The organism is Defluviimonas salinarum, assembly GCF_026013545.1.
In the GTDB taxonomy this organism is placed as follows: domain Bacteria; phylum Pseudomonadota; class Alphaproteobacteria; order Rhodobacterales; family Rhodobacteraceae; genus Albidovulum; species Albidovulum salinarum.
Genome location: NZ_JAPDOG010000023.1, coordinates 1 through 55,407 on the forward strand (window position 1 = coordinate 1; position 55,407 = coordinate 55,407).

Genomic DNA, 55,407 nt, shown 5'->3' on the forward strand with positions numbered 1-55,407 from the left:
CGGATCCCCGCCGAGGTCTCCTGGATCACCTTGATGATCTCGGCCGCCGAGGCCATCTCGGCCTCCATGATCTGGCGCACCCGGCCGAGGATCTTGCGGATCCCGAACATCGCCGCCGGGCCGAAGATCAGCGAGAAGAGCGACAGCGCCGGCTGCTGGTAGAACATCACCGCGACGAGGCCGAGCAGCGACAGCAGATCGCGCACGAAGGACATCACGATCGTGTCGATGACCCGCCGCGCCGATTCCGCCGAGAGCGTCATCCGCATCAGCAGGTCCGACGAGGCGCGGTCGTTGAAGAAGGCGACGCCGTGCTGGAGGATGCGGTCGTAGAGCTTGCGCTGCTGGGCCGCGACGATGCTGTTGCCGGCGCGGCTGAGCGAGACCACCTGGAGATAGGTCGCGAGCCCCTTGACCGCGAAGATCAGCGCCACCGAGGCGGCGACCGCAAAGACCTGGGCGCGGTCGCCCGAGGTCATCATCGAATCGATGATGTCGCGCATGATCCAGGCGGTGAGCGCCGTCGTCACCGCGATCACCACCATCGCCGCGATCGCGGTGCCGTAGTTGAAGACCTGCAGCCGCATGTTCTCGCGCAGGAGCCGCCACAGCATCCTGTCGGACAACCTTGCAAGCAGTTTGCGGAACATGCGGATAGGCTCTTCTGCGGCGCGGGCTCCGGCCTAGCTAGGCGCGAAAGCCAAGCGTGTAAAGGCCGCCGGCGCCACCGGGGCGCCTGACCGCCGCGATCGGACCGGCGCGGGCGCTCACGAAGTGGCGCCCGCGTCGTGCGTCAGCCCGGCTGCTTGGTGAAGCGCAGATAGGGCAGTACGGCCCTGAATTCGCCGAACTTCTTCTTCGCCGCCTCGTCGTCGACCGCGAGCGGGATGATCACGTCGCCGCCGGGGGTCCAGTCGGCCGGCATCGACACGCCCGCGCGTGCGGAGGTCTGGAGCGCGTCGAGCGCGCGCAGCACCTCGGCGAAGTTCCTGCCAACCGTCATCGGATAGGTCATCGACAGTTTCAGCTTCTTGTCGGGGCCGATGATATAGACCGCGCGCACGGTCTCGGTGTCGGCGGGGCTGGGCTTTTCGGGCAGGTAGTATTCGTGCGGCAGCATGTCGAAGGCTTTAGAAACATGCAGCCCGGCGTCGGCGATGATCGGGAAATAGGGGGCGACGCCGCCCGCTTTTTCGATGTCGCGCTTCCAGCGCTTGTGCTCCTCGACGCCGTCGACCGATATGCCGATGACCTTGGTGTTGCGCTTGCTCCATTCGTCGGCGAGCCGCGCCACGGCGCCGAACTCGGTCGTGCAGACCGGCGTGAAGTCCTTCGGGTGCGAGAAGAGAATCGCCCAGTTGTCGCCGATCCACTCGTGGAAACGGATCACGCCTTGATCGGTCTGGGCGGTGAAGTCGGGAACGGTATCGTTGAGGCGAAGAGCCATTGTGCTTCCTTTCGATAGGAATTGATCGGTCGGCGTCATGCCCGTTCCGCAGTCTGCGCCGCCACCGGCGGTCGTCAGCTGGCGTGCGGCCAGATAGAACCGCCCGCCGCGTGATTCTCCTCGGGAGCGTACCGGCCGCCTTGATCTATGTCACGAGCCGCGTGGCCGGAAGTCACCCGACCACGCGCGCCGGCCCGGCGAACCCCGGCGGCGTTCCGATGTCCAGCCCTGTCCGCCCGCTTTGGAACGCTCCGTCGCGGGGTGAGTTTCTCAATCGAAACTGGCTATTGGACCCGCCGGGGTACGCCGGGACAGGGTGCCCCCTTGCCTTTTTCAAAAATTTGATCAAATTATACGCCAACGCTTGTGGGCCGCTTGCGGGCCTGACAATGTGCCGCCGCCATCTGACGAGGTTTGCCATGATCGAGAAACGCGACTTCTACATCGACGGGCGCTGGGTCGCCCCGCTTGCCCCCCGCGACTGCGAAGTGATCGACCCTTCGACCGAGGAGCCCTGCGCGGTGATCTCGCTCGGCTCAGAAGCCGATGCCGACAGGGCCGTCGCCGCCGCCAAGGCCGCGTTCCCGGCCTGGGCCGCGACCCCGCCGGCCGAGCGCCGCGCCGTCGTGGTGCGGATCCTCGAACAGTACGAGAAGCGCAAGGAGGAACTGGCCGAGGCGATCTCCTGCGAGATGGGTGCGCCGATCGACATGGCGCGCGACAGCCAGGCGCCCTGCCTGCCGTGGCATCTGAAGAACTTCCTCCGCGCCTTCGACGAGATCGAGTGGGTGAAACCGCTCGGCCCGCATGCGCCCAATGACCGGATCGCGCTGGAGCCGATCGGCGTCGTCGGGCTCATCACGCCGTGGAACTGGCCGATGAACCAGATCGCGCTGAAGGCGATTCCGGCGCTTCTGGCGGGCTGCACCTGTGTGCTGAAGCCCTCCGAGGAGAGCCCGCTCAACGCGATGCTCTTCGCCGAGTTCTGCCATGACGCGGGCGTGCCGCCGGGCGTCTTCAACCTCGTCAACGGCGACGGGATGGGGGTTGGCACCCGGCTCTCGACCCATCCGGATGTCGAGATGATCTCCTTCACCGGCTCGACGCGCGCGGGCATCGCGATTTCCAAGGCGGCGGCCGAGACGCTGAAGCGGGTGACGCTGGAACTCGGCGGCAAGGGCGCCAACGTGATCTTCGCCGATGCCGACGAGAAGGCGGTGAAGCGCGGCGTGCTGCACCTGATGCAGAACTCGGGCCAGAGCTGCAACGCGCCCTCCCGGATGCTGGTCGAGCGCTCGGTCTACGACCGGGCTGTTGAGACGGCGGCGGAGGTCGCGGCCTCGGTCAAGGTCGGCCCGGCCTCCGAACCCGGCCGCCATATCGGCCCGGTGGTGAACAAGCGTCAGTGGGAGCAGATCCAGGGCTTCATCCAGAAGGGCATCGACGAGGGCGCGCGACTCATCGCCGGCGGGCTCGGCCTGCCGGAGGGGATGAACAAGGGCTTCTATGTCCGCCCGACGGTCTTTGCCGATGTGGCACCCGGCATGACCATCGAGCGTGAGGAGATCTTCGGGCCGGTGCTGTCGATCATTCCCTTCGAGGACGAGGCCGAGGCGGTCCGGATCGCCAATGACACGCCCTACGGACTCACGAACTACGTCCAGACCCAGGACGGAGCGCGGCGCAACCGCATGGCGCTCGCGCTCAAGTCCGGCATGGTCGAGATGAACGGCCAGAGCCGTGGTGCCGGCTCGCCCTTCGGCGGGGTGAAAGCGTCGGGACGGGCGCGCGAAGGCGGGCATTGGGGGATCGAGGAGTTCCTCGAGGTCAAGGCGATCTCGGGCTGGGCTGCCGATCTCGCAGCCGAATAAGAGCCAAGCGCGGTCCGGCCGGGGCATCGAGCCCCGCCCGGACCGGTCCGGCGGGGCCGGACGGCACCGACCCAATGTCGATGCAAAACGACATTTCGCCCCTTCGGAATGTCGCCATGGCTACTTTCCCCGGCGGCTGCGCTGCCCGTAAAATCGGGCCCGGAATGCGCAACCGCCGAGGAGAGAGAAATGGCTGGCGAGGACACAACGGCAAAGGCGCGGCACGGTGGGCGCGAGGCGCGGCGGCGCGAGCGGTCGCACAAGGCGACGGGGCCCGGGCGGCCCTATATTGTGCGGAACATTCCGACCTATGACGTCCTGTCGGAAGAGAACCTCCTGAAGATCGAGGCCGCAGCCGACCGCATCCTCGCCGAGACCGGGATCGAGTTCCGCGACGACGACGCTGTCCTGGGCTACTGGAAGGCGGCCGGCGCCAAGGTCGACGGCACGCTGGTGAAGTTCGAGCCCGGCATGCTGCGCGAGATCCTGAAGACCGCGCCGGCCGAGTTCACGCAACACGCCCGCAACCCCGCCAATTCGGTGCAGATCGGCGGCCGGAACGTGGTCTTCGCGCCCTCCTATGGCTGTCCGTTCGTGATGGATCTCGACCGCGGCCGCCGCTTCGGCACGCTCCAGGACTTCCAGAACTTCATCAAGCTCGCGCAGTCCTCGCCGTGGTTCCACCATTCCGGCGGCACGATCTGCGAGCCGACCGACGTTCCGGTGAACAAGCGTCACCTCGACATGGTCTACGCCCATATCCGCTATTCCGACCGCCCGTTCCTCGGTTCGATCACCGCCGAGGAGCGCAGCGAGGATTCGATCGACATGGCGCGGATCGTCTTCGGCGAGGAGTTCGTCGACCAAAACTGCGTCATCATGGGCAACGTCAACGTCAACTCGCCGCTGGTCTGGGACGGGACGATGACCAAGTCGCTTCGGGCCTATGCCCGCGCAGGCCAGGGCTCGGTCATCGTGCCCTTCATCCTCGGCGGCGCGATGGGGCCGGTCACGAATGCCGGCGCCATCGCCCAGGCTTTGGCCGAGACCATGGCGGGCTGCGCGATCACCCAGCTCGAACGCAAGGGCGCCCCGGTGATCTTCGGCAACTTCCTGTCCTCGATGTCCTTGCGTTCCGGCTCGCCGACCTTCGGCACGCCGGAGCCAGCGATCGGCTCGATGGTGATCGGTCAATTGGCGCGGCGTCTGAACCTGCCCCTGCGCTGCTCGGGCAACTTCACGACCTCGAAGGTGCCCGACGCCCAGGCGATGACCGAAAGCGTGATGTCGATGCTGGCCGCGATCCATTGCGGGGCGAACTTCATCCTGCATTCGGCGGGCTTCCTCGACGGGCTCCTGTCGATGTCCTACGAGAAGTTCATGCTCGACGCCGACCTCTGCGGCGCGCTGCACAGCTACCTCGACGGGGTGAAGATCGACGACAACCAGCTCGCCGTCGACGCCTTCGCCGAGGTCGGTCCGGGCAACCACTTCTTCGGCTGCGCGCACACGATGGCGAATTACGAGACCGCCTTCTGGGACAGCGAGACCGCCGACAACGAGCCCTTCGAGAAATGGGAGGCGAACGGTTCGACCGATGCCGCGACCCGCGCCAACCGTCTCTGGAAGGAGAAGCTGCGCGAGTATCAGGCGCCGCATCTCGACGAGGGCATCGACGAGGCGCTGAAGGACTACATCGCCAAGAAGAAGGCCTCGATGCCGGACGCATGGTACTGAGACCGCAACCTCGCGAAGCAAGAGAATACCCATGGAAACTCACGCCCGTGTTGTCATCATCGGCGGCGGCGTCGTCGGCTGCTCGATCCTCTTCCACCTCGCCAAGTTCGGCTGGAAGGACGTCATCCTTCTCGAACGCGACGAGCTGACCTCCGGGTCGAGCTGGCACGCGGCCGGCCAGATCCACACGATCTCGTCCGACCCGAACATCAGCCGGCTTCAGGGCTACACGATCAACCTCTACAAGGAGATCGAGGAGACCTCGGGCCAGTCGGTGGGGATGCACAACACGGGCGGCTTCTACCTCGCCTCGAACGAGGTCTGGTACGACTACCTCAAGCGCGAGCGGTCGAAGGCCCGCTACATGGGCCTCGACCAGGAGTTCATCTCCGTCGAGGAGGCCGCGCGACGCCACCCGCTGATCGACCCCAAACACTACATCGCCGCCCTTTGGGACCCGCTTGACGGCGACGTCGACCCGTCGGGCGTCTGCTACGCCTATGCGAAGTCGGCCCGCGTGCACGGCGCGAAATATTACACCCATACCCCGGTGATCGAGACGCGCCAGCGCAAGGACGGGACCTGGGACGTCGTGACCGAGAAGGGCACGATCAACACCGAGCATGTCGTCAACGCGGCCGGTCTCTGGGCGCGCGAGGCGGGGCGGCTGGCTGGCGTCCACCTGCCGGTCCAGCCGATGGAGCACCACTACCTCGTTACCGAGGAGATCCCCGAGATCGCCGAGCGGATGAAGACGGGTGAGCGCCTGCCCGCAGGCATCGACTACGAGGCCAACATCTATTTCCGCCAGGAGCGGAACGGGATGCTCCTTGGCACCTACGAGCCGAAGTCGACCCCTTGGAAGGTGGGCGGCACGCCGATGGACTTCGGCCACGAGCTTCTGCTACCCGATCTAGACCGGATCGCCGACCGGCTGGAACTGGCCTTCGACCGCATCCCGGCGCTCGGCCGCGCCGGCATCAAGAACGTCGTCAACGGGCCCTTCACCTTCGGCCCCGATGGCAACCCGATGATCGGGCCGGTGCCGGGCCTGACGAACTACTGGGCGGCCGTGGGCGTCATGGCGGGCTTCTGCCAGGGCGGCGGCGTCGGCAAGTGCCTTGCCGAATGGATGATCGAGGGCGAGCCGGAGATCGACGTCTGGGCCATGGACATCGCCCGCTTCGGCGATTTCGCCACCCCCGACTGGGGCACGGTGAAGTCGTCTGAGAACTACGAGCGCCGCTTCGTGATGACCTTCCCGAACGAGACCCTGCCCAAGGGCCGGCGCCAGAAGACCACCGCGCTCTATGACCGGCTGGTCGGTCGCGGCGCGGTCATGGGCACCTCCTTCGGGCTCGAACACGCGCTCTGGTTCGCGAACGGACCCGAGGATGCGCATGAGGCGCCGACCTTCGACCGCAACCGCAGCCACGCCTATGTCGCGGCTGAAGTGAAGGCTGTGCGCGAGGCGGTCGGCATGATCGAGATCGCCAACTTCGGCAAGCACGAGGTCAAGGGGCCGGGCGCGCGCGCCTTCCTCGACCGGATGCTCGCCGGCAGGCTGCCGAAACCGGGGCGTGTCGCGCTTTCGCCGGTGCTGACCCACAAGGGCAAGCTTTACGGCGACCTCACCGTCACCTGCCTCGCCGAGGATCACTTCGTGCTGCTCGGCTCGGGTGCTGCGCAGGAGATGCACCGGCGCTGGTTCACCCGCCACCTGCCGGATGAGGGCGTCGCCTACGCCAACATCACCGACAGCCTGCACGGTGTCGCCATCGCCGGGCCGAATGCCCGGAAGCTCCTCGAGCGTGTTACCCGCGACGACGTTTCCGCTAATGCGCTGAAGTTCCGCGATGTCCGCAAGACCTTCGTCGGCGGCGTGCCGGCGATTCTGATGCGGCTCTCCTTCTCGGGCGAGCTCGGCTACGAGATCTATGTGGCGCCCCAGTACCAGATGCGGCTCTGGGAGGCGCTGGAGGAGGCGGGCGATGATCTGGGGCTGAAGCCCTACGGCGCGCGGGCGCTGATGAGCCTGCGGCTGGAAAAGGGCTGGGGAGTCTGGACGATGGACTTCCGCCCCGACTACACGGCGGCGGAAAGCGGGCTCGACGCCTTCATCGACTGGAAGAAGGACTTCATCGGCAAGGCGGCGGCCGAGGCCGAGGCGAAGCGCGGCCCGAAGGCCAGGCTCGTCACCATGGTCATCAAGACCGACCGCGATGTGGTTGGCGACGAGGCGATTCTGCAAGACGGCGCCTGTATCGGCCATGTGACCTCGGGCGGTTATGCCCATCATGTGGGCCGCTCGGTGGCGCTCGGCTATGTGCCACCCGCGGCGGCCGCCGACGGCACCGCGCTTCAGGTCGAGATCAACGGTACCTTCTGCGCCGCCAAGGTCGTGGCCGAGCCGGTCTACGACGCGGCCGGCGAGCGCATAAGGGGCTGACCATGACCACCGCCCATCCCCGCCTCATGTCCCCGATCGAGCTTCGGGGACATACGCTCCGCAACCGCATCGTCTTCGGTGCCCATACCGCGAACATGAGCGTCGAGGGCCTGCCCGGAGAGCGGTTCGGCGCCTATCTCCTTGAACGCGCGCTGGGCGGCGCGGCGATGATCGTCGCCGAGCCGATGCCGGTGCACCGCACCGGCGTCCTCACGCGAGGCAACTTCCGCCACGGCACCGACGATGTGATCCCGCATTTCCGCAAAGTGACCGAGCCGGTGAAGGAGGCGGGCGCCGTCCTCCTCCAGCAGCTCTACCATGTCGGCTCGCACGGTGATTCCGACCTAAGCTTTTCGCCCCACTGGGGGCCGTCCGGGGGGCCGAGCTATCACGACTCGGACGGCTCGCACGCGATGACCGAGGCCGAGATCGAGGAGCTGATCGAGGCCCATATCGCCGCCGCCGTGCGCTGCCAGAATGGCGGTTTCCAAGGCGTTGAGGTCTGGGGCGCCTATCACTCGCTCCTCGACCAGTTCTGGACGCCGTGGTCGAACAAGCGGACCGACAAGTGGGGCGGGAGCCTCGAGAACCGCACCCGCATGTCGCGCACGATCATCGAGGGCATTCGAAAGCGGTGCGGCGAGGATTTCATCATCGGCCTCGCGATCAGCACATCCGACGCCTACGACGTGACGCTTCAGGGCGAGGCTTTGGCCGAGGTCGTGGCGGCGCATGACGCTACGGGGCATATCGACTATGTCACCTGCGGTCACGGCGGCTATCTCGACTTCCAGCGGCTGATGCCGACCTTCCTTTACGGCGAGAAGCTGACGGCCCCCTTCACCGAGGAGCTGAAGAAGATCGTCAAGCACGCCAAGGTCACCTCCGAGGCGCATATCCGCACGCCCGAGAATGCCGAGGCGGTGATCGCCTCCGGTCAGGCCGACATGGTCTCGATCGTGCGCGGCCAGATCGCCGACCCGCATCTGGCGCGCAAGACCTCCGAGGGCCGGGCCGAGGACGTGCGCGGCTGCATCTCCTGCAACCAGATGTGCTGGGGCAGGCGCTCGCGCGACTACTGGATCTCCTGCCTGATCAACCCCTCGGCGGGGCGCGAGTTCGAATGGGGCGGCGACCGTTTCACGCCCTCCGAGACGCCCCGCCGCGTGGTCGTCGTCGGCGCCGGCCCGGCCGGGCTGGAGGCGGCGCGTGTCGCCGCCGAACGCGGGCACAGGGTCGACATCTTCGAGGCGCAGGCCCGCATCGGCGGTCAGTTCCGGCTTGCCGGCGAGCAACCGCGCCGGGCGCAGATCCTTGAGCTGATGGACTGGTACGAACGCCAGCTCGAGAAGCTGCAGGTCCGGCTCCACTTGAACAGCTACGCAGAAGCCGAGGACATCCGCGCGCTGAACCCCGATGCCGTGGTGCTGGCGACCGGCTCGCTGCCGGACGAGGATGGCTTCCAGAGGTGGATGCCGGGCGACGACCGGCTTCCCGGCATTGACAAGGGTAATATCTACGCTCCCGAGGACGTCATGCGCCGCGAGGCGAAGCTCGGGGATCACGTCATCCTCTATGACGAGGGCGGCAACTGGCGCGGCCTCGGCACCGCCTGGGCGATGGCCGAGCGGGGGCTGAAGGTGACGATCGTCACGCCGGAGCCCTTCATCGGCAAGGAACTGGCGCGCACCTCGTCGGACATTCCGCTCCGCCCGAGGCTGGCGCAGCTCGGCGTGACCTTCCTGACCGAACACCTGATCGCCGAATGGCATGGCAACGGGGCGACAATCCGCAACATGCTCACCGGCAGCGACAGCAGGCTCGACGCCTCGGCCCTCGTCATGTCGACGACGAACCGCGCCTTTGATCCGCTGTCGGGCGACCTCGCCGGGATCGAGACCCACCTCATCGGCGACGCCGCGGCCCCCCGGCAGGCGCCCTACGCCTTCCACGAGGGCCGCAAGACCGGCCTGAGGCTGTAACCTCGGCGCCGGCGGGTAAGGATGCCCGCCGGCGCTCTGGACTTGGCCCGCGCGCTCGCCTATCTCGGGCGGATCATGGCCGAGAAATCAGACCCCAACTACAAGGTGATCGCCGAGAACCGCCGCGCTCGGTTCGACTATTTCATCGAGAGCGATCTCGAGGTCGGCATCGTGCTGACTGGATCGGAAGTGAAGTCGCTCCGCACCGGCCAGTCGAATATCGCCGACAGCTACGCCTCGGTCGAGGATGGCGAGCTCTGGCTGATCAACGGCTATATCGCGCCCTACAAACAGGCCGGCATCTTCGGCCACGAGGAACGGCGGCGGCGCAAGCTCCTGGTGTCGCGGAAGGAACTCGGGCGGCTCTGGCAGGCGGTGGGGCGCGAGGGCATGACGCTGGTGCCGCTCGTGATGTACTTCAACCACAAGGGTATCGTGAAGCTGAAGATCGGCGTCGCGAAGGGCAAGAAGGTCGCCGACAAGCGCGCGACCGAGGCCAAGCGCGACTGGAACCGGCAGAAGCAGCGGCTTCTGAAGCAGGGCTGAGCGGGCGCGGCCGAATGTGGCCTTGCGTCCGCCCTCGCGCGCCGGATAATGCAGGGCAGGCAGAGAGGGGATTTCCATGGCTGCGGACGATCCGAAGACGCTTGTTTCCACCGACTGGCTTGAGGCGCACCTGAAGGATCCGGACCTCAGGATCCTCGACGCGTCCTGGTATCTGCCGGACATGGGGCGCGACGCGAGGGCGGATTACGCCGCCGCCCATATCCCGAACGCCCGTTTCTTCGACATCGACGAGATTTCCGATCACCGCTCGCAGCTGCCGCATATGGCGCCGCCGCCGGAGAAGTTCATCTCGCGCCTCCGGGCGATGGGCGTGGGCGACGGCCACCAGGTCGTCGTCTATGACGGGGCGGGGCTCTTCTCGGCGGCGCGGGTCTGGTGGCTCTTCCGCCTGATGGGCAAGACCGATGTCGCGGTGCTCGACGGCGGCTTCCCGAAGTGGCACGCCGAGGGACGCCCCATCGAGGACATGCCGCCGGTGCTGCGCGACCGCCACATAACGGTGAGCCGCCAGGCGCATCTGGTGAAGGACGTGACCCAGGTTGCCGCCGCGGCGAAACTCCGCGACCACGAGATCATCGATGCCCGCGGCGCCCCGCGGTACCGCGGCGAGGAGGAGGAGCCGCGACCCGGTCTCAGGGCCGGGCATATCCCGAACTCGAAGAACGTGCCGTATCGCGCGGTCCTGAACGGCGATGGCACGATGCTGGCGCCCGAGGCGCTGCGCAGCGTGTTCGAGACCGCCGGCGTCGACCTATCCAAACCCGCGATCACTACCTGCGGCTCGGGTGTCACCGCTGCGGTCCTGAGCCTCGCGATGGAGCGGATGGGCAAGCGCGACCATTCGCTCTACGACGGGTCCTGGGCGGAATGGGGAATGTACGGCGACCTCAAAGTCGCCAAAGGCTGACAGGAGCATTGCCATGCTGGGCACTCTCAAACCGCAACCCGCGGACAAGATTCTGCAACTCATCGGCCAGTTCAAGGCCGATCCCCGGACCGACAAGATCGACCTCGGCGTCGGCGTCTACAAGGACCCGACCGGGCTCACGCCGGTCATGCGCGCGGTGAAAGCGGCGGAAAAGCAGCTCTGGGAGGCCGAGAAGACCAAGACCTATACCGGCCTCGCGGGCGAGCCGGAGTACAATGCGGCGATGGCGACGCTCGTCCTCGGCGATGCCGCGGCGGCCGACCGCATCTCCTCGGTCGCGACACCGGGCGGCACCGGCGCCTGCCGGCAGGCGTTCGAGCTGATCCGCATGGCGAACCCCGAGGCGAGCGTCTGGGTCTCCGACCCGACCTGGCCCAACCACCTGTCGATCCTGAAATACCTAGGGATGAAGGTGGAACCCTACCGCTATTTCGACGCCGACACTCGGGCGGTGGATTTCGAGGCGATGCTCGCGGATCTCGCCGCCGCGAAGCCCGGCGACGTCGTGCTGCTGCACGGCTGCTGTCACAACCCGACCGGGGCGAACCTCACCTTGCCCCAGTGGCAGGCGGTGGCCGAGCTTTTGGAAAAGACCGGCGCGGTGCCGATGATCGACATCGCCTACCAGGGCTTCGGCGACGGGCTCGAGGAGGACGCGGCCGGGGTGCGGCTGATCGCGTCTCGGCGCCCCGAGGTGCTGATCGCCGCCTCCTGCTCGAAGAATTTCGGGATCTACCGCGAACGCACCGGCGCGCTGATCGCGTTGTCGGAGCCGACGAACCGCGAGGTGACGCAAGGCACGCTCGCCTTCCTCAACCGGCAGAACTACTCCTTCCCGCCCGACCACGGCGCGCGGCTGGTGACGATGATCCTGACCGATCCGACGCTCCGCGCCGACTGGCAGGCGGAACTCGAGGAGGTGCGGCGCGGCATGCTCGGCCTGCGCGAGCAGCTCGCGAAGGAACTGCAGCGGCTCTCCGGCTCGGACCGTTTCGGCTTCATCGCCGAGCATCGCGGCATGTTCTCGCGCCTCGGCGCGAGCCCGGAGCAGGTGGAGCGGCTGAAGACCGAGCACGGGATCTACATGGTGGGCGATTCGCGGCTCAACATCGCCGGTCTCAACACGACGACCGTACCGATCCTTGCCCGCGCCATCCTCGACGTAGGGATCTGATCGCCGGGCGTCCGGGCGGGGCGCAGGCTCGCCGGAGCAAAAGAAAAGGCGGGGCAATGCCCCGCCTTTTGTTCTTCCCGCGCCGCGGCTCAGGCGTGGTAGGCGCTCTCGCCATGCGCCGTGAGGTCGAGCCCCCGGCGCTCGTCGTCGCCGGCGACGCGGAGCCCGATGGTCTTGTCGACGATAAGGTAGAGCACCGTCGAGGCGAGGCCGCACCAGAGGATGGTGATCGCGACCGCCTGGATCTGGATCCAGGTCTGCGCGGCGATCGCGTAGTCCTCGCCGCCGGTGCCGCCAAGGCCGGGCGCGGTGAAGATACCGGTGCCGATCGCTCCGACGATGCCGCCGATTCCGTGGATGCCGAAGACGTCGAGGCTGTCGTCATACCCGAACTTGTTCTTCACCACCGCGACGAAGAAGTAGCAGACCGCCGAGGCGATGGCGCCGAGGACGATTGCGCCGACCGGGCCGACCGTGCCGGCCGCCGGCGTCACCGCGACGAGCCCGGCAATGAGGCCCGAGGCGGCGCCGAGCAGCGAGGCCTTGCCGCGCAGTAGGGCTTCGAGCCCGGCCCAGGCGAGGATCGCACCCGCTGTCGCCGTGAAGGTGTTGATCATGGCGAGCGTCGCGCCGCCATTGGCCTCGAGGTTGGACCCTGCGTTGAAACCGAACCAGCCGACCCAGAGGATGCCGGCGCCGACAAGCGTCAGCGTCATCGAATGCGGCGCCATCATGTCGCGGCCGTAGCCGACTCGCGGCCCAATGAAGAGCGCGCCGATCAGCGCCGCCACGCCTGCGTTGATGTGGACGACGGTGCCACCGGCGAAGTCGAGCGCCCCCATGTTGAAGATCAGCCCGGCGCCGTCCCAGACCATGTGGGCGACCGGAAAGTAGACCACCGTCACCCAGAGCGCCGAGAACAGCATCACCGCCCCGAACCTGATGCGTTCGGCGAAGGCGCCGACGATCAGCGCGGGCGTGATCGCCGCGAAGGTCATCTGAAAGGCGATGAAGACATATTCCGGGATCACCACGCCGTCGGTGAAGGTCGCGGACATGCTGTCAGGCGTGACGCCGGCGAGGAAGAGCTTACCGAAGCCTCCGAAGAACGGTCCCGTACCGCCGCCGAAGGCGAAGGAGTAGCCGTAGACGACCCAGATCACCATGACCAACGCGGTGATCATCGTGCACTGCATCAGCACCGAGAGCATGTTCTTCGACCGCACCAGCCCGCCATAGAAGAGCGCGAGCCCCGGTAGGATCATGAACAGCACCAGAAGCGTCGAGACCATCATCCAGGCGACGTCGCCCTTGTCCATCACCGGCGCGACCTCGGCCGTCGCCTCCTGCGCCACCGCGGGCAGGGCGGCGAATCCGGCCGCGAGCGCGGCCCATCCAGCGAGTTTCGTCATTCCGTTCCCGCCATCCATGTGCCGACTCACAGCGCGTCCTCCCCGGTTTCCCCGGTCCGGACGCGCAAGGCGTCCTGAAGGTCGAGGACGAAGATCTTGCCGTCGCCGATCTTGTCGGTCCGCGCGATGCGGGCGATGGTTTCGACGACGTCATCGGCCAGCGCCGCGCTGACCGCGACCTCGATCTTCACTTTGGGCACGAAGTTCACCGCGTATTCGGCACCGCGATAGATCTCGGTATGGCCGGACTGCGTTCCGAAGCCCTTGATTTCACTCACCATCATGCCCCGGACGCCGACCGCGGTCAGCGCCTCGCGCACCTCGTCGAGCTTGTAGGGCTTGATTGCCGCTATGATGTATTTCACGTCCCGTTCCTCGCAAAACCAGCCCCCAGAGCGGGCCTCGGGGATGAGCCAAGACGCTGCGGTGCAGCATTTCAAGAAATGCAGCGGCGATGAGAGGGGCAAATCCGGGGATACGCACATCTTTCGCACGTTTTCCGCCGATTGCCTGTTTTTTAGGCGGTTGACGAAGCGAAACGTGAACGCGGACGGCTCCACATTCCCGGCGCGTGCCTGTATGGTCCCGGCCTGACAAAGAGGCATCGGGTTCGAGATCAATGAGCAGATCGGGCGGCAAGAAACCCCCCATGGTCGCCGAGAGGCGCTATTCGCAGAGCGCTGCGCCAAAATCGAAACCGGCGCAAAAGAAGACGCGCAAGCCGAAGGCGTCGAGACCGCGCCGGGCGGCGAGTGGATCAAGCTGGCCGGTAAGGCTGGTGACTGGGCTCGCCGGGCTGATCTGGCGCGTGGTCTGGGGCATCGGCTGGCGCGTCGGCGCGGTGGTCGCGATTCTCGTCGGCCTCGCGACGCTCTATTTCTATGCGCAACTGCCGCCGCTCGAACAGCTGATCGACGCCCGTACGCGCGGCTCGGTCACGATGCTCGACCGCGACGGCAAGGTCTTCGCCTGGCGCGGCGAGACCTTCGGCGGCACGATCACCGCCGACACGGTGTCGCCGCATCTGAAGAACGCGATCGTTGCGACCGAGGACAAGCGGTTCTACCGCCATCTCGGTGTCAGCCCGCGCGGCATCGCCAGCGCGATCCGCATCAACCTCGCCGAGGGGCGGGGGCCGCTCGAAGGCAACGGCGGCTCGACGATCACCCAGCAGGTCGCGAAGCTCCTCTGCCTCGGTGTCGCCTATGACCCGGCGACCTGGAAGTCCGAGGCCGATTACGAGGCCGACTGCCGCCGCGGCAGCCTCGTGCGCAAGATCAAGGAAGTCCCGTACTCCCTCGCGCTCGAGGCCAAGTACGGCAAGGACGACGTCCTCACGCTCTACATCAACCGCGCCTATCTCGGCGCCGGCGCGCGCGGCTTCGAGGCGGCGAGCCAGCGGTATTTCGGCAAGTCCGCGAACGAGGTCAGCCCGAGCGAGGCGGCGATGCTCGCCGGCCTCCTGAAGGCGCCCTCCTACTACGCGCCGACCAACGATCTCGGCCGGGCGCAGGACCGCGCGGCGGTGATCCTCGGCCTCATGCACGATCAGGGCTATCTGACCGACACCCAGTATGCCGAGGCCCGCGCCAACCCGGCGCGGCTGTCGCAGGCGGCCGAGGCTCGCGCCGGCGGCTATTTCGCCGATTGGGTGATGGAATCGGGGCCGGGCTTCCTGACCCAGGACACGACTGAGGACGTGATCGTCCGCACCACGCTCGACCAGCGGATGCAGACGGCGGCGGAAGAGGCGCTGGCCTTCGTCTTCGACACCAAGGTCAAGGAAGGCTCGCAGGCCCAGGCGGCAATCGTGGTGATGTCGGCCGACGGCGCCGTGCGGGCGATGGTGGGCGGGCGCAAGACCAAGGTCTCGGGCGCGTTCAACCGCGCGACGCAGGCGCTCCGCCAGGTCGGCTCCACCTTCAAGCCCTTCGTCTATGCCGCGGCCCTCGACATGGGTTTCACGATGAACTCGGTCGTCGAGGACGCGCCGATCACGCTTTACGTCAAGGGTTCGGGCGAGTGGTCTCCGCAGAACTACACCAAGGACTTCCGCGGGCCGATCACGCTGACCGAGGCCCTGACCAATTCGATCAACACCGCGACGGTGCGGGTCAGCCAGTGGGTCGGGCTCGAGGCGGTCCGTCAGGTGGCCGAGCATTTCGGGCTCGCCTCCGACCTCGCGGCCGGTCCGGCGGTGGCGCTGGGCGCGTCGGAATCGACGCTGATCGAGATGACCGGAGCCTATGCCGGGATCCTGAACGGCGGCTCCTCGGTCAAGCCCTACGGTCTGACCGAGCTGCGCATCCAGGGCGACGACACCGCGCTCATGGGCCAGGAGGGCGGCATGGGCGAGCGGGTGATCTCCGAGGAGGCCGCGCGCCAGCTCACCTACATGATGACCCAGGTGATCGAACGCGGTACCGGCGGGCGGGCGCGGCTTCCGGACCGCGATGCGGCCGGCAAGACCGGCACCACTTCGGATTACCGCGACGCCTGGTTTATCGGCTTCACCGCCGATTATGTCGCCGGCGTCTGGATGGGCAATGACGACAACTCGCCGCTTACCGGCGTGACCGGCGGCGGCCTGCCGGCCGAGATCTGGCACGAGGTGATGCTGCGGATCAACGAGGGCCTGCCGCCCGCGCCGCTGCCGATGATCCGGCCCGAGCAGCTGCCGGCCCCGGCCTGGGCCGGCCAGACCCAGCAGAGTGGCGGGTTTGCCCAGCAGGGCCAGCAGCCGCGCCGGGATCCGGTCGAAAGCGTTCTGCGGGATGTTCTCGGCGCGATTCTCGGCGGCGGCCGGAACTGATCCCGGCTGGCGCCCAGGCTTCAGCCCGCCCGCGTCAGGTCGGCGGTCAGGGCGCCGATATCGCCCTTGCGGCGGTCGAGCATCGCGCCGATCTCGGTGCGCTCGGCCGCGAGCATGTTCACGCCCTCGATGATGATGTTGAAGAAAAGATCGCGGCCGGACTTGTCGAAGACGTGCCAGTCGACGCGGAACGGCGCCTGGCCGCGCAGATGCGCGACCGAGCGCACCTCGTAGAAGCTCTTCAGCGGTCGCGCGTCGGAGACCTCGATCCTGCCACCGATGAACTCGCGGAAGCGGCGCCCGTACTTGCGCGCCATATAGCCCTGGAACGCCTTGATATAGGCCGCCATCTGCGCCTTGCTGGCGCGCCGCCCGGCCGGGCCGAGCGCGCTCTGGGCGATATAGCGGACATCGGCGTAACGCACGAAGATCGCCTCGAAAGAGCGCAGCATCGCGCTTTCGGACTTGCCGGAGTTGATCACGCCGTTGACCTCGTCCACGACCCGGTCGACCAGGGCCCGTGCCTCGCCGACGGTGAGCGCCCCGGCCACGCCCGGAAGGTGCGCCAGCGCGAGGCCTGCGGGAAGGGTTGCGAGCAGGTGACGGCGGGAGATGTTACTGGCCATAGGGATCCTCGTAGGGGTCGAAGACGTCGGTTTCGATGCCAAGCTCGAAGCGGCGGTTCTGCAGGTAGATGAGCCGCATCTGCGCGTAGCTGTCCGCGCTTTCATATAGGATCGAGTCGATCGTCTCGCCATAGAGCTGGCGGTCGGCTGCCCGTCCGCCCAGCCGCGCCGCGACGATGTAATAGGCTTCGGGCGCGCCGACGAGGATGCTGACCGGGTCGACGAAGAGATCGGCGACCCAGCCGATCGCGTCGCGCTCCGTCGTGGGGCCGGCGAAGGGCACGACCAGGTAAGCGCCTTCCGGCGCGCCCCAGACATGCAGCGTCTCGCCGAAATCGGTACTCTCGGCATGGATGCCCATCGCGGTCGCCGGGTCCAGCAGGCCGCCGACGCCGATCGTCGTATTGATCGCGAAGCGCAGCGTGTTCTGCAATGCCGGTCCCGGGCGCACCTGCAGCACGCTGTTCACCGCCGAGCCGGGCATGTCGAGGTTGCTCGCGAAGTTGCTGAGCGAGGTCGCGACCGGCTCCGGCAGGAACGGCTTCCTGTCTGGCTTGCCGCCGCCGAAGAGCGCCCGGTCCATTGCCAGGTTCTCCTCGTGAACGGCCCGGTTCTGCGCCTCGTGGGGATCGTTGAACTCTACGCCGGGGGGCGGCGCGGCGCAGCCCGCGAGAAGCCAGGTTAAAGCGAGGACCGGTCCGAGCGACCGGCCGCGGATCGCGGAATCAATAGAAGTGTCCGACATCTGCCCCTTACGCCCTCGCTATAGCGACGTTGCGTGACCCTGCCCCGATTCAAGGCTTAGAAGCCATAACCGCCGGAGGCAAGCCGCAAGCGGAGCAGATCGGCTCGGGCCGGTGTTTTGCCGTGACCGACCGCCGCGTCCGGGCTTTCGTTCGGCGCGCGCCGGGGGTAACTTCCGCCGAAACTGGAATCGGGAGATTGCGACATGGCCGGAAAGATCGACGCACGCTTGGCAGACCTTGGCATCACCCTGCCGGACGCCCCCGCGCCGGCGGCGAATTACGTGCCCTATGTGCGGACGGGCGACCTCGTCTTCGTTTCTGGCCAGATCAGCCAGGGCCCGGACGGCCTGATCAAGGGCAGGCTCGGCGCCGACATGGCGGTCGCGGACGGGGCCGAGGCCGCGCGGCGCTGCGGGCTCAGCCTTCTGGCGCAGGCCCGCGCCGCGCTCGGCGGCGATCTCGACCGGATCGTGCGGGTGGTCAAGCTTACCGGCTTCGTGAACTCGACGCCGGACTTCACCGACCAGCCGAAGGTGATCAACGGCTGCTCCGACCTCATGGTCGAGGTGCTCGGCGATGCCGGCCGCCATGCCCGCGCCGCGGTCTCGGCGCCGGCGTTGCCGCTCGGCGTCGCGGTCGAGATCGAGGCCGTGTTCCAGGTCGCATGATGGCGCCGCGGCCGGTTTCGCTGCCCGCCGCCTTCCTGACCGCCCCCATCGCCCATCGCGGGCTCCACGACCGCAGCGCGGGCCGGCCGGAGAATTCTCTGGCCGCGTTCCGCGCGGCGGTCGCGGCGGGGGTCGGGATCGAGTGCGACATCCAGCCTTCGGCCGACGGCGTGCCGATGGTGTTCCACGATTACGACCTGCGGCGCCTGACCGGGGTGCCGGGCCGGGTCGGCAGCCGTACGGCGGCGGAGCTGGGCACGCTGAAGCTCCTTGGCGGTGCGGACTGCGTGCCGACGCTCGCCGAGATGCTCGCGCTCGTCGCGGGCCGGGTGCCGCTGCTCATCGAGATCAAGGACCAGGACGGCGCGATGGGGCCCGATGTCGGCCCGCTGGAACGGGCGGTGGACGCGGCGCTCCGCGACTATGCCGGGCCGGTGGCGCTGATGTCCTTCAATCCCCATTCCGTGGCCGCGCTCGCCGCGGCCGCGCCCGACCGTCCGCGCGGGCTCGTCACCTCGGCCTACACGGCGGCCGACTGGCCGCTCCTGCCCGCCGCGGTGCGGGACCGACTGCGCGAGATCCCCGATTACGACCGGGTCGGCGCGAGCTTCATCTCGCACGAGGCCGCCGATCTCGGCCGCGACCGTGTGGCCGAGCTGAAGCGGGCGGGCGCGGTGGTGCTGTGCTGGACCGTGCGTTCGCCCGAGGCCGAGGCCAAGGCGCGCCAGGTCGCCGCGAACGTCACCTTCGAGGGCTATGCCGCGCCGGTTCCGGCTTGACGCGGGCGGGGGCGCCTCCCCAAGTCAGGGGGGAGGAACCCGCCCGCCCATGGACCAGACCGCCATCGAGATCACCGTCCTCTCCGGCCTCGGCGACATCGCCGCCGCAGACTGGGACGCCTGCGCCTGCCCCGAGGCGGCGGTGGGCCGGCCGCGAGACCCCTTCACCACGCACCGGTTCCTCGCCGCGCTCGAACGCTCGGGCTCGGTCGGCGCCGGGACCGGCTGGCAGCCGCACCACCTTGTCGCCCGCGTCGACGGAGAGGTCATCGCCGCGATGCCGCTCTATGCCAAGAGCCACAGCCAGGGCGAGTACATCTTCGACCACGGCTGGGCCGATGCGCTGGAGCGGGCGGGGGGACGGTACTACCCGAAACTGCAATCGGCGGTCCCCTTCACGCCCGTGACCGGCCGCCGCTACCTCACCCGCCCCGGTTGGGAGGTGGCGGGCCGCGCCGCACTGACCCAGGCGATGGTACAGATCGCCGCCGACAATGCGCTTTCGTCGGCCCATGTCACCTTCTGTACCGCCGAGGAGGCCGAGGCGGGCCGCGCGATGGGACTCTTGCACCGCGTCACCCAGCAGTTCCACTGGGAGAACCGCGGCTATGCCGGGTTCGAGGCCTTCCTCGGCCAACTCTCCTCGCGCAAGCGCAAGGCGATCCGGCGCGAACGGGCCGGTGCCGCAGCCTTCGGCGGCACGATCCGCCGGCTTTCCGGCGCCGCGATCCGGCCCGAGCACTGGGAGGCGTTCTGGGCTTTCTACCAGGACACCGGCAGCCGCAAATGGGGCCGGCCCTACCTCACGCGGGAATTTTTCGACGAGATCCACGAGACGATGTGCGACGACGTTCTGCTCATCCTCGCTGAACGCGACGGCCGCCCGGTCGCCGGGGCGCTGAACTTCCTCGGTTCCGACACGCTCTACGGCCGCTACTGGGGCGCGCTCGAGGACCACCCGTTCCTGCATTTCGAATGCTGCTACTACCAGGCGATTGACCATGCGATCGCTCACGGCCTGTCCCGCGTCGAGGCCGGCGCGCAGGGCGAGCACAAGCTCGCCCGCGGCTACCTGCCGGTCGAGACGCACTCGCTGCACTGGATCGCCGAGCCATCATTTCGCGCTGCCATCGCCCGCTACCTCGAAGCCGACCGACATGCCGTCGGCAGCGAGATCGCGGTGCTGACCGATTATGGCCCCTTCCGCAAGACGGAAAGTGGCGACTGATCCTGCCTTCATCTTGCTGCAAATATCCCCGCCGGAGGCATTGAAGTTTTTCTCCTCCGGCGGGAGTATTCGCGGCGAGATGCAAGGGAGTGCCACGTCATGGCCGCCGACCTCATCCTCTATTCGAACCCGATGTCGCGCGGTCGGATCGCGCGCTGGATGCTGGAGGAGGCGGGCCAGCCCTACGAGGTGCGCTACCTCGACTACGGCGAGGCGATGAAGGCGCCGGACTATCTCGCGATCAACCCGATGGGCAAGGTGCCGGCGCTGGTCCACAAGGGCCGCATCGTCACCGAATATGCCGCGATCTGCGCCTATCTCGCCGACGCCTTCCCCGAGGCCGGGCTCGCGCCGGAGGACCGCTCGGCCTATTACCGCTGGCTGTTTTTCGGGGCCGGGCCGTTCGAGGCGGCGGTGATCGCCAAGATCTGCGGCTGGATCGTTCCGGACGAGCAACGCGGGCGGGTCGGCTTCGGCCCGCTCGACATCGCGCTCGACGCGCTCGAACGCGCGGTGAGCGCGCATCCTTACCTGGCGGGCGACAGATTCTCCGCCGCCGATGTCGCGACCGGGTCGCAGATCGGCTTCGGGATGCATTTCGGCACGATCGAGAAGCGCCCAGCGCTCGAAGCCTACTGGGCGCGGATCAGCGAGCGCCCGGCGCTGATGCGCGCAAGCGCGGCCGATGACGCGGCGCGAAGCGAAAAGGAGTGACGCAATGGCGGACCTTTTGACCGAAGCCGAACGCAAGGCCGAGCTGCCCGCGCTGGGCGACGCCGGATGGGGGGCGGTCGAGGGCCGCGACGCGATCCGCAAGATCTGGAAGTTCAGGAACTTCTCCGAAGCCTGGGGCTTCATGTCCCGCGCGGCGCTCCAGGCCGAGAAACTGAACCACCACCCGGAATGGTCGAACGTCTACAACGTGGTCGACGTGACGCTGACCACGCATGATTGCGGCGGTCTGTCGGCGCTCGACCTCACGCTCGCGAAGCGGATGGACAAGATCGCCGGCGCCGCCGAGGTGCAGCGCGACCATTCCGAGCCCGTCACCTGCCTTTGCGAGATCCACGCCCGCAAGTAGGGCTCAGAGCTTCTCCAGCAGCGCCTCGCCGGTCGAAAGGCTGCACTGGCCGATTGGGTCAAGCTCGAAGGCGGTCACAACCCCGTCCTCCACCACCATCGCGTAGCGGCGCGAGCGGCCGAACATGCCGGCGGCGGGATTGTCGTAGGTGAGCCCCAGCGCGCGGGCGAAGGCGCCGTCGGCATCGGCCAGAAGCGTGATACCCGCCGCCGTCGCGCCCGTGGTCTCGCCCCAGTAGCGCATCACATGGGCGTCGTTGACCGAAACGCAGATGATCTCCTCGACGCCTCTCGCGCGAAGCGCGGGGGCGCTGCGGATGAAGCCCGGCAGATGCGCCGAATCGCAGGTCGGCGTAAACGCCCCCGGCACCGCGAAGAGCACCACCTTGCGGCCCGCGAGCCGCGGCGACAGGCGGACCGTCTCCGGTCCGCCCGCGCCGATCCTGAGAAGCTCCGCCTCCGGCAGGCGCCCGCCCGCGGCGATCACGCTCAGATCTCCGCCAGCAGGTGTTCGCCGGTCGAGATGTCGCAGACCCCCGGCTTGTCGACCCTCGCGGCGGTGATCACCCCGTCGTCGAGCACCAGCGCATAGCGGTTCGAGCGCCCGATCAGGCCGAGATGCGGCGCGGTGAACTCCATGCCGAGCGTCTTGGTGAAGCTGCCGTCGGCATCGCCCAGAAAGCTGATCCCGGCCGCCGTGGCACCGGTCGATTCGCCCCAGGCCTTGAGCACGAAGGGATCGTTGACGGCGATGCAGATGATCTCGTCCACGCCCTTCGCCCGGAAGGCGTCGGCGGTCTTGACGAAGCTCGGGATGTGAATGCCGGTGCAGGGGCCGGTATAAGCGCCGGGCAGTCCAAAAACCACGACTTTTCGGCCCTTCAGCCGCTCGGAAAGCTTAACTTCCCGCGGCCCCTCGGTGCCCATTTCCACGAATGTCGCCTCCGGCAGCCGGTCGCCCTTGGAAAGTGCCATTCTCTCATCCTCTCGCGTTGCGTTTTCCCGAACCCACGATATAGGCTCCCCGCGACCGGCGACCAGAGGGAGAATGGGCATGGGCGGGATCGTTATCATCGGCGCGGGCCAGGCCGGTGCCTCTCTTGCAGCGAAGCTGCGCGCCCTTGGCTATGACGGGAAGGTCACGATGATCGGCGAGGAGCCGGCGCCGCCCTACCAGCGCCCGCCGCTGTCGAAGGGCTACCTGCTCGGCGACATGGAACTGGAGCGGCTCTATCTCCGCGCGCCGGCCTTCTGGGAGGAGCAGGGCATCACGCTGAAGCTCGGCGCGCCGGTGACCGCGATCGACCGCACCGCGAAGACCGTGCGGGTGAACGGCGAGACGATCTCCTACGACCAACTCGCGCTGACCACCGGCTCGCGCCCAAGGCGGCTGCCGGCGGCGGTGGGTGGCGATCTGAAGGGCGTCTACACCGTCCGCACGCTCGCCGATGTCGACGCGATGGCCCCGGAATTCGAGGCCGGGCGCAAGCTTCTCATCGTGGGCGGCGGCTATATCGGGCTCGAGGCGGCGGCGGTCGGTGCCAAGCTCGGGCTGGAGGTGACGCTGATCGAGATGGCGCCGCGCATCCTCCAGCGGGTGGCCGCGCCCGAGACCTCGGACTATTTCCGCAAGGCCCATGCCGATCACGGCGTGTCGATCCTCGAGAACACCGGCCTCGACCGGCTGACGGGCGAGGGGCGGGTGTCCGGCGCCGTCTTGTCGGATGGCCGCGAGATCGCCGTCGACTTCGTCATCGTCGGCGTCGGCATCACGCCGCTCACGATCCTCGCCGAGGAGGCGGGGCTGGAGATCGAGAACGGCATCCGCACCGATGCGTTCGGCCGCACCTCCGATCCGGCGATCTGGGCGGCGGGCGATTGCGCCTCGTTCCCGCACGAGGGCGGGCGGATCCGGCTCGAAAGCGTCGGCAACGCCATCGACCAAGCCGAGATCGTCGCCGAGAACATGCTCGGCGCGGAGAAGCCCTATGCGGCCAAGCCGTGGTTCTGGTCCGACCAGTACGACGTGAAGCTTCAGATCGCCGGGCTCAACACCGGTTACGACCGGATCGTGACCCGGGGCGAGGGCGCCTCGGTCAGCTTCTGGTACTACAGGGGCGACAAGCTCCTCGCAATCGATGCGATGAACGACGCCCGCGCCTACATGATCGGAAAGCGCCTGATCGAGGCGGGGAAGTCGCCCGATCCGGCGGTGATCGCGGACCCCGCTTCCGATCTCAAGGCGCTCCTGAAGTAGATGCGGATCATCGGCGGAGCGCGGCGCGGGCTGAAGCTCGCCGAGGTCGGCGCGGGCGATGCGGCGGCGCATCTCCGGCCGACGTCGGACCGGGTCCGCGAGGCGATCTTCAACCTCCTGATCAACGGCCCCTACGGCAATCCGGTCGAGGGCGCGCGGGTGCTCGACCTCTTCGCCGGGACCGGCGCGCTCGGGCTCGAGGCGCTCTCGCGCGGCGCGGCGCGGGTGGCTTTCGTCGATGACGGCACAGCGGCGCGGGCGCTTTTGCGGCAGAACATCGAGAAGATGCAGGCGATGGGCGTCACCGATGTCTGGCGCCGCGACGCGACCCGGATGGGGCCGAACCGGGGGGCGGGCTACGACCTCGTCTTCCTCGATCCGCCCTATGGCAAGGGCATGGGCGAAGCGGCGCTCGCCTCCTGCATCGAGGGTGGCTGGCTCGCGCCCGGCGCGATCGTCGTCTGGGAGGAGAGCGCCGCACCGGTCCCGCCCGAGGGGGTCGAGGTCCTTGACCAGCGCCGCTACGGTGACACCCTGATCACGATCCTCCGCGCCCCGGCCTGACGCCGGGGAGAAGCGTCGCAAACAGGCGGCCAATTCCGAAAAATTTCCGCTATGGCGCAAAACACGGCCGGTGGCTGCCGTTCTAGCGAACGGATTCGGAAAACCTGAAAGGGCGCGCGCGATGGCCGATTCAATCAGCAAGGTGATCACGCTGCGCGGCCTGGAGGTTTTCGACGAACTCGCGCGCACGGGATCGCTGCAGGAGACCGCCCGCAAGCTCGGCCTCAGCCCGCCGGCGGCCTCGCAGCAACTGAGAAACCTCGAAGCCGCGCTGGGCGTCGATCTCGTCGATCACGGCCGCCGCCCGTTGGAGCCGACACGGGCGGGGCGCGCCTACCTCTCGCATGCCCGTGCCGCACTCGCGCATCTGCGGCAGGGCGCGGCGGAGCTGTCGCTGATGGATCTCAGGCGGCTCCGCAGCCTCAGGCTCGGCATCATCGACGATTTCGACGGCGAGGTGACGCCGAAGCTCGCGGTCGCGCTCGCGGCGATGCTGACACCTTGCGATCTTTCGCTGCGGACCGCCCTGAGCCACACGATCCTCGCCGATGTCGCCGAGCGGCGGATCGACCTCGGGGTGGCGGCGCGCGCCCATGACCTGCCCGAGGGCGTGGTGGAGACGCCGCTCCTGCGCGATCCCTTCGTTCTCGCGGTTCCGCACGGCCGCCTTCCAGGGCCGCCCGACTCGATCGCGGCGCTCGGGTCGCTGCCGTTCCTGCGCTACGAGAAGAGCCAGATCATCGGCCGGCAGATCGCGACCCATCTCGCGCGGTTGAAGCTGGCGCCGCAGGGGCGGATCGAGCTTGACAGCAACCAGGCGCTGTTCGGGCTCGTCGCGAATGGCGCGGGCTGGGCGATCACCACGCCGCTCGGCTATCTGCGGGCGCGGCGCTTCCACGGCCAGGTCGATCTCTATCCGCTGCCTTTCGCGGGCTTCTCGCGGGTGATCTCGCTCTTTCACCAATCGGACTGGACCGACGAGGTCTCCGGCGTTATCGGCGGCACGCTGCGCGGCATCCTGCGCCGGCAGGTGGTGGAGCCGGGCGTGTCGGCGCTGCCCTGGCTCGAAGGCGGGCTCGCGCTCCTGCCGACCGAACCGGCGCCGGACTGATCGGGCAGGGCGGGAGTTTCGGTTTCCCCGACCCGCCGAAACCGTTTTTCGAAATCGGGCCGCGCCGGATTGACCGGAGGCCGGGGTTCCGCGCTCATGCTCCAAAGACTGCAATCGGAGGCGCGCCATGAAGACCCAGACCCGTGTCGTCGTGATCGGCGGCGGCATCGCCGGATGCTCGACGCTTTATCATCTGACGCAGGAGGGCTGGACCGATGTCGTCCTCGTCGAGCGCAACGAGCTGACCTCGGGCACGACCTGGCATTCGGCCGCACAGGTGACGAACTTCGGCATGACCCAGACGATGGTCGGGCTGAAAAGCCACTCGATCCGGCTCTACAAGGAACTGGCCGAGGATCCGGAGTACCCCATCAACTACCACCATGCCGACGGCGGCATCCGGCTGGCCAATACCGAGCGGGTGATGGAGGGCTATCGCCATTTCGCGAGCATGGCCAAGGGCATGGACGTCGATTTTGAAGTGATCGACGCCGCCGAATGCGCCCGCCGCCATCCGCTGATCTCGACCGACAACCTCATCGGCGGGCTCTGGGACCCCTTGGACGGCGACATCGACCCCGCCCAGCTTTGCCAGGCGCTCGCGCGCCGTGCGCGCAAGGCCGGTGCCGAGGTCTACCGCAACACCCCCGTCATCGGGCTCACGCAGCATCAGGACGACAGTTGGACCGTGCACACCACTCACGGGGACATCAGCTGCGAGATCGTCGTGAATGCCTGCGGCTACCGCGTCAACGAGGTCGGCGCGATGATGGGGGTGCACCACCCGGTCGCCTCGATGGAGCACCAGTATTTCCTGACCGAGGAGATCCCGGCGATCCGCGAGGCGGGCCACCGGATGCCGCTCCTGCGCTGCCCGATCAGCGACTACTACTGCCGGCAGGAGAAGTTCGGGCTCCTGGTCGGGTTCTACGAACAGGGCTGCAAGACCTGGGGCATGGACGGGATCGACCCGAATTTCGTCAACGCGCTCTGCCCCGATGACCTCGATCGCGTGACCGACGTGCTGGAAGGCGCCTTCGCGCGGATGCCCGCGCTGACCGAGGTCGGCATCCACACCGTCGTCAACGGCCCGATCACCTACACGATCGATGGCGCGCCGCTGGTCGGCCCGATCCCCGGCAAGCGCAACGCCTTCTGCATCATCGGGCTCCGCGCCGGGCTTGGCGAGGGCGGCGGTCACGGCTGGCTCCTGGCGCAGCAGATCGTCCACGGCGAGGCCTGCTACGACACCTGGGTCATCGACCCGCGCCGCTTCACCGGGCACGCCAACGTGGAGCTGACCGCGCTGAAGGCGGTGGAGGACTACCAGAACGAGTTCCGCTTCCACTTCCCGCACGAACATCGCCCCGCCGGGCGGCCGATGAAGACCACGCCGCTGACCCCGATCCTCGCCGCCGAGGGCGCCGAGTTCGGCACGGTGAACGGCTGGGAACGGGTGGCCTACATCAAGCCCGCGCCCGATTTCCACGAGACCCATTCGTTCCGCTTCACCGAGGCCTTCGACGTGGTCGCGGCCGAGGTCAAGGCCGTGCAGGAAGGCGTCGGCCTCACCGAGGTCAACGGCTTCAACCGGATCGAGATCACCGGGCCGGGCGCGCGTGACTGGCTCGACCGGATGGTCTGCGGGCGGATTCCGCGTAAAGAGGGCAAGGTCGGGCTCGGCTATCTCCTCAACCACCACGGCATGGTCAAGGCCGAGGCGACGCTCGCCAATCTCGACGAGGGTACGATCTGGTACGGCTCGGCGGCGGCGTCTGAATATCACGACATGGACTGGCTCACGGCGCATCTGCCGAAGGACGGCAGCGTCAAGCTCCGCTCGCTCACCAATGACTGGACGATCCTCGTCCTCGCCGGGCCGAAGGCGCGCGAGGTGCTGCAGGCCGCCTCGCGCGGCGACTGGACTGCGGCGGCCTTCCCCTGGCTCTCGGTCCGCCGCGCCTTCGTCGGCATCGCGCCGGCCGTCGTGATGTCGGTGAGCTTCTCGGGCGAGCTTGCCTACGAGATCCACGTCCCCAATGCCTCGCTCTATGCCGCGTATCTCGCGCTGCGGCGCGCGGGCGAGGCGCACGGTCTGAGGCTCTTCGGCTCCTACGCGGTGGAATCGATGCGGCTCGAGAAGGGCTACCTGCACTGGAAGGCCGACCTCGTGACCGAATTCACCCCGTTCGAGACCGGCCTCGACCGCTTCGTGGCGATGGCGAAGCCCGATTTCACCGGCAAGCCGGCGCTGGAGCGGATGGTCGCGGCCGGTGCGCGGCGGGCCTTCGTGAGCCTCGTGCTCGACTGCACCCACGCGCCCGCGCATGGCGGGGACAGCATCATCCACGAGGGCCGCGTCGTCGGCACCGTCACCTCGGCGGGGTGGGGGCATCGCATCGGCAGGAACATCGCCATGGGCTTCGTCGAGCCTGGCTTCGCCGCGCCCGGAACCCGGCTCTCGGTCGAGGTGATCGGCGCGCCGGTCGCGGCCGAGGTGGTGGAGGGCTGCCTCTACGATCCCGAAAACGTCCGCGTCCGTGCCTGATCCGCTTCGCACGGAAATACTCATCGCGCCGGGGTTCGTTCCGACCGAACTGGCCGCGGCGCTCGACTGCCTGCGCATCGCGAACCGCGTTTCAGGGCGCGAGCATTTCAAGTGGGCGATCGTCTCCGCCAATGGGAAAAGCAGCGTCACGTCGCTTGGAGGCATGGAGGTGACGGCGGTCCCGGTCGCGAAAGCGGCGACCTCGCCCGACCTTCTGATCATTCCGGGCGGAAGCGGAATTTCCGATTGCCTGCGGGACGTTCTGCCGCGACTGCACCGGGTGAACCATCGCGGCGGCTGCGCGCTCGCGATGTCGGATGCCGCGCGGGCCCTGCTGGTCGCCGGAATGACCGAGCGCGCGGCCGTTCATTGGGAAACACGCGCCGTTCTGGAAGAAGAAGGCCTTGCCCCGAACTGCGTGCCGGTCATTTTCCTCCGAGAGGGCAAGCTTGTCACCAGCGCGGGCATGGCGTCCGCCTATGACGCGCTGATCACCCTGATCGCGGAGTTCTGTTCGCCACAGGTCGCCGGAACCGTGGCGCGGATTTTGCTGCTCGAACGCTTTCGGATCGGAAGCGCCGAACAGCCGCAAGGTGTCAGCAACATGCCCAACCTGCCGGACGGGCCGCTGCGGGCCGCGCTGGCGCTCATGGAGATGAACACCGAAGAGCCGATCTCGACCCATACGATCGCGCGCAGCATCATGGTCTCGACCCGGCAGATGGAGCGCCTGTTCGCCCGGTACCTCGGAACATCGCCCAACAAGTACTATCGCCAGATCCGGCTTCACAAGGCGCGCATCCTGATCGAAGGGAGCAAGCTCTCGCTAAGTCAGGTCGCCCTGGCCTGCGGCTTCGAGTCCCATTCGCATTTCTCGCGCGTCTTCAAGAACCGCTATGGCGTCACCCCCTACGACGTGCGTTCGCGACTTCTGCACCAGTAACGACCCGCTATGCCTCCGTCCGGGTCAGGACCAGATCGGACAGCGCGGCGAAGCCGTCCGCGCCCAGCGTGTCGAACCTGCTCGCCAGCCGTTCCATCTCCGCGGCGCGCTCGGCGCCGAGGACCGGATCGGCGAAGCCGTGGAACTTGGCGCGGATCTCGTCGTCGCCGAGCGGCTGGTCGGTGTCGCCGCGCGGCGTGCGCGGCGGCGCCTCGAAGCGGCGGCCGTCGGTGGTGATCAGCGTGACCGCCGCCCAGCGCTGGGCGACGCTCCGGGCGGTCAGTTCGGGATCGTCGATGAGCGTGGTGGCGCGGCTGATCCGCAGGATCTCGGGGTCGCGCAGCGTCTCCTCGGTCAGCTCCCCGACGCCGATCCGGCCACGCACGATCATCGCCGCGACCGGGAAGGCGATCGCGTAGCTGAACTCGTCGAGCGATTTCGGTTCGTGCCCGGCAAGGCGGGTCGCATAGTGGAAGGTGCGGATCTCCACGCCCGCGATCCGGTCGTGGGTGAGGCCGTTTTCGCGCATCAGGTCGCGCGCTGCGTCGATCGAGGGATGCGCCCAGCGGCAGCAGGGATAGGCCTTGTAATGGGTGTGATCGAGCGTCAGCCAGCTTTCCCCGAGCCCTTGCCAGAAGGGCTCGGCCGCCGCGCCCTCGCAGGTCAGGGCCGGGGCGCCGGTGAAGCCCTCGCGCGCGAGATAGGCGGCGGTGACGCCCGAGGGCGCGCCCCAGCCGACGCCGTCGCGGACCATGGTCGGGAAGTCGATGCAGCGCATCATCTGGCTGCGCGGCCCGTGGTATTCGCCGATCCCGGCGGCGTGGCGGATCTGCTCGCGGTCGCAGCCGAGCATCCGCGCCGCGGCCGCGGCGACGCCGACCGCGGTCCAGGCACCCGAGGTGTGGTAATCGGGGCAGGTCGCGTGCTGGACCTGCCCGGCGCGGTAGCTGATCTCGTAGGCGAGCGCGAGCCAGAGCGCGAAGTCGCGCCCGGTGATCGCGCGTCCCCGGGCGCGCTCGGCATCGGCGACGGCGAGGAGGGCGGGGAAGATCGCCGATCCGGCATGGCCCTTGTTGGGCGTGGTGCCGTCATGGGCGTCGATGCTGTCGACCATGAACGCCCCGGCCATCGCCGCCCCGGCCGGGCTCACCCGGCGCCCGTCCATCAGCATCCGCGCCGCGCCAGCCTCGCCCGGCCCGAAGAGCGCAAGCGCACCCTTGCGGGCGATCCGCGACAGCCCCGTCGTGGAGCCGATCGCCGCCACGCCCATCGTGTCGAGAAAGCTGCGCCTGAGAAGCGCGAGCAGCGCCTCGGGCAGATCGCCATAGCCGAGCGTGACAGCGAATCCGGCCATATCCCTGGTCATAACGAACTCCCGAAATCGGGCCCGCACGGCGGTGCCCCGTCGCGCGTATCAAGCATCGTGGCACGGCCGGGCGCAATCGCGTTCTCCGGTCGGACAATAGAACGAGGACTGGGGATGCAGATCGCCAAGGGGGCGGGACGGTCGCGGCCTGCACGGGCCTTGCCCGCACGGGAGGTCGCCGTAAAGTGCTGTTACTTCGGATGTTTGATGGTGCTGCGAGAGAGGATTGAACTCTCGACCTCTCCCTTACCAAGGGAGTGCTCTACCACTGAGCTACCGCAGCCCGTTTGCGTGGGGCGGGTGTTAGACGCAATTTTCGCCCCGCGCAAGGGCAATCTGGACGCTTTCTGCAGTCCGCTGTAGAGAGGGCGCCATGGACAGGAAATCCCCGAAATCCCCGCCCCCGAAAGGCGAGGAGACGCGCGAGGCGCGGCTCAAGGCGGCGCTCAAGGCCAATCTCGCCCGCCGCAAGGCGCAGGCGCGCGCCCGCGCCGCCAAGCCCGACGGGAATGAAAAGGAAAGCTGAGGCATGGATTCGATCATCGTCACCGGCGGCACCGAGCTCAGGGGCCAGATCCCGATCGCCGGCGCCAAGAACGCCTGCCTCGCGCTGATGCCGGCCACGCTCCTGAGCGACGAGCCGCTGACGCTCACCAACGCGCCGAGGCTCTCGGACATCAAGACGATGACGACGCTTCTCGAATCGCTCGGCGCCGAGGTCCGCTCGATGCAGGAGGGCCGGGTGCTGGCGATGTCGAGCCATGACCTCGACAACCTCACCGCTGACTATGACATCGTCCGCAAGATGCGCGCCTCGAACCTCGTGCTCGGGCCGCTTCTGGCGCGTGCCGGGCGGGCGGTCGTGTCCTTGCCTGGCGGCTGCGCCATCGGGGCGCGGCCGATGGATATCCACATCGCCGGGCTCGAGGCGCTCGGTGCCGAGATCGAGCTGAGGGACGGCTATCTGCACGCGGTGGCGCCGCGCGGCCTGAAGGGTGCGGTGATCGAGCAGCGGTTCGCCTCGGTCGGCGCGACCGAGAACGTGGTGATGGCGGCAACGCTCGCCAAGGGCACGACGGTCCTCAGGAATGCCGCGCGCGAGCCCGAGATCGTCGATCTGGTGAAGTGCTTGCACTCGATGGGCGCCCATATCGAGGGCGAGGGCACCGACACGATCACCATCGAGGGCGTCGACCGGCTTCATGGCGCCACCCATCCGGTCGTCGCCGACCGGATCGAGCTTGGCACCTACATGATCGCGCCCGCGATCGCCGGCGGAGAGGTCGAGCTGATCGGCGGCCGCATGGACCTCTTGCCCGCCTTCTGCGAGAAGCTCCACGGCGCCGGGATCGAGGTCAGCGAGACCAAGCTGGGCCTCAAGGTCGCGCGGTCGAACGGCCGGGCGCGCGCGGTCGACGTGAAGACCGAGGTCTTCCCCGGCTTCCCGACCGATCTTCAGGCGCAGATGATGGCGCTTCTGGCCACTGCGAAGGGCACCAGCGTGCTCGAGGAGACGATCTTCGAGAACCGTTTCATGCATGCCCCGGAACTGATGCGCATGGGCGCCGAGATCGAGGTTCACGGCGGCCATGCGACCGTGCACGGGGTCGAGCGGCTGAAGGGCGCGCCGGTGATGGCGACGGATCTGCGCGCCTCGGTCTCGCTGATCCTCGCCGGGCTCGGCGCCGAGGGCGAGACCGTGGTCAGCCGGGTCTATCACCTCGACCGCGGCTACGAACGGGTCGAGGAGAAGCTCTCGGCCTGCGGCGCGCGGATCGAACGGGTGAAGGGCGAGTGATGGGCGAAGACGCACGGTTCGAGGACGCGGCCGAGCGCCCGCTCCATCTCAAGGCCGAAGCCGCCGAAGACGTGCCGGTGATTTCGGCGCTGGTGCAGGATGCGGTTTTCGCAATCACCGACATGAGCTGGCAGCCGAAGGCGCGCCGTCTTGCGCTGCTCGTCAACCGCTTCCGCTGGGAGGACCGCAGCGCCGCCGAGGCGCGCGGCCGGCCCTACGAGCGGGTGCGGGCGCTTCTGGTGATCGGCGGCGTGACCGGGGTCGCCTCGCAGGGCATCGACCGCACCGACAAGTCGACCGTTCTGTCGCTTCTCTCCATCGCCTGGCATCCCGGCGCGGACGGCGCGGGACGAGTCGAACTCACGCTCGCGGGCGACGGCGCGATCGCGGCCGAGGTCGAATGTCTCGACCTCACGCTGAAGGACGTGACCCGCCCCTATGTCGCGCCCTCGCACAAGGCGCCTGTTCACCCGGAATGACGGTGCGGCGGATCACCCCGGAGGAGGCCGCACTCTGGCGCCGGATCCGGCTTCTCGCGCTCGCCACAGCGCCCGAGGCGTTTTCGACCCGGCATGCCGAGTGGGAAAGCCGGCCGCTCGCCGATTTCGCCGCGCAGATCGCGGCCAACCCGGTCTTCCTTGCCTTCGACAACGCGGAGCCGGTCGGCTCGGCCAGCTGGTCCCGCGACACCGAACTTCAGACCCGCGGCTGGCTCACCTCGGTCTTCGTGGCACCCTCCGCGCGCGGGCGCGGCCATGCGCCGGCGCTGATCGTCGCCACGCTGGCGGATGCGGCGGCGGCCGGGATCCGCGAGATGCGGCTCGAGGTCGGCGCGGCGAACCGGGTGGCACAGGAGGTCTACGCGAAGGTCGGATTCGCGCCGGTTCCGGCCAGCGAAGCGCAGGGCCCGTCCTGCGGCCGCTGCGAGATCATGCTCGCGCGCGCGCTGCCGTGACCTCCCGGTGCGGATGGCCAAGTCTCTTGCCCCGGCGACCCGCAATGCCGATATAGTCGGCCCATGAGTCTCCCTCCCGGCTTCCTCGATGAACTGCGCACCCGCACGTCGCTCTCGCGCGTGGTCGGGCGCAAGGTCACCTGGGACATGCGCAAGTCGAACCAGGCCAAGGGCGATCTCTGGGCGCCATGCCCTTTCCACCAAGAAAAATCCGCCTCGTTCCATGTCGACGACCAGAAGGGCTATTACTACTGCTTCGGCTGCCACGCGAAGGGCGACGCGGTCTCCTTCCTGCGCGAGACCGAGAACATGGGCTTCATGGAAGCGATTGACGCGCTGGCCCGCGATGCCGGGATGCAGATGCCGGCGCGGGATCCGAAGGCCGCCGAACGCGCCGACCGCCGCACCGAACTCGCGCAGGTGATGGAGGAGGCGGTCCGCCACTACCGGCTGCAACTGAAGACCGCCGCCGGCGCCGAAGCGCGCGACTACCTCACCCGCCGCAAGCTTTCGGAGGCGGCGCAGGACCGCTTCGAGATCGGCTTCGCGCCCGAGGGCTGGCAGGGGCTCTGGGATGCGCTCAGGGCCCGCGGCATCGCCGAGGACCTGATCCTCGGCGCCGGCCTCGCCCGGCCGAGCACCAAGGGCAAGGCGCCCTACGACACGTTCCGCAACCGGATCATGTTCCCGATCCGCGACGCGCGCGGCCGCTGCATCGCCTTCGGCGGCCGGGCGATGGACCCGAACGACAACGCCAAGTACCTGAACTCGCCCGAGACCGAACTCTTCGACAAGGGCCGCAGCCTCTACAACCACGGCCCCGCGCGCGAGGCCGCGGGGAAGGGCCAGCCCTTGATCGTGGCCGAGGGCTACATGGACGTGATCGCGCTGGTCGGCGCCGGGTTCGAGGCCGCGGTGGCCCCGCTCGGCACCGCGATCACCGAGGACCAGCTCCGGCTCCTCTGGCGGCTCTCGCCCGAGCCCCTGATCATGCTCGACGGCGACGCCGCCGGGATCCGTGCCGCCACCCGTCTCGTCGATCTGGCGCTTCCTCTGCTTGAAGCGGGGCAGGGGCTCAGGTTCGTGATCCTGCCCGAGGGGATGGACCCCGACGACCTCATCAAGCTCCGCGGCCGCGAGGCGATGGCGGGCCTCGTCGCCGAGGCGCAGCCGATGGTGAACCTCCTCTGGCGGCGCGAGACCGAAGGCCGCGTCTTCGACAGCCCCGAACGCAAGGCCACCCTCGACAAGTCCCTGCGCGCCGCGATCAAGCGTATCGCCGATCCCTCGATCCGCGCCCATTACGGCGAAGAGATCAAGCGTCTGCGCTGGGAGCTTTTCGGCACCGCGCGCCGAGGGGACCGCGCCGGATCCGGCTTCCGCCCCGGCGGCGGTCCGGGCGGCAAGTGGCGGCCCGCCACGGCCGAGCCGTTGCCCGCGACCCGCGCCTCGCTGCTCGCCGCCGCGCCCGGCGACGAGGTCGAGGATTACCTCCGCGAGGCGATGATCCTTGCCATCGCCATCACTCACCCCGCCTGCGTCGCCCGCTTCGAGAGCCAGCTCGAGACCGTCGAAATGCGCGACCCCGGCCACGAGCGCCTCCTGAACGCGCTCATCGCCGCCGCCCACGAGGGCGCGGCGGCTGCGGACAGCGCGATTATTCGCAGAAAAATCGAGGACACAGCCGGGCCCGACCTTGAAAAGCTCATGGGCCTCGCCCACGTCCAGAGCGCCCCTCCCGTGCGCAACGCCGCCAATGCCGAACTGGCCACCATGTGCCTCGCCGAGGAGCTTGCCAAACTCGAGGCGCGCCGCGGCGCGGTAGCCGAGATCGAGGATGCGATGGAGGACCTGACCGGCCTTGTCGATGAGGGCCTGACCTGGCGTTTGAGCCAGGCTGCCGAGGCGCGGCACCGCGCCGACCGCTCCAAGCTCGACGATACCAGCGACATGGGCGAGGACCGCGCCGCCCTGTCGGCCCAGCTCCAGCGCCTGATCGACGGCGCCGCCTGGGAGAAGAAGAAACGCTGAGCCCGACGCGTTGGGCGCGGCCGCGCCCCCTGTGATTCGCGCTCACGATTCGCTACAACCCGGGAACCGATTCGTCCACCGAGTCGCCCGACCTCTGAAGGAGCCCCTATGGCCGCCAAGGACACCGACGAGCAGAAGCCCGACACCGACGAAAGCGAACACTCGCTCGACATGAGCCAGGCCGCGGTCAAGAAGATGATCGCCGACGCGCGCGAGCGCGGCTACATCACCTATGACCAGCTCAACCAGGTGCTTCCGCCCGAACAGGTCTCCTCCGAGCAGATCGAGGACGTGATGTCGATGCTCTCCGAGATGGGCATCAACGTCATCGAGGACGATGAGGCCGAGGAGGGCGAGGGCGGCAGCAGCGGCGCCGTGGTGGAAGCCTCGACCTCGCGCGAGGTGGCGATCGCCACCTCCTCGGGCGAGACGCTCGACCGCACCGACGACCCGGTACGGATGTACCTGCGCGAGATGGGCACGGTGGAGCTGCTCTCCCGCGAGGGCGAGATCGCAATCGCCAAGCGCATCGAGGCGGGCCGCAACACGATGATCGCGGGGCTCTGCGAAAGCCCGCTGACCTTCCAGGCCATCACCATCTGGCGCGACGAGCTTCTGAGCGAGGACATTCTCCTGCGCGACGTGATCGACCTCGAGACCACGTTCGGCCGTTCGCTCGACGACGATGACGAGGAGATGGAGGCGCCGGTTGTCGACGGGGGCGACGCCCAGCCGCAGCGCAAGGCCGAAGCGGAGCCCGAGCTCGATGCCGACGGCAACCCGATCAGCCGTGACGACGACGACGAAGACGACGCTTCCAACATGTCGCTCGCGGCGATGGAGGCGGCGCTGAAGCCGCGCGTGCTCGAGATCCTCGAGAACATCGCCCACGACTACGTCACGCTGTCCGAGATGCAGGACCTGCGCATGTCGGCGACCCTGAACGAGGACGACAGCTTCTCGATCGCCGACGAGACCGCCTATCAGAAACTGCGCTCGGAAATCGTGGTGCTGGTGAACGAGCTTCACCTGCACAACAACCGCATCGAGGCGCTGATCGACCAGCTCTACGGCATAAACCGCAAGATCATGTCGATCGATTCGAACATGGTGAAGCTTGCCGATGCCGCCCGCATCAACCGGCGCGAGTTCATCGACGAGTACCGCGGCTACGAGCTCGATCCGACCTGGCTCGACCGCATGGCCGAGAAGTCGGGCCGCGGCTGGCAGACGCTGATTGAGAAGTCGAGCGACAAGGTCGAGGGGCTTCGCAACGAGATGGCGACGGTCGGCCAGTATGTCGGCGTCGACATCTCCGAGTTCCGCCGCATCGTGAACCAGGTCCAGAAGGGCGAGAAGGAAGCCCGCCAGGCCAAGAAGGAAATGGTCGAAGCGAACCTGCGCCTCGTCATCTCCATCGCCAAGAAGTACACGAACCGCGGGCTGCAATTCCTTGATCTCATTCAGGAAGGCAACATCGGCTTGATGAAGGCCGTGGACAAGTTCGAGTACCGCCGCGGCTACAAGTTTTCCACATATGCGACATGGTGGATCCGTCAGGCCATCACCCGCTCGATCGCCGACCAGGCCCGCACGATCCGCATCCCGGTCCACATGATCGAGACAATCAACAAGCTGGTGCGGACCGGCCGCCAGATGCTGCACGAGATCGGCCGCGAGCCGACGCCCGAGGAACTGGCCGAGAAGCTGCAGATGCCGCTCGAGAAGGTCCGCAAGGTGATGAAGATCGCCAAGGAGCCGATCTCGCTCGAGACGCCGATCGGCGACGAGGAGGACAGCCAGCTCGGCGATTTCATCGAGGACAAGAACGCGATCCTGCCGCTCGACTCCGCCATTCAGGAGAACTTGAAGGAGACGACGACACGGGTGCTTGCGTCGCTGACGCCGCGCGAGGAGCGGGTGCTCCGGATGCGCTTCGGCATCGGCATGAACACCGACCACACGCTCGAGGAGGTGGGTCAGCAGTTCTCGGTCACCCGCGAACGGATCCGCCAGATCGAGGCGAAGGCGCTCAGGAAACTGAAACATCCAAGCCGCAGCCGGAAGCTCAGGAGCTTCCTCGATCAGTGAGGGTAGGCGGGATCGAACGGCGCTGCGCGGAAATGAAGAACGCCGGATGTCACGACCGCAGTGACGCTTGATGATGTTGTCGCCTCGCATCTGACGCCCTTGCTCGAAAGCAGGGGATTCACTGCGAGGCGACGACGGTTCCGCCGGGAGCGTCCCGACTTCTCCGACTTCCTTTGTATCGGGAGGGGGCAGGGGCTGTATGAGGGAAAGTTCTGTATAGAACTTTTCACGCAACCTCATCTCAACTTGCCGCTTCCCGAGGGGCGTGTGGAGCCCGAGACCTGCTGGTTTCGTACGAAACTTGCACCGGGCGGGCTTGAGGACAAATGGTGGCCGACCAAGGAGATTTCTGCCTCCGACGTCGCTGAGTTGCGCCTTCTGATCGGTTTGACGGCGGAGTCATGGTTCGAGCATTTCCCGTCGATATCGGGAGCTTTCGTAGAGCGATGGCCGACTTTGGAAGCCGGAATCCGTGACGGATCCGCTGGCAGGAGATATGGCGCGCCACATGCGCGCATTGCGTTCGTATCCGCCCTGTCGCATCGTTTGGCGGGACTTCAAGACCGAAGCCGAGCGATTGCACAGCTTGCGCGTGAAACCGCATCTCCCGCCGAGACCAACTTCCTGCGGTGGTTGGATGATCTTGAGGCCGGCGCCTTCGACCGAGACGACTAGGTTGGCGGCTGGTTCCTGCGCGGAGAGCGGGCGCGCTCGCGAGAACCTGCGTCGTCAGCCCTTCGGGTGCGTCCGTCCCGAAGTGCCCGGCCCCATTGTGAATGCGGGAAATCCACGCCGCTCTCGCCGAGCCGAGACCCACGCCGCTCATTTCGCGGCCCGGCACGGGATATTGGCGCCAAAACACGCGAGCATGATCGACCCCGCCCGCCGTCCATGCCAATATCCGCGGGACGACACGGAGAGAAACGATGCGCCTGACTCTAACCGCCTATGCCACTGTCATCGCCCTCGCGGCGACGCCTGCCTCGGCCTTTATCTCCCAAAACGGGCTCGTCGTTCAGCCCGAGGGGCCCGACAGCTTCTTCGTGCCCTGGCGCGGCCGGGGCGGCCCGTCGGATTTCTGGTGCGCCGCGGGCGATTACGCGATCCGGGTGCTGAAGCTCAATCCGACCCAGATGATCTACCGCGCCTCCGAACCGCCGCGCCGCGCTGGCGAGGGGATCCGGTTCACGTTGAGATCCGATGCGGCGGCAAGTTCCACCGGCCTCGCGGTGCTCGGCGCCACAGGCGCGGGGATTACGGCGGGCCATGCCCTGGGTCTCTGCGAGTTCCGCCGCAAGCTGCGCGAGCGGCGGCGCTGAGGCCGGATGGCAGGCTAGGCCCCGCGTCAGCGGGGCGAGCCCATCTTCAGCCGAGTTTTTCCCCGAAGAAGGCGAGCGTGCGCTCCCAGGCGAGTTCGGCCGCCGCCTGGTCGTAGCGCGGGGTCGAATCGTTGTGGAAGCCGTGGTTGACGCCCTCGTAGATGAACGCCTGGTAGTCCGTCCCGGCCGCCTTCAGCGCCGCCTCGTAATCCGGCCAGCCCGCGTTGATCCGCTCGTCGAGCCCGGCGTAGTGCAGCATCAGCGCGGCCTTGATCTTCGGCACGTCCTCCGCCGCCACCTGGCGGCCGTAGAACGGCACCGCCGCCTTCAGTTCGGGATAGGCCACCGCGGCCGCGTTGCAGACCCCGCCGCCATAGCAGAAGCCGACGATGCCGACATTGCCGGTCGAGCCCTCGTGCGCCATCAGATGCTCGATGGCGGCGAAGAAGTCGTTCATCAGCTTCGTTCCATCCACGGATTTCTGCAACGCGCGTCCCTCGTCGTCGTTGCCGGGATAGCCGCCGACCGAGGTCAGCCCGTCGGGCGCGAGCGCCATGTAGCCCGCCTTGGCGAGGCGGCGCGCGACGTCCTCGATATAGGGGTTGAGCCCGCGATTCTCGTGCACGACCACCACCGAGGGCAGCTTGCCCTCCGCGGCGGAAGGCCGCACCAGATAGCCGCGCACGTCGCCGTGGCCGTTCGGCGAGGGGTAGGTGACATAGTCGGCCCGGATCTCGGGATCGTTGAAGCTGACCTGTTCGGCCAGCGCGTAATCCGGGCTCATCATCGACAGGAGCGCCGCCGCGGTGAGGCCGCCGACGGCGTATTTCCCTGCCCGATCAAGGAATTCGCGCTTGGTAATCATGCCATGTGCGTAAAAGTCGTAAAGCTCGAGAAGTTCGGGGCTGAAATCCTGTGCGGTCAGTCGGGTCATCTGATGCTCCGTTCCGGCTTGCCAAAACTGCAGCCTAGCATGAAGCCGCCGGGGGCAGGGTCACTATTGCCGGAGCGGCGAACTTGACAAACATCAAGTCGGCGCCGCGCCATCCATGATACCCGGGCCCCATGAACGCCCCCGAGTCCGGTCGCCCCGCCCGCATGATCCTGCTTCCGCTGCCTTTGTTCCCTCTGCAGCCGATCCTATCGCGGATCGTGCGCCGGGTCGCAGCCGAGAACCCGTCGATGTTCAACCGCCTCGGCCCCTGGGTCGGGGCGGACTACATCATCGACCCCATCAACCTTCCCTTCGCGCTGCACCTGCGCCCCGACCGCGAGCAGCCGATCCTGCGCGCCGTGTCGCGCCGCGCGCTGCCGCCCCACGCCGCGCATATCTCGGGCAAGTTCCTCGACCTTCTGGAACTGATCGACGCCGATCTCGACGGCGATGCGCTGTTTTTCTCGCGCGCGCTGGTGATCGAGGGCAATACCGAGGCGGTGGTCTCCTTGCGCAACGCGCTCGACGACATCGACGGCTCGATCGCCGAGCGGGTCGCGGGCATGTTCGGCGCGCCGGGCCGAGCGGCGCTGACGGCGATGCGCCGGGCCGGAGAACGGGCGCGCCATAAGGAGGCACGGGCATGACCACCGCCGAACTCGTCTGTCCCGCCGGGACGCCGGCCGCTCTGCGCACCGCCGTCGACGCCGGCGCCGACGCGGTCTATTGCGGCTTTCAGAACGCCACCAATGCGCGCAACTTCCCGGGGCTGAACTTCACGCCCGACGAGATGGCCGAAGGCGTCGCCTATGCCCACCGGAAGGGCGCGAAAGTGCTCCTCGCGCTCAACACCTTCCCGCCGGCCGGCAAGTTCGGCCTCTGGCAGGAGGCGGCCGATCTCGGCGCGAAATACGGTGTCGACGCGATGATCGTCGCCGATATGGGCGTCGCCGACTGGATCCGCCGCACCCATCCCGGCCAGCGCCTGCACCTCTCGGTCCAGGCCGCGGCCTCCAGCCCAGAGGCGATCCGCTACTATGTCGAGGCTTTCGATATCAAGCGCGTCGTGCTGCCGCGGATCCTGACCGTGCCGGAGATCCGCGCGCTCGCCGCCGAAATCCCCTGCGAGATCGAGACTTTCATCTTCGGCAACCACGGGCTCATGGTGGAGGGGCGCTGTTCCTTGACGAACTACGCGACCGGGCTCTCGACCAACATGGACGGCGTCTGCTCGCCCGCGAACGATGTCGAGTACCGGCGCGAGGCCGACGGCTCGATGTCGACGAGGCTCGGCGCCTTCACCATCGACCGTTTCGCGCCCGACGAGACGGCGGGCTACCCGACGATCTGCAAGGGCCGCTACCGCGCCCCCTGCCAGCCCGACGGCTACTACGCCTTCGAGGAGCCGATCAGCCTCAACCTCTCTCGGCTCCTGCCGGATTTGATGGCGGCCGGTGTCCACGCCTTCAAGATCGAGGGCCGCCAGCGGTCGCGCGCCTATGTGCGCCAGGTCGTCGCGGCCTTCCGTGCCGCGGTCGACGCGATCCGCGCCGGGCGCGAACCCGAGCTGGCGAACCTTCTGGCGCTCACCGAGGGCCAGAAGGAGACCCAGGGCGCCTTCAAGACAAAGACATGGCGGTGAACATGGAACTGACGCTGGGGCCGATCCCCTTCCACTGGTCCGCCGAGGCCCGGCGCGACTTCTACGCTCGGATCGCCGACGAGGCGCCGGTCGATACCGTCTATCTCGGCGAGGTGATCTGCTCGAAACGCGCGCCGTTCTTCGAGGCCGACCTGCCCGAGATCGCAGACCGGCTGGAACGCGCGGGCAAGCGCGTTGTCTTTTCCTCGCTCGCCGAGATCATGCTGAAGCGGGAGCGGAAGGCGACCGAGGGGCTCTGCGCCGGCGAGGACGGGCGCGAGGTCGAGGCCAACAACGCCGCGGCACTCCTCCATCTCAGCGGCAGGCCGCACCGGGTCGGGCCCTACATGAACGTCTACAACGAGGAGACGATGGCCTTCCTCGCAGGTAGGGGGGCCACCCATTTCGCGCTGCCCGCGGAACTGCCGCGCGCCTCGGTCGCCGTATTGGCCGCGCGCTCAAAGGCGCTCGGCGTCGGGACGGAGGTCCAGGTCTTCGGCCGCGCCTCGCTCGCGCTCTCGGCGCGCTGCTACCACGCCCGCGCGCATGGCCGGACCAAGGACAACTGCCAGTTCGTCTGCGAGGAGGATCCTGACGGCATGGATCTCGACACGATGGACGGCAAGGCCTTCCTGATCGTGAACGGCATCCAGACCATGTCGCGGAGTTATGTGAACCTCTCCGGGGCGGTGCCCGACATGGTCACGCTCGGGGTGACGGCGCTGAGGCTCGGGCCGCAGAAGCAGGACATGGTGGCGGTGGCCAAGGTGTTCCGCTTGCTTGCCGATGGCGAGATCGGCCCCGACGACGCCGGGGCCCGGCTCGACGCGCTGGAGCTCGGCGTGCCGTTTTCGGACGGGTTCTGGCATGGTGAGGCCGGTTACCGCCGGATCGCTCACGCAGCGGCGGCCGGGGCATAGCCACGGCGCTGGCAACCCCCGGGACGGGCGCTATAGTGCGGGCATGACCCGACGCTCCGCCCGCATCCCCGCTCGTCCCGCGCGTCGCCCGAGCCCCGCGCGATGAGCCGGCACGAGACCTTCACGATCGCCACCCGCGGCCCCGGCCTCTACGAGTTCACCGACCGCGTGCGCGGCTTCTGTGCCGGGCAAGGCGACGGGCTGCTCACGCTCTTCGTGCGCCACACCTCCTGCTCGCTCGCGATCCAGGAAAACGCCGACCCCGAGGTCCGGCGCGACCTCACCGAGTTCTTCCGCCGGCTGGTGCCGCCCTCCGACCATCCGGCGATGGCCTACCTGACGCACACCTACGAGGGGCCGGACGACATGCCGGCCCATATCAAGGCCGCGCTCCTGCCGGTCAGCCTGTCGATCCCGGTCCTGTCCGGAAGCCCGGCGCTCGGTACCTGGCAGGGCGTCTACCTCTTCGAGCACCGCCGTGCGCCGCATGCGCGCGAGGTCGTGGCCTGGCTCGGCCGCTAGCTCAGTCGTCGAGAACGAAGCTCACCATCATGTTGACCTGGTAGCTGGCGATAGACCCGCCGGAGACGGTGACCTTCTGCTCCTTGATCCAGGCGCCGGTGACGCCGCGCAGCGTCTTTGAGGCGCGGTCGATGCCCTGGTTGACGGCATCCTCGAAGCTCTTGTCGGAGGTGGCGGAGATTTCGGTGACGCGGGCGACGGTCATTGTGTCCTCCATCCTTGACCCTGCGACTCTCACGCTTGAGCGCGGGGAAGGGACACAGCTTGCGCCTCTTTGCGGTAAAGGTCCAATTTCCGGTATCTGGTGGCGCCAATTGCCCCCTACCCAAATCCTAGAGGTACGCCTATAGTACCTGTGGATAAGAAGGGATCTGGGCCGAGGGGAAGGGAATGCGCTGTCCGTTTTGCGGAAATGTCGATACGCAGGTTAAGGATTCACGGCCTGCCGAAGATCACGTCGCGATCCGCCGCCGCCGCTTCTGCCCGGCCTGCGGCGGGCGCTTCACCACCTACGAGAGGGTCCAGCTCCGCGACCTCGTGGTGATCAAGTCCTCCGGCAAGCGCGAGGATTTCGACCGCGACAAGCTTGAGCGTTCGATCCGGATCGCGATGCAGAAGCGCCCGATCGACCCCGAGCGCATCGACCAGATGATCTCCGGCATCGTGCGGCGGCTCGAAAGCATGGGCGAGACCGACATCCCGTCGAAGACGATCGGCGAGATCGTGATGGAGACGCTGGCGCGGATCGACACCGTCGCCTATGTGCGTTTTGCTAGCGTTTACAAGAACTTCCAGGCTGCCGACGATTTCGACAAGTTCGTCTCCGAACTGCGCCCGGCCGGCGCGGCGGAAGAGTGAGCGCCGACGACCTGCGGCACATGGCCCATGCCCTCGGCCTCGCCCGGCGCGGGCTTGGCCGGGTCTGGCCCAATCCCGCGGTGGGCTGCGTCATCGTCAAGGAAGGCCGCGTCCTCGGGCGCGGCTGGACCCAGCCCGGTGGTCGGCCACATGCCGAGACCGTGGCGCTGGCCGAGGCTGGCGCCGCAGCGCGGGGCGCCACCGTCTATGTCAGCCTCGAACCCTGCGCCCATCATGGCAAGACCCCGCCCTGCGTGGAGGCGTTGATCGCTGCCGGTGTCGCGCGCGTCGTCTCGGCGCTTGAAGATCCGGACGCCCGCGTCGCGGGGCGCGGCCATGCGATGCTGAGGGCGGCGGGGACCGCCATAACGACCGGTGTGATGGCGGCCGAGGCGGCCGCGCTGCAGAAAGGCTTCCTGAACCGCGTCCGGCTCGGCCGTCCGATGGTGACGCTGAAACTCGCGACCAGCCTCGACGGGCGGATCGCCACGGCGTCCGGCGAAAGCCAGTGGATCACCGGCCCCGAGGCGCGGGCGAAGGTTCATGCAATGCGCGCGGCCCACGACGCGGTGCTCGTCGGCGCGGGCACCGCGCGGGTCGACGATCCGACGCTTACCGTGCGTGGCCTCGGCGTGACGCATCAGCCGGTCCGCATCGTCGCCGCCCGCACCCTCGACCTGCCCGCGGACGGCAATCTCGCCCGCACCGCGCGCGAGGTGCCGCTCTGGTTGCTGCACGGCCCCGTCGCCCCCGAGGCGCGGCGCGCACATTGGGCATCTGTCGGCGCCCGGCTCATCGAATGCGCCGAGACGCCCGACGGGCTCGATCCGGCGGTGATGCTCGCCGCACTCGGACTGACGGGCCTCACGCGCGTCTTCTGCGAAGGCGGCGGCCAGCTCGCCGCGGCGCTCCTCAAGGCCGATCTCGTGGACGAGCTCGCGCTCTTCTCCGCCGGCCTCGCGTTCGGCGCCGACGGCCGCGCCGCGATCGGCGGGCTCGGCCTCGCCCGGCTTGCCTCCGCGCCGCGCCTGCGCCTCGTCTCGACCTCGGCACACGGCCCGGACCTTCTCAGCCTTTGGTCCAGGGACTGATCCCCTTCATCTTGCCCGAAATATCCCTACCGAAGGCATCCACCGCCCGCCATTCTCGGCCGGTCACCGCCAGAGCCAAGACTGGCTCGCGAAGAGCCCCTGGAGCTTCGAGAGGATCCGGTTCGCCGGCCCCGGCAGCGGGATGTCGTTCGCCGCGAGACGCTCGGCGATCACCTCGGGCGGGCAGGGCAGGCCCGAGACGGGATCGACATAGCGCGGATAGGCGATCAGCGCCGCATGGGCGAGGTCCGCGAGGCTCGGCCGGGCGGTGCGGCGGGCTGGCACCTCGAAGAGATCACGAGTCAGCCCCCAACCGGCATAGAAGGGCATGCCGAGGCAGGTGACTCTGCGGCCGCGGATGAGTGCTTCGAATCCCAAAAGCGAAGTGATCGTCCAGACTTCGTCGACCGCGTCGATCAGGCTGACGGGATCGGCCCCTGACAGCACAATGTCGGCAAGCCCGAGCGCCTCGGCCTCTGCCTTCGACACCGCGCCCGCGCGCAGCCCGGCCTCGACATCGGGATGGGGTTTGTAAAGGATCACCGCCTCCGGATTCTCCGACCGGACGCGGGAAAGCAGGGCGATATTGGTGCGCTCCCGTCCGGCGCCGAGCCGGATCGAGGCGTCGTCCTCGACCTGGCCCGGCACCAGAATGCGGTGCCCCTCGGGCAGGTCCGGCAATGGCGCTGCAGCGAGGTTGTACTTGGTCAGGCGCGCGGCGACGAGCCGGGCTACCAGCCGTTCCGCCCGCATCTCGCCGCCGGCCGGCGGGCCGTCCGCGATCAGCTTCTCGAGGTCGCTCTCGCGCGAGGGGTCGTAGTAGATCCCGCTCCGGTCGGCGACCAGCGACAGGGGCGGGACCAGTTCGGCGCCGAGTCCGCGCGAGCGCAGGAAACCGTCCTCGACGCGGACAAGCGCATGATCTCCCGCCAGTTCCTGGAACCTGTCGTTTTCCTTGCCGGCCCAGACCAGGAGCCCGCGGCCTTCCGCTTTCGCCCGCGCCGTGGCCCGGCCGGGATCGTCCTCGAAGACCAGCCGCCGCTCGCGCCCGAAGGCGGATTGCAGATGCCGGCGCTTCCAGAGCCGCATGCCGACCGCGACATGGCCGTTGCGATCCTCGCGGAAAGCCCGCACCCCCGCCTCGAGATGGTCGACCGCCTCCTCGAAGCTGCAGAGCCGGTCGCGGCAGGGATCGTACCAGGTCGGGGCGAGAACCATCGCCGCGGCGAAGAGTTGGGCCCGGGTCAGCCGGCGCTCGCGTCGCGCGACCGGGTTCTCGTCCTCGGTCAGACCCCAGCCGGCATAGAAGGGCTGACCGAAGACCCGTGGCCGGTGTCCGGCCATGATCGCCTCGAAGCCAAGCTGCGAGGAGACCGTGTAGACCGCGATGGCGCCCTCCATCAGCGCCCAGGGCGAGACCGGATCGGACAGGACCGAGATCCGGCCGTGGGCATGGCCTTCGGTGTAATGGCCGGGGCGGCGGCCGGCGGCGGTCTCGGGATGGGTCTTGATGACGACGCGGGCGCCGGGATGTTCCTCCTGGGCGAAGACCAGCATCTCGCGGAAGCTCGCGGCATTCGCGCCGCCATGCTCGATCGAGGCGTCGCCCCGGGTCTGGTCGAGGACAAGGACATAGCCCGGTTCCGGAACCGGCAGCGCGGGGTCGAAATTGTTGTATTTCGACAAGTGGAGCGCCTTCAGCCGCTCGATCCCGTCGCGCGCGCGCTGGAGAACGGCGCCGTCGTCGAGAGGGTCGGTCGCGAGGATATGTTCGATTTGCGACGGTGCCGAGCTGTCGAAATGCACCCCCCTGGGGTCGATCAGGAGGCCGAGCGGCGGTTCGCCGCCCTCGCGTCCGGGCCGGATCGAGCGCAGGAAGGCGTCCTCGATCCGCACGACCGGAGTTCCAGTCCAATCCGCGACCGCCTCGCCGCGCGGCGCGGTCGGGCTCTTGCCCCAGACGCCGATCAGGTCGCTCTCCGCGCGCGGTTTGCCGATCCGGATGTCGTAGCCCGCGAGCGTCAGGATCCGGCGGATCCGCGGCTGGGTCAGGAAGCCGCCGGAAAAGACGAACAGCCGCCGGGCCTGCGCTCCGGCGGCTGGGTCTGCAGGTTGAGCGATCATCAGTTCCCGGTGAGCGAGGCGATCGAGTTGACCGGAGACAGGCTGCCGTTCACGGCCGCGAAGGTCTTGGTCCACTGCACATAGGGCGCCTCGGTCACATAGACCGTGTCGTCGTCGCGGATCATGAAGTCGCGGGCGTTGAACAGGCCGTTCGGCTTGGTCAGGTCAAGAACATAGATGATGCGTTGCGGCTCGGCGATGTCGGCGCGGCCGAGCACCGCGTTCGCCACCGCCGGCGTTTCGTCGCGCAGTACGAAGACGCCGGTCGCATCGGCGAAATTCGTGGAAAGACCGCCAACCTGGGCAAGCGCTTCCACCGCCGAGAGCGACTGGGTCTCGAACTGGACGCGGCTCTGCGCGCCGGTCGCGCCGATGGCGGTGAAGCTGCGCTGGTCCTTTTCCACCAGGATCACGTCGCCGGGGCGGAGCGCGATGTCCATGCGGGGATTGGAGTAGAGATCCTTGAGCCAGACCCGGCCGGTCTGGCCGCCGCGGGTGACGACGACCTGCGCGACCTCCGGCTCGATCACCACGCCGCCGGCCTTGGCGAGCATAGCCGACAGCGTCCGGGTCGGCCGTTCGAGCGGATAGACGCCCTGGCCGCCGATCTTGCCCAGCACCGTGACGGTGGCGCCGTCGCCCGCGATTCGGGAAACGGTTACCTGCGGGTCCGGCGTCTGGGGGTCGAGCTTGCCGGTGATGAGCTGGCGCAGAGCTTCGGGCGTGTTTCCGGCGGCCCGGACGCGGCCGGCATAGGGCACGAAGATGAAGCCGTCGCCGTCGACCTGCACTTCGGTGAGCGCGGTCGAGTTCATGCCCTGGCTGACGAGAAGGCCGTTGTCCACGTTCTCCCAGACCGAGAGGCCGAGCACATCGCCGGGGCGGATGTCGTCGGATCCGACGATGCCCGCCGACTGGAAATCCTTCGAAAAGCCGAGCGCCGGCGTCATGGAAGCGGCCCGCGCGATCCGCCTGTCGACTGGCACGACGACGGCGTTGTCGCCCGGTGTGGCATCGGTTTCGAGCAGTTCGCCCCTGGTCGGGCCGGAGCGCGGGAGGCCGCAACCGGCGAGACTCGCCACTGCAACGACAAGGGTCACGGATCTGGCCCAACGGGCTGCGACGAAATTCACTGCTCGGGGCTCCTCTTGCGGGGATGAGTCTGAAGAATGCGCGAGAACCTAGCCAACCGGAGCGGTGAAGGCCAGTGCAACTATTCGACGGCTACCAACTGTTGTCGGGGCGCCGCCGTGCCGGAGACCAGCGCGTCATAGGGGTCGTCGGCGGCAAGCATCATGTCGACGACCTGCCTGAGCAGGCGGCGCCGGCTGCGCGAGGAGTAAAAGCCGCCGGGCACCTGCGAGGTTTCGAGCAGATAATGCCGGTAGTCGCGATAGGCGCGCCCATCGGGGCGCTGCGGTTCGGCGAAGAACGCGGTCAGCGGCTGGGCGGAGACGAACTCCGGCTGGTTGTAGACCGCCCGCCCGAAAGCCTTGAGCGGCAGGCCGCGCCACAGCACCTGCTGCGCGGCGGTCGAGTTCACGGTCACAGCGCTCCGCGCCGCATCGAGGAGCTGGGCGAGCTTTCCGCCGCGGACGAAATGCACGCGCCCGGAAATGCCGAGCCGGCGCGCGGTGTCGCGAATCGTGCGGCCCACCGCGGCGCGCTCGTCCTCGAGCGGATGGGCCTTGAAGACGATATGGTGATGACGCGGCGCCCCGGTCGCGAAGGAGTCGAGACAGAGCGTCAGGAACTCGGTCATCGAGGCGAAGTCGGAGTGTTCGCGGAAGCTCGCGTCATGTTCGAGCTGCATCAGCACAAGATGATAAGGAAAGCCACCGGAGCGGATCCGCCAGGTGGCGATCCGGCGCTGGAGCCGGTGCCAGGGCATGGCGAGGAGGCGTTTCAGATGCAGACGGAACTCGGCCGCGACCGTGATGCCGCGATGGGGCCGGAAGCCGCGGTAGCGGCGATTGAGCGCGAGCACCATGAAATGGTAGAGCGCGCCGTAGAAGATATGCTCGCGCATGTCGCCCCAATGGGCCGGCGCCTTCGGCAGCTCCATGTCGGAGCGCGCGAGCGCCGTGCGCATGTCGGCCACCGACATCGCCATCAGTCGCGAATTGCCGTTTGATCCGCCGCGCTCGTAGGTCGCCCAGTAGGGCCGCAGGTAGCCCTCCTCGAAGACATGGACGGTAAGGCCGCGCTCACGCGCCGCGGCGACGGCGGCGGCATGGACCGGGCGGCCGTCGCCATAGAGCACGATGTCGGTGATCGAAAGATCGTCGAGGAGGCTGGCGCAGGTCGCCGGCCAACCCTCGGCCCGGCCGGTGAAGGGGATGTAGCCCTTCCGGCCCCAGAAGACCTCGTCGCCCTTGTTGAAGCCGACGCGCCAGACCTCCGCGCCGGCGGCACGGAGCATGTCGCCCAAACGGCGGAAGAACGGCCCGTGCGGTCCCTGAAGCATCAGGAACCGTCGCGTCCTGTCCCCATGTAACGGCGTTGATTGCAAGCCTGCTCCGTTGTGATCCTGACGGCCTGTCTGCCCCGGAATGGGTCGCCTGTCACGGCCTTTCCGCTTCTGGCAGGGCGTCGCGGCGAGACTATGGCGGAGCCGCGACATTCCCGCTGCACCTATGGGGCCGCGCCCGGCCCTTGCGGCGCGACCGGCGCGGCGCTAGGCAGGGGGCAAAGGGAGAGCTCCGATGTTCACAGGGATCGTCACCGATATCGGCGAGGTCGTCGCGCTGGAAAAGAAGGGCGACCTGCGCGCCCGGATCGCCACCGCCTACCGCGTAGACGGGATCGACATCGGCGCCTCGATCGCCTGCGACGGCTGTTGTCTGACCGTCGTCGCCACCGGCGAAGAACCGCGCGGCTGGTTCGACGTCGACATCTCGGCCGAGAGCGTCGCCAAGACCAATATCGGCGCGTGGACCGTTGGCCACCGGATCAACCTCGAACGTGCGCTGAAAGTGGGCGACGAGCTTGGCGGCCACATCGTCTCGGGCCATGTCGACGGCGTCGCCGAGATCGTCGCGATGAAGGTTGAGGGCGATTCGACGCGCTTCACCTTCCGCGCCCTCGAGGCGCTGGCGGGCTTCATCGCGCCGAAGGGCTCGGTGGCGCTGAACGGCACCTCGCTGACGGTGAACGAGGTCGACGGCGCCGAGTTTGGCGTCAACATCATCCCGCATACCAAGGAGGTCACCACCTGGGGGCGGGCCAAGGTCGGCGACAGGATCAATCTCGAGATCGACACGCTCGCGCGCTACGTCGCGCGCCTCCGGGACTGGTCGGCACGCTGAAAGCCGTTCCGGGCCTGCTGCGTTTTCGACCGGACGGAGGGGCGCGTGCCGGTTAATCGGGCAATCCGGGTCTGGGTCAGCGGGGCGCGGCGCGCGCGGCTTGCCAGAGCGGCCGGCGGATGCAAGCCTGACCGAACGGCATCAATGGCGGTTGCAGATGAATTATCCCGGCCACAACGGCGGTCCGACGCTTGAGCCCGGAGCAAGCTGGCGCCGGCATTGCTGGAGCGCGGCGCGGTCCGCGCTGTTGCCGACGCTGCCGGTAGAGATCGTGCGGCTCCGCGTGAGACGCGCCGCCGAGCTTGGGCTCGATTACCGGACCTATGCCGGTTTTCGTGCCACTTCGGGCCACGATATCGTGGCTTTTCTCTTCTCGACGAATGCGCTCCGCCTGATCCGGGAAGGCGACCGGATGGCCCCGGCGGATGCCGCGAAGCTCGCCGCGCTCGGCGGCGTGTCGCGGCTTCTCGCGGCGCAGCCGCCGCTCGATCCGGGCCTCGTGCGCGAAGGGCTTGCGGGGCAGGGCGTCGCGATCGGGGCGGCGGCCCGCGCGCCGGGCCTCGCCCAGACTTGGTCGGAGACCCGCGCGGCGCTCCGCACCCTCCTGGCGGAGGGCGGTCAACCGGCCGGCGCCGTGGTGGTAATCGGAGAGACGGCGCTGGAGCGCGACTGGGTCGCGGCGGCGCGGATGGCGGGGTTCCTGACCGCCGCGCGCTATTTCGGCGGCCAAACGGCGGTGGGCGGCATCTGAGCGTCGCCTCCGGGCTGGCCAAAGCTCCGGCATTGGGCTATCGCCACCGTTGGATGACAAGAGCGGGGCGGATGCGATGACGGCCGATCTCAAAGACGCGATTTCGCCCATCGAGGCGATCATCGAGGATGCGCGCAACGGGCGCATGTTCATTCTCGTCGATCACGAGGACCGCGAGAACGAGGGCGACCTCGTGATCCCGGCGCAGATGTGCACGCCCGACGCGATCAACTTCATGGCCACGCATGGCCGCGGCCTGATCTGCCTGACGCTGACCTCGGCGCGGATCGAGGCGCTGGGCTTGCAGCTCATGTCGGCCAAGAACTCCTCGCGCCACGAGACCGCCTTCACCACCTCGATCGAGGCGCGCGAGGGCGTGTCGACGGGCATCTCGGCCCATGACCGCGCGCTGACCGTCTCGGTTGCGATCGACCCCTCGAAGGGGCCGGCCGACATCGCGACGCCGGGCCACATCTTCCCCTTGCGTGCCCGCGACGGTGGCGTGCTGGTCCGCGCCGGCCATACCGAGGCCGCCGTCGACGTGGCGCGGCTCGCCGGTCTCAACCCCTCGGGCGTGATCTGCGAGATCATGAACGAGGACGGGACCATGGCGCGGCTGCCGGACCTCGTGAAATACGCCGCCAGGCACAAGCTCAAGATCGGCACGATCTCCGACCTCATCGCCTATCGCCGCCGCCACGACAACCTCGTGCGCGAGACGAGCCGCAAGACCGTCACCTCCGCCTATGGCGGCGACTGGACGATGCGGATCTTCACAGACCAGACCGAGGGGACGGAACATGTCGTCCTGACCAAGGGCGACATCACCACGCCCGAGCCGGTGCTGGTGCGGACCCATGCGCTCAACGTGCTCGAGGACGTGCTGGCGCTCGGCCCTTCGCCCGAGGGCGAGCTCGCGCGCGCGATGAAGATCATCGCGGCAGAGGGCAGGGGCGCGGTCTGCCTCTTCCGCGATCCGAAGTCGAAACTCGTGGTCGAGGCGGATGAGGGACCGCGCACCGTCAAGCAGACCGGGCTTGGCGCGCAGATCCTCTCGGCTATGGGGCTGAAGCAGTTGATCCTGCTCACGGATTCGCCACTGACCCGGTATCTCGGGCTCGACGCCTACGACCTCCACATCGCGGGCACGCGGCCCATCAGCGAGGACTGATCCATGGCCGGACAGGAAATCCACCACACGCTCGACCTGCCGACATTCGACAAGCGGGTGAAACTCCTGATCGTCGTCGCGCCCTATTACAAGGATATCGCCGACAATCTCATCGCCGGGGCGAAGGCGGTCGCGGCCGAGGCCGGGGCCGAGGTCGACCTCGTCGAGGTGCCGGGCGCGCTGGAGATCCCGACCGCAATCGGCATGGCGAGCCGGATGGCCGACTACGACGGTTTCGTGGCGCTCGGCTGCATCATCCGCGGCGAGACCACGCATTACGACACGGTCTGCAACGATTCGTCGCGCGGGCTGACGCTTCTGGGGCTGAACGGGGTGGCGATCGGCAACGGCATCCTCACGGTCGAGAACCGCCGCCAGGCCGAGGTCCGGGCCGATCCGGCCGACCAGAACAAGGGCGGCGGAGCCGCCGCGGCGGCCTTGCATCTGGTCGCACTTTCCCGCAAATGGGCGCGCCAGACGAAAGGCATCGGATTCAAGCCCGCGGGCGAGGAATTCCGCATCGCCGGAGAACCCGAAGGACCGACCCGCGCATGAGCGCCGAAGACCCCAAAACGACCGCCGCCGACAAACGCCAGATGAAATCGGCCGCGCGGCTCTATGCCGTGCAGGCGCTCTTCCAGATGGAGGCCGCCGGCCAGACCGTCGACAAGGTGCGCCGCGAATTCGAGACGCACCGCTTCGGCGCGACCTACGAAGAGGACGAGATGGCCGAGGGCGATCCGCATCTCTTCCGCCAGATCATCGAGGAGGCGGTGAACCTCCAGGCCCGGATCGACCAGATGACCGACCGGGCGCTGGTGGCGAAATGGCCGATCGGCCGGATCGACCCGGTGCTCCGGGCGCTCTTCCGCGCTGCCGGGGCGGAACTCCTCCTGCCCGCGACCCCGCCGAAGGTCGTGATCACCGAATTCGTCGACGTCGCCCGCGCCTTCTTCCCCGAGGGGAAGGAATCGAAATTCGTCAACGCCGTCCTCGACCACATGGCGCGCGAGGCGCGGCCCGAGGCGTTCTGAGCCTCAGACCCGCTCCACCGCGCCGCCCGCCCGGCTCCATGCGCTGAACCCGCCGGGAATATGGGCGACATTCTTCAGCCCGAGTTCCCCGGCGATCTCGACCGCGAGGGTCGAGCGTTCACCCACCGCGCAATAAAGCACGATCCGCCCATCCTTCGCGAGCCCGGCGAGCGGGCCGGAGCGGCCGCAATACTGGTCGAACTGGCCGTACGGCGCGTGGATCGATCCGGGAATCACCCCGAACCGCGCGCGCTCTCCCTCTTCGCGGATATCGACGAGCGTCACGCCCTCGGGCGGCCACGCGGCCAAGAGCTCCTCGACCTCGACCGCCGGCACCCGGTGCTGCGCCTCGAGCCGGAGTCCGAGCTTGAGGTTCTCCGGCACCGCGACATCCATCATCGCCGGGTTGGGGAGGTTGAGATTGTTCATGATCTCGGCATATTCCTCGACCGATCGGACCTGCAGCCGCGGATTGTAGCGTCTTTCCTCGCCAATCGTGCTGACCGTGTCGCCCTTGTAGTCATGCGCGGGGAAGACGAAGGTCTGCTCGGGCAGCTTCAGGAGCCGCTCGAAGAGCGAATGATACTGGGCATAGGGATCGCCGTTCTGGAAATCGGTGCGCCCCGTGCCGCGGATCAGCAGCGTGTCGCCGGTGAAAACCCGGTCGTCCATCAGGAAGCTGTAGCTTTCCGACGTATGGCCCGGCGTATGCAGCGCGGTGAGCGTGATCCCCTCGATCGTCAGCGCATCCATGTCGCGGACCCTTAGCGAGACGATGTCGGCGGGCGACTGCTCGCCCATAACGGTGACGCAGCGCGTGGCGTCGCGCAGCTTGCCCATCGCGCTGACATGGTCGGCATGGACATGGGTGTCGACCACCTTCACGAGCCTGAGGTCGAGTTCCTCCAGGAGCTTCAGGTAGCGCTCGGTCTGCTCGTAGACCGGGTCGATCAAGAGCGCCTCGGCGCCGGCGCGGCTGGCGAGCAGATAGGTATAGGTGCTGGAGGTCTTGTCGAAGAACTGGCGGAACAGCATGGCATCCCCCTTGATCGCCGGTACCGGCGCAGGATAGCACGGTTCCCTGCGAATCAAGCCCGCCGGGCGGTGGCGCGACCGCTTGCCCCTCACATCCGTCGCGGATCGGCGTTAGACTGGATCGAAAGGGAGACTCGCCATGCCCGCACTCGTCCGCCTCTACATCCGCCATGTCGCCATCGGTTTCGTGCTCGGGCTCGCATTCACCGGGCTCCTCCTGTGGCTCAACGTCGCCAATCTCTGGCATCTCGTGCGCGCGACCGAGGAGGGCTGGATCGCGGTGATCATGCTCGTGGTGTTCAACGGGATCGTATTTTCCGGCGTGCAGTTCGGCATCGCGGTGATGCGGTTGGCCGAGGACGAGGATGGCGGAGGCAAGCCAGACCGCGTGCCCGCATCGTCGGCGACGCCCGTCGCCGCCCCGGTCCCCGCCGGACGCCGCTGACCGGTCTTCATATTGCTGCAAGCATCTCCGCCGGAGGCAGGCGCCCTGAGGCTCAGGGGCCTCGGTGAACGAAGGTGGCGGGAACCGCGGCAGCCGTGAAGGCGTGTTTTTCCCGAGAGCCTGGTTCAACCAGGTGGGCGCCAGGTATCAAGACCACGGTCCTGACAGAGCCAGCTCCCTCGGAAATGATTATCGGCCACTGGAAAAGGGCCTCGCACGAGAGGGGCAGAACCCGCCAGCGCCAGAGATAGGGCGAAGTCCACACCACGGCAAGGGGGCTGATGCGGCCCCGGCTCCGCCGCACTGGACAGATGTTCACGTTGCGTTCATATTTGGGCGATGCCAGACGATCTTCAACCCGGCCAGCTCCTGGCCCGCGGCGTGTGCCGCCACCTTCTCCACCACGGCTTCGCGACCGTGGAAGAACTGGTGCCCGCGCCGGGGCTCCGGGTCGATGTCATGGCGCTCGGTCCGAAGGGCGAGATCTGGATCGTCGAATGCAAGTCGAGCCGGACGGATTTCACCTCCGATCGCAAGTGGCGCAACTACCTCGAATGGGGCGACCGCTTCTTCTGGGCGGTGGACGCCGACTTCCCGACCGAGCTCCTGCCCGACGGGACCGGGCTGATCCTCGCGGATGCCTATGACGCCGAGATCCTGCGGATCGGTCCCGAGGCGCCGCTCGCGGGCGCGCGGCGCAAGGTGATGGTGCAGAAATTCGCCCGCCACGCCGCGCTCCGGCTGCAGGGCTACCGCGACCCCGGTGTCACCGCTTCGGGGATTTTCCCTTGACCGATCCGCCCATGTCGCGCGCGGCCTCGGCGGCGGCGCGCAGTTCCTCGGCGATCTCCTCGGCCTCCTCGGGATCGAAGTCGAGCGGCAGTTCCATGCCTTCGGCCTCGACATAGATCCGGACCATGCCGAGCGAGGTCGGCCCGATCTGCAGATTGGCGGCGATGTCGCTTTCCTTGTCGATGCCCATGGCTGGCCTCCGTCAGTGATCCGCCCCCGCTAGCGCGAATGGCCGGCCGAGACAAGGTGGCTGTAGGGCGGCGAAGCATGCCCGCGATCATCCTGCGAGAC

55 protein-coding genes, 1 tRNA gene and 1 other RNA gene are annotated in these 55,407 nt (G+C 68.0%); 39 read left to right on the top strand and 18 right to left on the bottom strand.

The genetic code is table 11. The features are described from left to right. Both OM960_RS19205 and OM960_RS19210 read right to left on the bottom strand, forming a co-directional pair. Window positions 1-650 (bottom strand): ABC transporter transmembrane domain-containing protein (locus tag OM960_RS19205; RefSeq protein ID WP_264773104.1); only part of this gene is annotated, 650 nt, incomplete at its 3' end. Between the two features lie 143 nt (window positions 651-793). After that, complete coding sequence (locus OM960_RS19210; protein WP_263339873.1) at window positions 794-1,447, bottom strand: peroxiredoxin; 654 nt, start codon at window positions 1,445-1,447, stop codon at window positions 794-796. A gap of 419 nt (window positions 1,448-1,866) precedes the next feature. Here OM960_RS19210 and OM960_RS19215 point away from each other — a divergent pair, with 419 nt between their 5' ends. From OM960_RS19215 to OM960_RS19245, 7 genes are all read left to right on the top strand, one after another. Further along, on the top strand, window positions 1,867-3,318 hold the full coding sequence (locus tag OM960_RS19215; RefSeq protein WP_264773105.1) for an aldehyde dehydrogenase family protein: 1,452 nt from the start codon (window positions 1,867-1,869) through the stop codon (window positions 3,316-3,318). A gap of 189 nt (window positions 3,319-3,507) precedes the next feature. Then, entirely contained in the window at window positions 3,508-5,055 is a 1,548-nt protein-coding gene (locus OM960_RS19220) for a trimethylamine methyltransferase family protein (RefSeq protein WP_264773106.1), read from the top strand. Between the two features lie 31 nt (window positions 5,056-5,086). Continuing rightward, window positions 5,087-7,504, top strand: coding sequence for a GcvT family protein (locus OM960_RS19225; RefSeq protein WP_264773107.1), 2,418 nt, complete (start codon window positions 5,087-5,089; stop codon window positions 7,502-7,504). 2 nt (window positions 7,505-7,506) lie between these two features. After that, the gene (locus OM960_RS19230; protein WP_263339863.1) at window positions 7,507-9,486 is read left to right on the top strand and encodes an FAD-dependent oxidoreductase; all 1,980 of its coding nucleotides are present in this window, start codon (window positions 7,507-7,509) and stop codon (window positions 9,484-9,486) included. Between the two features lie 75 nt (window positions 9,487-9,561). Next, complete coding sequence (gene smpB / locus OM960_RS19235; protein WP_263339881.1) at window positions 9,562-10,032, top strand: SsrA-binding protein SmpB; 471 nt, start codon at window positions 9,562-9,564, stop codon at window positions 10,030-10,032. 76 nt (window positions 10,033-10,108) lie between these two features. Beyond that, on the top strand, window positions 10,109-10,960 hold the full coding sequence (gene sseA, locus OM960_RS19240; protein WP_264773108.1) for a 3-mercaptopyruvate sulfurtransferase: 852 nt from the start codon (window positions 10,109-10,111) through the stop codon (window positions 10,958-10,960). A gap of 13 nt (window positions 10,961-10,973) precedes the next feature. Next, window positions 10,974-12,155, top strand: a complete 1,182-nt coding sequence (locus OM960_RS19245; protein ID WP_264773109.1) for an amino acid aminotransferase — start codon at window positions 10,974-10,976, stop codon at window positions 12,153-12,155. Window positions 12,156-12,244: 89 nt separating this feature from the next. Here the strand turns inward: OM960_RS19245 and OM960_RS19250 are convergent, their stop codons facing one another. After that, complete coding sequence (locus OM960_RS19250) at window positions 12,245-13,567, bottom strand: ammonium transporter (RefSeq protein WP_290428713.1); 1,323 nt, start codon at window positions 13,565-13,567, stop codon at window positions 12,245-12,247. A gap of 26 nt (window positions 13,568-13,593) precedes the next feature. Further along, window positions 13,594-13,932, bottom strand: coding sequence for a P-II family nitrogen regulator (locus OM960_RS19255; protein WP_264773110.1), 339 nt, complete (start codon window positions 13,930-13,932; stop codon window positions 13,594-13,596). Window positions 13,933-14,186: 254 nt separating this feature from the next. Here OM960_RS19255 and OM960_RS19260 point away from each other — a divergent pair, with 254 nt between their 5' ends. Continuing rightward, window positions 14,187-16,379, top strand: a complete 2,193-nt coding sequence (locus OM960_RS19260; RefSeq protein ID WP_263339853.1) for a transglycosylase domain-containing protein — start codon at window positions 14,187-14,189, stop codon at window positions 16,377-16,379. A 20-nt stretch (window positions 16,380-16,399) separates the two neighbouring features. On the opposite strand, the gene OM960_RS19265 is transcribed toward OM960_RS19260, so the two are convergent. Both OM960_RS19265 and OM960_RS19270 read right to left on the bottom strand, forming a co-directional pair. After that, a complete protein-coding gene (locus OM960_RS19265) occupies window positions 16,400-17,005 on the bottom strand; it encodes an MlaC/ttg2D family ABC transporter substrate-binding protein (RefSeq protein WP_264773111.1) in 606 nt (201 codons plus the stop codon). Continuing rightward, on the bottom strand, window positions 16,995-17,750 hold the full coding sequence (locus OM960_RS19270) for an MlaA family lipoprotein (protein ID WP_263339847.1): 756 nt from the start codon (window positions 17,748-17,750) through the stop codon (window positions 16,995-16,997). The genes OM960_RS19265 and OM960_RS19270 overlap by 11 nt, the downstream gene beginning before the upstream one ends. A 204-nt stretch (window positions 17,751-17,954) precedes the next feature. Here OM960_RS19270 and OM960_RS19275 point away from each other — a divergent pair, with 204 nt between their 5' ends. From OM960_RS19275 to OM960_RS19295, 5 genes are all read left to right on the top strand, one after another. Then, window positions 17,955-18,419, top strand: coding sequence for a RidA family protein (locus OM960_RS19275; protein WP_263339844.1), 465 nt, complete (start codon window positions 17,955-17,957; stop codon window positions 18,417-18,419). Continuing rightward, entirely contained in the window at window positions 18,416-19,198 is a 783-nt protein-coding gene (locus OM960_RS19280) for a glycerophosphodiester phosphodiesterase family protein (RefSeq protein WP_264773112.1), read from the top strand. Before OM960_RS19275 ends, OM960_RS19280 begins: the two co-directional genes overlap by 4 nt. Window positions 19,199-19,247: 49 nt before the next feature. After that, window positions 19,248-20,426, top strand: coding sequence for a GNAT family N-acetyltransferase (locus tag OM960_RS19285; protein ID WP_264773113.1), 1,179 nt, complete (start codon window positions 19,248-19,250; stop codon window positions 20,424-20,426). A gap of 99 nt (window positions 20,427-20,525) precedes the next feature. Then, window positions 20,526-21,140 (top strand): glutathione S-transferase family protein, encoded by a 615-nt coding sequence (locus OM960_RS19290; RefSeq protein WP_264773114.1) that lies wholly within the window; start codon window positions 20,526-20,528, stop codon window positions 21,138-21,140. Window positions 21,141-21,144: 4 nt separating this feature from the next. Then, window positions 21,145-21,507 carry a 4a-hydroxytetrahydrobiopterin dehydratase gene (locus OM960_RS19295; RefSeq protein ID WP_317852850.1) on the top strand — a complete coding sequence of 121 codons (363 nt, stop codon included), beginning with the start codon at window positions 21,145-21,147 and terminating at the stop codon, window positions 21,505-21,507. 3 nt (window positions 21,508-21,510) lie between these two features. Here OM960_RS19295 and OM960_RS19300 read toward each other — a convergent pair whose 3' ends face one another. Further along, on the bottom strand, window positions 21,511-21,993 hold the full coding sequence (locus tag OM960_RS19300) for a peroxiredoxin (protein WP_264773115.1): 483 nt from the start codon (window positions 21,991-21,993) through the stop codon (window positions 21,511-21,513). A gap of 2 nt (window positions 21,994-21,995) precedes the next feature. Beyond that, a complete protein-coding gene (locus OM960_RS19305; protein WP_264773116.1) occupies window positions 21,996-22,481 on the bottom strand; it encodes a peroxiredoxin in 486 nt (161 codons plus the stop codon). 79 nt (window positions 22,482-22,560) lie between these two features. On the opposite strand from OM960_RS19305, the gene OM960_RS19310 reads away from it, so the two are divergent. The 5 genes from OM960_RS19310 (at window position 22,561) to OM960_RS25575 (ending at window position 28,929) form a co-directional block, all read left to right on the top strand. After that, window positions 22,561-23,763, top strand: coding sequence for an NAD(P)/FAD-dependent oxidoreductase (locus OM960_RS19310; RefSeq protein WP_264773117.1), 1,203 nt, complete (start codon window positions 22,561-22,563; stop codon window positions 23,761-23,763). Then, window positions 23,764-24,327 (top strand): 16S rRNA (guanine(966)-N(2))-methyltransferase RsmD, encoded by a 564-nt coding sequence (gene rsmD / locus OM960_RS19315; RefSeq protein WP_264773118.1) that lies wholly within the window; start codon window positions 23,764-23,766, stop codon window positions 24,325-24,327. A 121-nt stretch (window positions 24,328-24,448) separates the two neighbouring features. Beyond that, window positions 24,449-25,438, top strand: a complete 990-nt coding sequence (locus OM960_RS19320; protein ID WP_264773119.1) for a LysR family transcriptional regulator — start codon at window positions 24,449-24,451, stop codon at window positions 25,436-25,438. 127 nt (window positions 25,439-25,565) lie between these two features. Next, window positions 25,566-27,986, top strand: a complete 2,421-nt coding sequence (locus tag OM960_RS19325; protein ID WP_264773120.1) for a GcvT family protein — start codon at window positions 25,566-25,568, stop codon at window positions 27,984-27,986. After that, window positions 27,979-28,929, top strand: coding sequence for a GlxA family transcriptional regulator (locus tag OM960_RS25575; RefSeq protein ID WP_264773121.1), 951 nt, complete (start codon window positions 27,979-27,981; stop codon window positions 28,927-28,929). Before OM960_RS19325 ends, OM960_RS25575 begins: the two co-directional genes overlap by 8 nt. Window positions 28,930-28,936: 7 nt before the next feature. Here OM960_RS25575 and OM960_RS19335 read toward each other — a convergent pair whose 3' ends face one another. Together OM960_RS19335 and OM960_RS19340 are read right to left on the bottom strand one after the other, a co-directional pair. Next, window positions 28,937-30,295: an MmgE/PrpD family protein gene (locus OM960_RS19335; RefSeq protein ID WP_264773122.1), complete on the bottom strand. Its 1,359-nt coding sequence runs from the start codon at window positions 30,293-30,295 to the stop codon at window positions 28,937-28,939. A gap of 208 nt (window positions 30,296-30,503) precedes the next feature. Beyond that, window positions 30,504-30,578 (bottom strand) — tRNA-Thr (locus tag OM960_RS19340). 90 nt (window positions 30,579-30,668) lie between these two features. Between OM960_RS19340 and OM960_RS19345 the strand changes: the two genes are divergently transcribed. The 8 genes from OM960_RS19345 (at window position 30,669) to OM960_RS19380 (ending at window position 38,489) form a co-directional block, all read left to right on the top strand. Then, window positions 30,669-30,821 (top strand): hypothetical protein, encoded by a 153-nt coding sequence (locus OM960_RS19345; protein ID WP_263339813.1) that lies wholly within the window; start codon window positions 30,669-30,671, stop codon window positions 30,819-30,821. A gap of 3 nt (window positions 30,822-30,824) precedes the next feature. Next, window positions 30,825-32,093: a UDP-N-acetylglucosamine 1-carboxyvinyltransferase gene (murA, locus tag OM960_RS19350; protein WP_263339811.1), complete on the top strand. Its 1,269-nt coding sequence runs from the start codon at window positions 30,825-30,827 to the stop codon at window positions 32,091-32,093. Next, on the top strand, window positions 32,093-32,572 hold the full coding sequence (locus OM960_RS19355; protein WP_263339808.1) for a DUF2948 family protein: 480 nt from the start codon (window positions 32,093-32,095) through the stop codon (window positions 32,570-32,572). Before murA ends, OM960_RS19355 begins: the two co-directional genes overlap by 1 nt. A 2-nt stretch (window positions 32,573-32,574) precedes the next feature. Further along, window positions 32,575-33,048, top strand: coding sequence for a GNAT family N-acetyltransferase (locus tag OM960_RS19360; RefSeq protein ID WP_264773123.1), 474 nt, complete (start codon window positions 32,575-32,577; stop codon window positions 33,046-33,048). Window positions 33,049-33,111: 63 nt separating this feature from the next. Next, window positions 33,112-35,079: a DNA primase gene (gene dnaG, locus OM960_RS19365; protein ID WP_264773124.1), complete on the top strand. Its 1,968-nt coding sequence runs from the start codon at window positions 33,112-33,114 to the stop codon at window positions 35,077-35,079. Window positions 35,080-35,187: 108 nt separating this feature from the next. Beyond that, window positions 35,188-37,170 carry an RNA polymerase sigma factor RpoD gene (rpoD, locus tag OM960_RS19370; RefSeq protein ID WP_263339802.1) on the top strand — a complete coding sequence of 661 codons (1,983 nt, stop codon included), beginning with the start codon at window positions 35,188-35,190 and terminating at the stop codon, window positions 37,168-37,170. Window positions 37,171-37,230: 60 nt separating this feature from the next. Beyond that, window positions 37,231-37,845: a hypothetical protein gene (locus tag OM960_RS19375; RefSeq protein ID WP_264773125.1), complete on the top strand. Its 615-nt coding sequence runs from the start codon at window positions 37,231-37,233 to the stop codon at window positions 37,843-37,845. A gap of 251 nt (window positions 37,846-38,096) precedes the next feature. After that, complete coding sequence (locus OM960_RS19380; protein ID WP_264773126.1) at window positions 38,097-38,489, top strand: hypothetical protein; 393 nt, start codon at window positions 38,097-38,099, stop codon at window positions 38,487-38,489. A gap of 46 nt (window positions 38,490-38,535) precedes the next feature. Here OM960_RS19380 and yghX read toward each other — a convergent pair whose 3' ends face one another. After that, on the bottom strand, window positions 38,536-39,423 hold the full coding sequence (yghX, locus tag OM960_RS19385; RefSeq protein WP_263339798.1) for a YghX family hydrolase: 888 nt from the start codon (window positions 39,421-39,423) through the stop codon (window positions 38,536-38,538). A gap of 164 nt (window positions 39,424-39,587) precedes the next feature. Here yghX and ubiT point away from each other — a divergent pair, with 164 nt between their 5' ends. From ubiT to OM960_RS19405, 4 genes are all read left to right on the top strand, one after another. Next, the gene (gene ubiT, locus OM960_RS19390) at window positions 39,588-40,070 is read left to right on the top strand and encodes a ubiquinone anaerobic biosynthesis accessory factor UbiT (RefSeq protein ID WP_432759531.1); all 483 of its coding nucleotides are present in this window, start codon (window positions 39,588-39,590) and stop codon (window positions 40,068-40,070) included. Continuing rightward, a complete protein-coding gene (gene ubiU, locus OM960_RS19395; protein ID WP_264773128.1) occupies window positions 40,067-41,065 on the top strand; it encodes a ubiquinone anaerobic biosynthesis protein UbiU in 999 nt (332 codons plus the stop codon). Before ubiT ends, ubiU begins: the two co-directional genes overlap by 4 nt. A gap of 2 nt (window positions 41,066-41,067) precedes the next feature. Beyond that, window positions 41,068-41,985: a ubiquinone anaerobic biosynthesis protein UbiV gene (gene ubiV, locus OM960_RS19400; protein ID WP_264773129.1), complete on the top strand. Its 918-nt coding sequence runs from the start codon at window positions 41,068-41,070 to the stop codon at window positions 41,983-41,985. A gap of 102 nt (window positions 41,986-42,087) precedes the next feature. Continuing rightward, complete coding sequence (locus tag OM960_RS19405) at window positions 42,088-42,507, top strand: secondary thiamine-phosphate synthase enzyme YjbQ (RefSeq protein ID WP_263339786.1); 420 nt, start codon at window positions 42,088-42,090, stop codon at window positions 42,505-42,507. Window position 42,508: 1 nt separating this feature from the next. Here the strand turns inward: OM960_RS19405 and OM960_RS19410 are convergent, their stop codons facing one another. Continuing rightward, on the bottom strand, window positions 42,509-42,712 hold the full coding sequence (locus OM960_RS19410) for a dodecin family protein (protein WP_263339783.1): 204 nt from the start codon (window positions 42,710-42,712) through the stop codon (window positions 42,509-42,511). Between the two features lie 185 nt (window positions 42,713-42,897). On the opposite strand from OM960_RS19410, the gene nrdR reads away from it, so the two are divergent. Together nrdR and ribD are read left to right on the top strand one after the other, a co-directional pair. Beyond that, on the top strand, window positions 42,898-43,365 hold the full coding sequence (nrdR, locus tag OM960_RS19415; RefSeq protein WP_263339780.1) for a transcriptional regulator NrdR: 468 nt from the start codon (window positions 42,898-42,900) through the stop codon (window positions 43,363-43,365). Between the two features lie 20 nt (window positions 43,366-43,385). Next, window positions 43,386-44,456 carry a bifunctional diaminohydroxyphosphoribosylaminopyrimidine deaminase/5-amino-6-(5-phosphoribosylamino)uracil reductase RibD gene (gene ribD, locus OM960_RS19420; protein WP_264773144.1) on the top strand — a complete coding sequence of 357 codons (1,071 nt, stop codon included), beginning with the start codon at window positions 43,386-43,388 and terminating at the stop codon, window positions 44,454-44,456. 63 nt (window positions 44,457-44,519) lie between these two features. On the opposite strand, the gene OM960_RS19425 is transcribed toward ribD, so the two are convergent. The 3 genes from OM960_RS19425 to OM960_RS19435 all read right to left on the bottom strand — a co-directional run bounded on the left by OM960_RS19425 (window position 44,520) and on the right by OM960_RS19435 (window position 49,047). After that, window positions 44,520-46,580, bottom strand: coding sequence for a capsule polysaccharide biogenesis protein (locus OM960_RS19425; protein ID WP_264773130.1), 2,061 nt, complete (start codon window positions 46,578-46,580; stop codon window positions 44,520-44,522). After that, a complete protein-coding gene (locus tag OM960_RS19430; protein WP_411709818.1) occupies window positions 46,580-47,713 on the bottom strand; it encodes a polysaccharide biosynthesis/export family protein in 1,134 nt (377 codons plus the stop codon). Before OM960_RS19430 ends, OM960_RS19425 begins: the two co-directional genes overlap by 1 nt. 80 nt (window positions 47,714-47,793) lie before the next feature. Beyond that, the gene (locus OM960_RS19435; RefSeq protein ID WP_264773131.1) at window positions 47,794-49,047 is read right to left on the bottom strand and encodes a capsule polysaccharide biogenesis protein; all 1,254 of its coding nucleotides are present in this window, start codon (window positions 49,045-49,047) and stop codon (window positions 47,794-47,796) included. Window positions 49,048-49,285: 238 nt separating this feature from the next. Between OM960_RS19435 and OM960_RS19440 the strand changes: the two genes are divergently transcribed. The 5 genes from OM960_RS19440 to nusB all read left to right on the top strand — a co-directional run bounded on the left by OM960_RS19440 (window position 49,286) and on the right by nusB (window position 52,844). Further along, window positions 49,286-49,888, top strand: a complete 603-nt coding sequence (locus OM960_RS19440; protein WP_264773132.1) for a riboflavin synthase — start codon at window positions 49,286-49,288, stop codon at window positions 49,886-49,888. A gap of 157 nt (window positions 49,889-50,045) precedes the next feature. Next, window positions 50,046-50,639: a hypothetical protein gene (locus OM960_RS19445; RefSeq protein WP_264773133.1), complete on the top strand. Its 594-nt coding sequence runs from the start codon at window positions 50,046-50,048 to the stop codon at window positions 50,637-50,639. Window positions 50,640-50,715: 76 nt separating this feature from the next. Next, window positions 50,716-51,810: a 3,4-dihydroxy-2-butanone-4-phosphate synthase gene (gene ribB / locus OM960_RS19450; protein WP_263339762.1), complete on the top strand. Its 1,095-nt coding sequence runs from the start codon at window positions 50,716-50,718 to the stop codon at window positions 51,808-51,810. 3 nt (window positions 51,811-51,813) lie between these two features. Beyond that, entirely contained in the window at window positions 51,814-52,365 is a 552-nt protein-coding gene (locus OM960_RS19455; protein ID WP_263339760.1) for a 6,7-dimethyl-8-ribityllumazine synthase, read from the top strand. Next, entirely contained in the window at window positions 52,362-52,844 is a 483-nt protein-coding gene (nusB, locus tag OM960_RS19460) for a transcription antitermination factor NusB (protein WP_264773134.1), read from the top strand. The genes OM960_RS19455 and nusB overlap by 4 nt, the downstream gene beginning before the upstream one ends. 3 nt (window positions 52,845-52,847) lie before the next feature. On the opposite strand, the gene OM960_RS19465 is transcribed toward nusB, so the two are convergent. Then, window positions 52,848-53,879, bottom strand: a complete 1,032-nt coding sequence (locus OM960_RS19465) for an MBL fold metallo-hydrolase (protein ID WP_264773135.1) — start codon at window positions 53,877-53,879, stop codon at window positions 52,848-52,850. 139 nt (window positions 53,880-54,018) lie between these two features. Here OM960_RS19465 and OM960_RS19470 point away from each other — a divergent pair, with 139 nt between their 5' ends. Beyond that, window positions 54,019-54,324: a hypothetical protein gene (locus OM960_RS19470; RefSeq protein WP_263339752.1), complete on the top strand. Its 306-nt coding sequence runs from the start codon at window positions 54,019-54,021 to the stop codon at window positions 54,322-54,324. A 77-nt stretch (window positions 54,325-54,401) separates the two neighbouring features. On the opposite strand, the gene ssrS is transcribed toward OM960_RS19470, so the two are convergent. Continuing rightward, window positions 54,402-54,559: non-coding RNA, 6S RNA (gene ssrS / locus OM960_RS25660), on the bottom strand. Between the two features lie 104 nt (window positions 54,560-54,663). On the opposite strand from ssrS, the gene OM960_RS19475 reads away from it, so the two are divergent. Next, the gene (locus tag OM960_RS19475; protein ID WP_264773136.1) at window positions 54,664-55,116 is read left to right on the top strand and encodes an MmcB family DNA repair protein; all 453 of its coding nucleotides are present in this window, start codon (window positions 54,664-54,666) and stop codon (window positions 55,114-55,116) included. Here the strand turns inward: OM960_RS19475 and OM960_RS19480 are convergent. After that, complete coding sequence (locus OM960_RS19480) at window positions 55,091-55,306, bottom strand: DUF6324 family protein (protein ID WP_263339747.1); 216 nt, start codon at window positions 55,304-55,306, stop codon at window positions 55,091-55,093. The genes OM960_RS19475 and OM960_RS19480 overlap by 26 nt on opposite strands. Window positions 55,307-55,407: the final 101 nt, after the last annotated feature.

Coding starts and splice junctions, on each gene's coding strand:
- OM960_RS19210 (WP_263339873.1), bottom strand. CDS start 1,447: ATGGCTCTTCGCCTCAACGATACCGTTCCCGACTTCACCGCCCAGACC.
- OM960_RS19215 (WP_264773105.1), top strand. CDS start 1,867: ATGATCGAGAAACGCGACTTCTACATCGACGGGCGCTGGGTCGCCCCG.
- OM960_RS19220 (WP_264773106.1), top strand. CDS start 3,508: ATGGCTGGCGAGGACACAACGGCAAAGGCGCGGCACGGTGGGCGCGAG.
- OM960_RS19225 (WP_264773107.1), top strand. CDS start 5,087: ATGGAAACTCACGCCCGTGTTGTCATCATCGGCGGCGGCGTCGTCGGC.
- OM960_RS19230 (WP_263339863.1), top strand. CDS start 7,507: ATGACCACCGCCCATCCCCGCCTCATGTCCCCGATCGAGCTTCGGGGA.
- smpB (WP_263339881.1), top strand. CDS start 9,562: ATGGCCGAGAAATCAGACCCCAACTACAAGGTGATCGCCGAGAACCGC.
- sseA (WP_264773108.1), top strand. CDS start 10,109: ATGGCTGCGGACGATCCGAAGACGCTTGTTTCCACCGACTGGCTTGAG.
- OM960_RS19245 (WP_264773109.1), top strand. CDS start 10,974: ATGCTGGGCACTCTCAAACCGCAACCCGCGGACAAGATTCTGCAACTC.
- OM960_RS19250 (WP_290428713.1), bottom strand. CDS start 13,567: ATGACGAAACTCGCTGGATGGGCCGCGCTCGCGGCCGGATTCGCCGCC.
- OM960_RS19260 (WP_263339853.1), top strand. CDS start 14,187: ATGAGCAGATCGGGCGGCAAGAAACCCCCCATGGTCGCCGAGAGGCGC.
- OM960_RS19265 (WP_264773111.1), bottom strand. CDS start 17,005: ATGGCCAGTAACATCTCCCGCCGTCACCTGCTCGCAACCCTTCCCGCA.
- OM960_RS19270 (WP_263339847.1), bottom strand. CDS start 17,750: ATGTCGGACACTTCTATTGATTCCGCGATCCGCGGCCGGTCGCTCGGA.
- OM960_RS19275 (WP_263339844.1), top strand. CDS start 17,955: ATGGCCGGAAAGATCGACGCACGCTTGGCAGACCTTGGCATCACCCTG.
- OM960_RS19280 (WP_264773112.1), top strand. CDS start 18,416: ATGATGGCGCCGCGGCCGGTTTCGCTGCCCGCCGCCTTCCTGACCGCC.
- OM960_RS19285 (WP_264773113.1), top strand. CDS start 19,248: ATGGACCAGACCGCCATCGAGATCACCGTCCTCTCCGGCCTCGGCGAC.
- OM960_RS19290 (WP_264773114.1), top strand. CDS start 20,526: ATGGCCGCCGACCTCATCCTCTATTCGAACCCGATGTCGCGCGGTCGG.
- OM960_RS19295 (WP_317852850.1), top strand. CDS start 21,145: ATGGCGGACCTTTTGACCGAAGCCGAACGCAAGGCCGAGCTGCCCGCG.
- OM960_RS19305 (WP_264773116.1), bottom strand. CDS start 22,481: ATGGCACTTTCCAAGGGCGACCGGCTGCCGGAGGCGACATTCGTGGAA.
- OM960_RS19310 (WP_264773117.1), top strand. CDS start 22,561: ATGGGCGGGATCGTTATCATCGGCGCGGGCCAGGCCGGTGCCTCTCTT.
- rsmD (WP_264773118.1), top strand. CDS start 23,764: ATGCGGATCATCGGCGGAGCGCGGCGCGGGCTGAAGCTCGCCGAGGTC.
- OM960_RS19320 (WP_264773119.1), top strand. CDS start 24,449: ATGGCCGATTCAATCAGCAAGGTGATCACGCTGCGCGGCCTGGAGGTT.
- OM960_RS19325 (WP_264773120.1), top strand. CDS start 25,566: ATGAAGACCCAGACCCGTGTCGTCGTGATCGGCGGCGGCATCGCCGGA.
- OM960_RS19335 (WP_264773122.1), bottom strand. CDS start 30,295: ATGACCAGGGATATGGCCGGATTCGCTGTCACGCTCGGCTATGGCGAT.
- OM960_RS19345 (WP_263339813.1), top strand. CDS start 30,669: ATGGACAGGAAATCCCCGAAATCCCCGCCCCCGAAAGGCGAGGAGACG.
- murA (WP_263339811.1), top strand. CDS start 30,825: ATGGATTCGATCATCGTCACCGGCGGCACCGAGCTCAGGGGCCAGATC.
- OM960_RS19355 (WP_263339808.1), top strand. CDS start 32,093: ATGGGCGAAGACGCACGGTTCGAGGACGCGGCCGAGCGCCCGCTCCAT.
- dnaG (WP_264773124.1), top strand. CDS start 33,112: ATGAGTCTCCCTCCCGGCTTCCTCGATGAACTGCGCACCCGCACGTCG.
- rpoD (WP_263339802.1), top strand. CDS start 35,188: ATGGCCGCCAAGGACACCGACGAGCAGAAGCCCGACACCGACGAAAGC.
- OM960_RS19380 (WP_264773126.1), top strand. CDS start 38,097: ATGCGCCTGACTCTAACCGCCTATGCCACTGTCATCGCCCTCGCGGCG.
- yghX (WP_263339798.1), bottom strand. CDS start 39,423: ATGACCCGACTGACCGCACAGGATTTCAGCCCCGAACTTCTCGAGCTT.
- ubiT (WP_432759531.1), top strand. CDS start 39,588: ATGATCCTGCTTCCGCTGCCTTTGTTCCCTCTGCAGCCGATCCTATCG.
- ubiU (WP_264773128.1), top strand. CDS start 40,067: ATGACCACCGCCGAACTCGTCTGTCCCGCCGGGACGCCGGCCGCTCTG.
- ubiV (WP_264773129.1), top strand. CDS start 41,068: ATGGAACTGACGCTGGGGCCGATCCCCTTCCACTGGTCCGCCGAGGCC.
- OM960_RS19405 (WP_263339786.1), top strand. CDS start 42,088: ATGAGCCGGCACGAGACCTTCACGATCGCCACCCGCGGCCCCGGCCTC.
- OM960_RS19410 (WP_263339783.1), bottom strand. CDS start 42,712: ATGACCGTCGCCCGCGTCACCGAAATCTCCGCCACCTCCGACAAGAGC.
- nrdR (WP_263339780.1), top strand. CDS start 42,898: ATGCGCTGTCCGTTTTGCGGAAATGTCGATACGCAGGTTAAGGATTCA.
- ribD (WP_264773144.1), top strand. CDS start 43,386: ATGGCCCATGCCCTCGGCCTCGCCCGGCGCGGGCTTGGCCGGGTCTGG.
- OM960_RS19425 (WP_264773130.1), bottom strand. CDS start 46,580: ATGATCGCTCAACCTGCAGACCCAGCCGCCGGAGCGCAGGCCCGGCGG.
- OM960_RS19435 (WP_264773131.1), bottom strand. CDS start 49,047: ATGCTTCAGGGACCGCACGGGCCGTTCTTCCGCCGTTTGGGCGACATG.
- OM960_RS19440 (WP_264773132.1), top strand. CDS start 49,286: ATGTTCACAGGGATCGTCACCGATATCGGCGAGGTCGTCGCGCTGGAA.
- OM960_RS19445 (WP_264773133.1), top strand. CDS start 50,046: ATGAATTATCCCGGCCACAACGGCGGTCCGACGCTTGAGCCCGGAGCA.
- ribB (WP_263339762.1), top strand. CDS start 50,716: ATGACGGCCGATCTCAAAGACGCGATTTCGCCCATCGAGGCGATCATC.
- OM960_RS19455 (WP_263339760.1), top strand. CDS start 51,814: ATGGCCGGACAGGAAATCCACCACACGCTCGACCTGCCGACATTCGAC.
- nusB (WP_264773134.1), top strand. CDS start 52,362: ATGAGCGCCGAAGACCCCAAAACGACCGCCGCCGACAAACGCCAGATG.
- OM960_RS19465 (WP_264773135.1), bottom strand. CDS start 53,879: ATGCTGTTCCGCCAGTTCTTCGACAAGACCTCCAGCACCTATACCTAT.
- OM960_RS19470 (WP_263339752.1), top strand. CDS start 54,019: ATGCCCGCACTCGTCCGCCTCTACATCCGCCATGTCGCCATCGGTTTC.
- OM960_RS19475 (WP_264773136.1), top strand. CDS start 54,664: ATGCCAGACGATCTTCAACCCGGCCAGCTCCTGGCCCGCGGCGTGTGC.
- OM960_RS19480 (WP_263339747.1), bottom strand. CDS start 55,306: ATGGGCATCGACAAGGAAAGCGACATCGCCGCCAATCTGCAGATCGGG.